General features: G+C 58.1%; 44 protein-coding genes, 3 tRNA genes and 1 riboswitch (1 of these 48 running past the window's edge). Of the genes, 26 read left to right on the top strand and 21 right to left on the bottom strand.

Features of this window, described 5'->3' with window-relative positions; all coding sequences use genetic code 11:
* The 4 genes from L2W58_RS11100 to L2W58_RS11085 form a co-directional block, all read left to right on the top strand.
* A protein-coding gene (locus L2W58_RS11100) for an ArsB/NhaD family transporter (protein ID WP_236103410.1) crosses the window boundary here: on the top strand, positions 1 to 667 show its 3' portion. It extends 611 nt beyond the left edge of the window; the window shows 667 of its 1,278 coding nt (coding positions 612–1,278); the start codon falls outside the window, past its left edge; the stop codon is at positions 665 to 667.
* Between the two features lie 95 nt (positions 668 to 762).
* Positions 763 to 1,965 (top strand): GGDEF domain-containing protein, encoded by a 1,203-nt coding sequence (locus tag L2W58_RS11095; RefSeq protein WP_236103409.1) that lies wholly within the window; start codon positions 763 to 765, stop codon positions 1,963 to 1,965.
* A gap of 114 nt (positions 1,966 to 2,079) precedes the next feature.
* Positions 2,080 to 3,711: a dihydrolipoyl dehydrogenase family protein gene (locus tag L2W58_RS11090; RefSeq protein WP_236103408.1), complete on the top strand. Its 1,632-nt coding sequence runs from the start codon at positions 2,080 to 2,082 to the stop codon at positions 3,709 to 3,711.
* Positions 3,712 to 3,745: 34 nt separating this feature from the next.
* Positions 3,746 to 4,480, top strand: a complete 735-nt coding sequence (locus L2W58_RS11085) for a flavodoxin family protein (protein WP_236103407.1) — start codon at positions 3,746 to 3,748, stop codon at positions 4,478 to 4,480.
* Between the two features lie 81 nt (positions 4,481 to 4,561).
* Here the strand turns inward: L2W58_RS11085 and L2W58_RS11080 are convergent, their stop codons facing one another.
* Positions 4,562 to 5,461 carry a YitT family protein gene (locus tag L2W58_RS11080; protein ID WP_236103406.1) on the bottom strand — a complete coding sequence of 300 codons (900 nt, stop codon included), beginning with the start codon at positions 5,459 to 5,461 and terminating at the stop codon, positions 4,562 to 4,564.
* A 153-nt stretch (positions 5,462 to 5,614) separates the two neighbouring features.
* Here L2W58_RS11080 and ppdK point away from each other — a divergent pair, with 153 nt between their 5' ends.
* The 6 genes from ppdK (at position 5,615) to L2W58_RS11050 (ending at position 10,631) form a co-directional block, all read left to right on the top strand.
* Positions 5,615 to 8,233, top strand: a complete 2,619-nt coding sequence (gene ppdK / locus L2W58_RS11075; RefSeq protein WP_236103405.1) for a pyruvate, phosphate dikinase — start codon at positions 5,615 to 5,617, stop codon at positions 8,231 to 8,233.
* 80 nt (positions 8,234 to 8,313) lie between these two features.
* Positions 8,314 to 8,390 (top strand) — tRNA-Asp (locus tag L2W58_RS11070).
* Between the two features lie 16 nt (positions 8,391 to 8,406).
* Positions 8,407 to 8,481: transfer RNA gene (locus tag L2W58_RS11065), tRNA-Gly, on the top strand.
* A gap of 11 nt (positions 8,482 to 8,492) precedes the next feature.
* A tRNA-Met gene (locus L2W58_RS11060) sits at positions 8,493 to 8,568 on the top strand.
* Positions 8,569 to 8,683: 115 nt separating this feature from the next.
* Positions 8,684 to 9,676, top strand: a complete 993-nt coding sequence (locus L2W58_RS11055) for a hypothetical protein (protein WP_236103404.1) — start codon at positions 8,684 to 8,686, stop codon at positions 9,674 to 9,676.
* A 49-nt stretch (positions 9,677 to 9,725) separates the two neighbouring features.
* Positions 9,726 to 10,631, top strand: a complete 906-nt coding sequence (locus tag L2W58_RS11050) for a hypothetical protein (RefSeq protein WP_236103403.1) — start codon at positions 9,726 to 9,728, stop codon at positions 10,629 to 10,631.
* Here L2W58_RS11050 and L2W58_RS11045 read toward each other — a convergent pair.
* Together L2W58_RS11045 and L2W58_RS11040 are read right to left on the bottom strand one after the other, a co-directional pair.
* Positions 10,616 to 11,977 carry an MATE family efflux transporter gene (locus L2W58_RS11045; RefSeq protein WP_236103402.1) on the bottom strand — a complete coding sequence of 454 codons (1,362 nt, stop codon included), beginning with the start codon at positions 11,975 to 11,977 and terminating at the stop codon, positions 10,616 to 10,618. The genes L2W58_RS11050 and L2W58_RS11045 overlap by 16 nt on opposite strands.
* A gap of 2 nt (positions 11,978 to 11,979) precedes the next feature.
* Entirely contained in the window at positions 11,980 to 12,546 is a 567-nt protein-coding gene (locus tag L2W58_RS11040; RefSeq protein ID WP_236103401.1) for a tyrosine-protein phosphatase, read from the bottom strand.
* A 116-nt stretch (positions 12,547 to 12,662) separates the two neighbouring features.
* Here L2W58_RS11040 and L2W58_RS11035 point away from each other — a divergent pair, with 116 nt between their 5' ends.
* From L2W58_RS11035 to L2W58_RS11025, 3 genes are all read left to right on the top strand, one after another.
* The gene (locus L2W58_RS11035) at positions 12,663 to 17,864 is read left to right on the top strand and encodes an Ig-like domain-containing alpha-2-macroglobulin family protein (RefSeq protein ID WP_236103400.1); all 5,202 of its coding nucleotides are present in this window, start codon (positions 12,663 to 12,665) and stop codon (positions 17,862 to 17,864) included.
* Positions 17,865 to 17,870: 6 nt separating this feature from the next.
* Positions 17,871 to 20,042 (top strand): penicillin-binding protein 1C, encoded by a 2,172-nt coding sequence (pbpC, locus tag L2W58_RS11030; RefSeq protein ID WP_236103399.1) that lies wholly within the window; start codon positions 17,871 to 17,873, stop codon positions 20,040 to 20,042.
* A gap of 100 nt (positions 20,043 to 20,142) precedes the next feature.
* Positions 20,143 to 20,535: a class II SORL domain-containing protein gene (locus L2W58_RS11025; RefSeq protein WP_236103398.1), complete on the top strand. Its 393-nt coding sequence runs from the start codon at positions 20,143 to 20,145 to the stop codon at positions 20,533 to 20,535.
* A gap of 31 nt (positions 20,536 to 20,566) precedes the next feature.
* Here the strand turns inward: L2W58_RS11025 and L2W58_RS11020 are convergent, their stop codons facing one another.
* The 3 genes from L2W58_RS11020 to L2W58_RS11010 form a co-directional block, all read right to left on the bottom strand.
* Positions 20,567 to 23,131 carry a tetratricopeptide repeat protein gene (locus tag L2W58_RS11020; RefSeq protein ID WP_236103397.1) on the bottom strand — a complete coding sequence of 855 codons (2,565 nt, stop codon included), beginning with the start codon at positions 23,129 to 23,131 and terminating at the stop codon, positions 20,567 to 20,569.
* Between the two features lie 10 nt (positions 23,132 to 23,141).
* Positions 23,142 to 23,420 (bottom strand): hypothetical protein, encoded by a 279-nt coding sequence (locus L2W58_RS11015; RefSeq protein WP_236103396.1) that lies wholly within the window; start codon positions 23,418 to 23,420, stop codon positions 23,142 to 23,144.
* 182 nt (positions 23,421 to 23,602) lie between these two features.
* Positions 23,603 to 23,773: a hypothetical protein gene (locus L2W58_RS11010; protein WP_236103395.1), complete on the bottom strand. Its 171-nt coding sequence runs from the start codon at positions 23,771 to 23,773 to the stop codon at positions 23,603 to 23,605.
* Between the two features lie 476 nt (positions 23,774 to 24,249).
* Here L2W58_RS11010 and L2W58_RS11005 point away from each other — a divergent pair, with 476 nt between their 5' ends.
* The 5 genes from L2W58_RS11005 (at position 24,250) to L2W58_RS10985 (ending at position 30,724) form a co-directional block, all read left to right on the top strand.
* The gene (locus L2W58_RS11005) at positions 24,250 to 24,804 is read left to right on the top strand and encodes an HdeD family acid-resistance protein (protein WP_236103394.1); all 555 of its coding nucleotides are present in this window, start codon (positions 24,250 to 24,252) and stop codon (positions 24,802 to 24,804) included.
* A 1-nt stretch (position 24,805) separates the two neighbouring features.
* A complete protein-coding gene (locus L2W58_RS11000) occupies positions 24,806 to 25,735 on the top strand; it encodes a DHH family phosphoesterase (protein WP_236103393.1) in 930 nt (309 codons plus the stop codon).
* A gap of 124 nt (positions 25,736 to 25,859) precedes the next feature.
* A complete protein-coding gene (locus L2W58_RS10995; RefSeq protein ID WP_236103392.1) occupies positions 25,860 to 27,671 on the top strand; it encodes a bifunctional diguanylate cyclase/phosphodiesterase in 1,812 nt (603 codons plus the stop codon).
* A 10-nt stretch (positions 27,672 to 27,681) separates the two neighbouring features.
* On the top strand, positions 27,682 to 29,658 hold the full coding sequence (locus L2W58_RS10990) for a methyl-accepting chemotaxis protein (protein ID WP_236103391.1): 1,977 nt from the start codon (positions 27,682 to 27,684) through the stop codon (positions 29,656 to 29,658).
* 262 nt (positions 29,659 to 29,920) lie between these two features.
* Complete coding sequence (locus L2W58_RS10985; RefSeq protein ID WP_236103390.1) at positions 29,921 to 30,724, top strand: MetQ/NlpA family ABC transporter substrate-binding protein; 804 nt, start codon at positions 29,921 to 29,923, stop codon at positions 30,722 to 30,724.
* A 27-nt stretch (positions 30,725 to 30,751) separates the two neighbouring features.
* On the opposite strand, the gene hydE is transcribed toward L2W58_RS10985, so the two are convergent.
* The 9 genes from hydE to L2W58_RS10940 all read right to left on the bottom strand — a co-directional run bounded on the left by hydE (position 30,752) and on the right by L2W58_RS10940 (position 40,343).
* Positions 30,752 to 31,738, bottom strand: a complete 987-nt coding sequence (gene hydE, locus L2W58_RS10980) for a [FeFe] hydrogenase H-cluster radical SAM maturase HydE (protein WP_236103389.1) — start codon at positions 31,736 to 31,738, stop codon at positions 30,752 to 30,754.
* Positions 31,735 to 32,958 (bottom strand): [FeFe] hydrogenase H-cluster maturation GTPase HydF, encoded by a 1,224-nt coding sequence (hydF, locus tag L2W58_RS10975; protein ID WP_236103388.1) that lies wholly within the window; start codon positions 32,956 to 32,958, stop codon positions 31,735 to 31,737. Before hydF ends, hydE begins: the two co-directional genes overlap by 4 nt.
* A gap of 13 nt (positions 32,959 to 32,971) precedes the next feature.
* Positions 32,972 to 33,511 carry a nitroreductase family protein gene (locus L2W58_RS10970; protein ID WP_236103387.1) on the bottom strand — a complete coding sequence of 180 codons (540 nt, stop codon included), beginning with the start codon at positions 33,509 to 33,511 and terminating at the stop codon, positions 32,972 to 32,974.
* Complete coding sequence (locus L2W58_RS10965) at positions 33,504 to 34,295, bottom strand: nitroreductase family protein (RefSeq protein WP_236103386.1); 792 nt, start codon at positions 34,293 to 34,295, stop codon at positions 33,504 to 33,506. Before L2W58_RS10965 ends, L2W58_RS10970 begins: the two co-directional genes overlap by 8 nt.
* Before the next feature lie 72 nt (positions 34,296 to 34,367).
* Complete coding sequence (locus L2W58_RS10960; protein WP_236103385.1) at positions 34,368 to 36,134, bottom strand: NADH-dependent [FeFe] hydrogenase, group A6; 1,767 nt, start codon at positions 36,132 to 36,134, stop codon at positions 34,368 to 34,370.
* A 19-nt stretch (positions 36,135 to 36,153) separates the two neighbouring features.
* On the bottom strand, positions 36,154 to 37,950 hold the full coding sequence (locus L2W58_RS10955; RefSeq protein ID WP_236103384.1) for an NADH-quinone oxidoreductase subunit NuoF: 1,797 nt from the start codon (positions 37,948 to 37,950) through the stop codon (positions 36,154 to 36,156).
* Positions 37,951 to 37,977: 27 nt separating this feature from the next.
* A complete protein-coding gene (locus tag L2W58_RS10950; protein ID WP_236103383.1) occupies positions 37,978 to 38,376 on the bottom strand; it encodes a (2Fe-2S) ferredoxin domain-containing protein in 399 nt (132 codons plus the stop codon).
* A gap of 16 nt (positions 38,377 to 38,392) precedes the next feature.
* On the bottom strand, positions 38,393 to 38,875 hold the full coding sequence (locus L2W58_RS10945; RefSeq protein ID WP_236103382.1) for an NADH-quinone oxidoreductase subunit NuoE family protein: 483 nt from the start codon (positions 38,873 to 38,875) through the stop codon (positions 38,393 to 38,395).
* A 115-nt stretch (positions 38,876 to 38,990) separates the two neighbouring features.
* Complete coding sequence (locus L2W58_RS10940; RefSeq protein WP_236103381.1) at positions 38,991 to 40,343, bottom strand: MATE family efflux transporter; 1,353 nt, start codon at positions 40,341 to 40,343, stop codon at positions 38,991 to 38,993.
* 211 nt (positions 40,344 to 40,554) lie between these two features.
* On the opposite strand from L2W58_RS10940, the gene L2W58_RS10935 reads away from it, so the two are divergent.
* Complete coding sequence (locus L2W58_RS10935; protein WP_236103380.1) at positions 40,555 to 42,693, top strand: methyl-accepting chemotaxis protein; 2,139 nt, start codon at positions 40,555 to 40,557, stop codon at positions 42,691 to 42,693.
* Between the two features lie 141 nt (positions 42,694 to 42,834).
* Here L2W58_RS10935 and L2W58_RS10930 read toward each other — a convergent pair whose 3' ends face one another.
* Positions 42,835 to 43,335: a MarR family winged helix-turn-helix transcriptional regulator gene (locus L2W58_RS10930; protein WP_236103379.1), complete on the bottom strand. Its 501-nt coding sequence runs from the start codon at positions 43,333 to 43,335 to the stop codon at positions 42,835 to 42,837.
* A 176-nt stretch (positions 43,336 to 43,511) separates the two neighbouring features.
* Here L2W58_RS10930 and L2W58_RS10925 point away from each other — a divergent pair, with 176 nt between their 5' ends.
* The 3 genes from L2W58_RS10925 to L2W58_RS10915 all read left to right on the top strand — a co-directional run bounded on the left by L2W58_RS10925 (position 43,512) and on the right by L2W58_RS10915 (position 46,856).
* The gene (locus tag L2W58_RS10925; protein WP_236103378.1) at positions 43,512 to 44,075 is read left to right on the top strand and encodes an ECF transporter S component; all 564 of its coding nucleotides are present in this window, start codon (positions 43,512 to 43,514) and stop codon (positions 44,073 to 44,075) included.
* A 48-nt stretch (positions 44,076 to 44,123) separates the two neighbouring features.
* A complete protein-coding gene (locus L2W58_RS10920; protein WP_236103377.1) occupies positions 44,124 to 46,139 on the top strand; it encodes an ATP-binding cassette domain-containing protein in 2,016 nt (671 codons plus the stop codon).
* Between the two features lie 114 nt (positions 46,140 to 46,253).
* Positions 46,254 to 46,856 (top strand): class I SAM-dependent methyltransferase, encoded by a 603-nt coding sequence (locus L2W58_RS10915; protein ID WP_236103376.1) that lies wholly within the window; start codon positions 46,254 to 46,256, stop codon positions 46,854 to 46,856.
* A gap of 40 nt (positions 46,857 to 46,896) precedes the next feature.
* Here the strand turns inward: L2W58_RS10915 and L2W58_RS10910 are convergent, their stop codons facing one another.
* A complete protein-coding gene (locus L2W58_RS10910) occupies positions 46,897 to 48,807 on the bottom strand; it encodes a [Fe-Fe] hydrogenase large subunit C-terminal domain-containing protein (RefSeq protein ID WP_236103375.1) in 1,911 nt (636 codons plus the stop codon).
* 243 nt (positions 48,808 to 49,050) lie between these two features.
* On the opposite strand from L2W58_RS10910, the gene L2W58_RS10905 reads away from it, so the two are divergent.
* From L2W58_RS10905 to L2W58_RS10890, 4 genes are read left to right on the top strand one after another with little or no spacing between them, the layout of a single operon-like run.
* Entirely contained in the window at positions 49,051 to 49,566 is a 516-nt protein-coding gene (locus tag L2W58_RS10905) for a transcription repressor NadR (RefSeq protein ID WP_236103374.1), read from the top strand.
* A gap of 42 nt (positions 49,567 to 49,608) precedes the next feature.
* Positions 49,609 to 49,803 (top strand): hypothetical protein, encoded by a 195-nt coding sequence (locus L2W58_RS10900; RefSeq protein ID WP_236103373.1) that lies wholly within the window; start codon positions 49,609 to 49,611, stop codon positions 49,801 to 49,803.
* A gap of 2 nt (positions 49,804 to 49,805) precedes the next feature.
* Complete coding sequence (locus L2W58_RS10895) at positions 49,806 to 51,248, top strand: sodium:solute symporter family protein (protein ID WP_236103372.1); 1,443 nt, start codon at positions 49,806 to 49,808, stop codon at positions 51,246 to 51,248.
* Between the two features lie 52 nt (positions 51,249 to 51,300).
* Positions 51,301 to 52,515 carry a M20 family metallo-hydrolase gene (locus L2W58_RS10890; RefSeq protein WP_236103371.1) on the top strand — a complete coding sequence of 405 codons (1,215 nt, stop codon included), beginning with the start codon at positions 51,301 to 51,303 and terminating at the stop codon, positions 52,513 to 52,515.
* Between the two features lie 20 nt (positions 52,516 to 52,535).
* Here the strand turns inward: L2W58_RS10890 and L2W58_RS10885 are convergent, their stop codons facing one another.
* The 4 genes from L2W58_RS10885 to L2W58_RS10870 all read right to left on the bottom strand — a co-directional run bounded on the left by L2W58_RS10885 (position 52,536) and on the right by L2W58_RS10870 (position 56,899).
* Complete coding sequence (locus tag L2W58_RS10885) at positions 52,536 to 53,714, bottom strand: trans-sulfuration enzyme family protein (protein WP_236103370.1); 1,179 nt, start codon at positions 53,712 to 53,714, stop codon at positions 52,536 to 52,538.
* Positions 53,711 to 55,015 carry an MATE family efflux transporter gene (locus L2W58_RS10880; protein ID WP_236103369.1) on the bottom strand — a complete coding sequence of 435 codons (1,305 nt, stop codon included), beginning with the start codon at positions 55,013 to 55,015 and terminating at the stop codon, positions 53,711 to 53,713. Before L2W58_RS10880 ends, L2W58_RS10885 begins: the two co-directional genes overlap by 4 nt.
* Before the next feature lie 11 nt (positions 55,016 to 55,026).
* Positions 55,027 to 55,719, bottom strand: coding sequence for a radical SAM protein (locus L2W58_RS10875; protein ID WP_236103368.1), 693 nt, complete (start codon positions 55,717 to 55,719; stop codon positions 55,027 to 55,029).
* A gap of 469 nt (positions 55,720 to 56,188) precedes the next feature.
* Positions 56,189 to 56,899: a B3/B4 domain-containing protein gene (locus tag L2W58_RS10870; protein WP_236103367.1), complete on the bottom strand. Its 711-nt coding sequence runs from the start codon at positions 56,897 to 56,899 to the stop codon at positions 56,189 to 56,191.
* Between the two features lie 45 nt (positions 56,900 to 56,944).
* Positions 56,945 to 57,040, bottom strand: a riboswitch (guanidine-I (ykkC/yxkD leader).
* Positions 57,041 to 57,671: the final 631 nt, after the last annotated feature.

The raw sequence follows: 57,671 nt of genomic DNA, 5'->3' as shown, positions 1-57,671 counted from the left end.
GGAGAAGGCCAAGGCGGAGATAATGTCGATGAATCCGGACCTGGAGATCTCGGACCATCGTCTTCTGGTCAAATGTCTGGCCGTGCTGGGACTGGTCATGGCGGGGTTCGTCTTCCATCAGATGCTGGGCTACGAGTCCGCCACGGTGGCCCTGGCGGGAGCGGCTATATTGATGGTGATAGCCGACGTCAACCCGGAGGAGTTGCTCCTGGAGGTCGAGTGGGGGACCATCTTTTTCTTCGTGGGGCTCTTCATCCTGGTGGGGACCCTGGAGGGACTGGGTGTAATAGAGTTCCTGGCAGGTGAGGTGGTCAAACTCACCTCGGGAAACCTCATGTTGACGACCTTCATGGTCCTATGGGTGTCGGCCTTCGCATCTGCTTTCATAGACAACATTCCCTTCGTGGCGACCATGATACCTCTCATAAAGAGTATCGGGACCCTTACCGCCATGAACGTGACCCCGCTCTGGTGGGCTCTGGCCCTCGGAGCCTGTCTGGGTGGCAACGGCAGCCTGGTCGGAGCCAGTGCCAACGTCATAGTGGCGGGAATGGTCTCCAGAACGGAACATCCGATCACTTTCGGAGGTTTCTTGAAGGTGGGGTTCCCGGTTATGTTGATATCCATGGCGGTGTGTTCCGTTTATCTCTGGGTCGTCTATCTATAATCTCTTTCTTGCTTTCTGAAACGCTTCCTCTTATCATAGGGGGGTATCCTTCGAGGAAATATCCGAGACGGCCGATCGTCTTACAGGAGGCGCCGATGAAGCGAGATGAAATTTTAAATTTAAGGACCACCTTGAAAAGGGGCCTGGTCTTCCTGGCTTTGATCGTCCTGGCCTATGTGGCCGTATCCCTTTACGACGCCAAGGTGGAGGTCATGAGGGAGGCGGATCGTCAGCTCGAGCTGGCAGCTCTGGCTCTTCCGTCCATGCTGGCTCCCGACTTTCACGACAGGGCCACCACCCCCTATGCCATATCCAAGGAGGAGGAGCTGCGAAATCGTAGGGTATTCGGGGATTACGTCTCCAGGACCGGTTTCGCCTGGGTCTATACCCTGATAGAGGATGGAGGGCGGTTTTTCTTCTCCGCTCCCACCGTGACGGAGGAGGAGGCGGCCGAGAGGGCCCGATGGTATTACTATCCCTATCCGGAGGCCCCGGTGGAGTTCCAGAGGGCCTACGAGTCGGAGAAGCCGGTCTGGGTTACCTATACCGACAGATGGGGGACCTATCGATCGATAGCCTATCCCATGAGGTCCGAGGAAGGCAGGAAATATCTAGCCTGCGCCGACATGGACGTAGGTTTCATGTGGCATTCCATCTTCAGGAGAGGGCTCACCAGCCTCGCCGTATCGGCCTTCTTCGTGCTGATGTCCCTGCCGTTTCTGCTGGCCTATCGCAGGTATTCCAACGCGCTTGCCGAAAAGGTCGCCGAGCTCGAGGAAAAGGGTTCCGACCTGGAGGTCCGTCTGATCGACAAGACCGGAAGGTTGGACGAGGCCATGGAACGTATCGCCGATCTTTCGGTCACGGACTCCCTGACCGGTCTTTACGATCGGTCCCACGGTATGGCCACGTTGGATAGGATGTGCGATTCCGGAGGGTGGCTGTTTCTGCTCGACCTGGACGATTTCAGCAGGATAAACGACGTCTTGGGTCATCAAGGAGGGGACGAGGTCCTCGCCCGGATAGGGGAGACCATCAAGGATTCCCTGAAGGAAGGGGAGTTTGCCGCCCGCCGAGGAGGGGACGAATTTCTCGTTCTAGTGTCTCCCATGAGCGAACACGACGCCTCCGACAGGGCGGAGGAGCTTCGAAAGTCGCTCGTCGCTCTCGGCCACAGGTACGGATGGCCTATCTCGGTGTCGATGGGAACGGCCAGGATAACCCGAGGGGCTTCGCCCAGGTTGCTGTTGAACGAGGCGGAGAGCAAGATCGACGGTGGAAGGAGATTCCGGCCGTAGAGTTTAGCTTTGATTTCCGGGAGGACGAAAGTGGAGGCTCGATAACGCCTCCACTTTCGTCCTCCTGATGCTATGATGGAACGGGATTTATGTAAGAAGACTGGAGGTGTCTTCATGAGGGAAAGGATCGTCTATCCCGATGGGTTGAGACCCAAGGAGGGCAGCCGTTCCGACGGGATAGATAGGTACGATCTGTTGGTCGTGGGGGCGGGGTCAGCCGGTTTGACCGCAGCCGTCGAGGGGGCCCGGATGGGAGCCAGGGTCGCTTTGATCGAGAGCTCCCTTCTGGGAGGGGAGAGGCTCCATTCGGGATGCGTTCCCTCCAAGACGTTCGTGGCGTCGGGCCGTCGGGCCCAAGACGTTAAAAAATCTTCCGCCTTAGGGGTGTCGGTGGGAGAGGTGTCGGTCGATTTTCAGTCTGTGAGGAAGCGTATGTCCGATCTGAGGGCCCTCCTGGGCGGCGAGGACTCGGCTCTTCGACTGTTGAGCGAGGGGGTCGACGTGTTCCCCGGCAGGGCCGTCTTCGACTCTCCCCGTTCCGTGACGGTGGAAGGCCGTAAGATCGAGTTCACCAGGGCCATAATCGCTACGGGATCCGTTCCGATGATACCCTCGATACCGGGGCTGAATGAGGTCGAGTACCTCACGGACGAGACGGTCTTCGATCTCGAGGAGCTCCCGAGGTCCATGGTCGTCCTGGGAGGCGGAGCCATGGGATGCGAACTGGCCCAGGCCTTTCGGCGTCTGGGTTCCTCGGTGACCCTGATCCAGGATCGTCGCTGTCTGCTTCCCTATGGAGAGCCGGAGGCGTCCGGGATGGTCCGTCGCGCCCTGGAGGCGGACGGAGTGGATCTCCGTCTTGGAGTGGACGTCCTGTCGGTCGAGGAAGAGGGCGGAGATCCGGTACTTAGATGTTCCTCCGGAGACGGCGAGTTTCAGGTTCGAGGGGAGCGGCTCCTCCTGGCGACCGGGAGGACCCCTCGGCTGGAGGGGTTGGGGCTGGAGGATGCCGGAATCGAGTGGCGAGACGGCATAAAGGTCGATAGACATTTAAGGACCGAGAATCAAAGGATTTTCTGCGCCGGAGATGTCTGTCTGACTCCCTGCTCCACCCACGGGGCGATACTGTCGGCTAAGATCGCCCTGAAGAACGCCTTCCTTCCGGTGAAGAGGACCTACGACCCGTCGGGCATGACCCATTGCGTCTACACCACCCCCGAGGTCGCCTATGTCGGGGTAACCCTCGATCAGGCTCTGGCGGAGGGCAAGAAGGTCAGCGAGATAAAGGTGAACATGGAGGACATGGATCGCTCCAGGATCGACGGCGCTACCGAGGGGTTCCTCAAGGTAGTGGTAAACCGCAGAGGCCGAGTGCTGGGGGCCACTCTCGTCGCTCCCAGGGCGGGCGACATGATATCGGAGCTGGCCCTGGCGATGCACGAAGGGATCAAGTTAGGCGACCTCTCCTGGGTTCCCCATCCCTATCCCACCGAGGCTGCCGTTTTCCGAAGGGCCGCGGATATCTGGCGCGGAAGGACCATGACCCCTCTGAAACGGTCGATACTTCAGATCTGGATGGTCCTGCTGTCGAAGGTCAAGGACAGGGCCCAGAGGGAGGAGCTCAAGGCGGCCAAAGAGGCAAAGAGGCAAAGTCCAACCGACGATCCTCGGCCCGAGCCCATAGGGACCGGATCGGAGGAGGTTCTTTCGGGCAATGGGGATGACGGCGATACCGATCGGCTTTAGTCGACGGAAAATCCAGAGTGGGGGGGGGACGTCGATGAGAATTCTGGCTATAAACGGAAGTCCTAGGGGAGAGGAAAGCAATACCCAAAGGATGATAGACCTCTTTTTCGAGGGAGCCCATGCGGAGGGAGCCGATACGGATACCATATACGTCAGGGATCTGAACGTAGGCTTTTGTAGGGGCTGCTTCGCCTGTTGGACCGATACTCCCGGCAGGTGTATCCAGAGGGACGATATGGATATGGTGCTGGAGGCCATAAAAGGCTCCGACGCCGTGATATGGGGGACTCCCCTGTATCATTACGGAATGACGGCCATGTTGAAGACGGTTCTGGAGAGGACTCTCCCCACGGTGGATCCTCACATAGTCAAGGAAGGGGATTCCTACTGCCATCCCATGAGGGACGAAAGGCATTTTCTGACGAAAACCCTCCTGTTCTCGAACTGCGGTTTTCCGGAGATGCACCACTTCGACGGCCTGATATCCCAGTTTGCCTGTCTCTTCAGGGGACACGGAGACGCCCCCTCGGAGACGATCCTTCGCCCCTGCGGAGGAATGCTGCGTCTTCCGGAATTGATCCCCCATATCGAGTGGTACTACGATGCTCTCAGGAACGCCGGAAAGGAGTTCGTCCGGGATGGGAGGATCTCCGAGGGGACCCACGAGACTCTCAGAAGGGACATCGTGGATGTGGAGGTCTTCGTCTCCCGTGCCAACGCCTATTGGGACGAGTGCCTGGCTAAAGTGAAGACAGGGGAAGGGAACTAGCTCTTCTGGACGATACGACTCGGAACGCAAAAAGGGAGGGACGACCTGGGTCGTCCCTCCCTTTTTGCGTAGCAGAGTGGATCAGACGTCCTTCTTCCAGCTGCCGAAACCCCGTCCCAGAACCTCCGTGGCGTCGGCGAGTCGCAAGAACGCCTTCGGGTCGGTCTTCTGAAGGTATTGTTTGAGCAGCATGGCCTGTCTGGCGGTCAGAAGGGTCATGAGTATGTCTCTCGGCGAGTCGGAAAAGCCTCCTCTGCCGATGAACACAGTGACCCCTCTTCCCAGCTCCTGGGTTATGAAATGACGCACCCGGTCCGGGTCGCTGCAGACGATCAGGGCTTCCTTCCTCAATCCGAAGGACCTCATGGAGCCTCCCATCACGGTGGTGGTTATGTAGGACAGCACCACTCCGTAAACGACGTTCTCGAAGCTGACCGCCATCAGGAACAGCGCTATCACCAGCATGTTGGCTATCATGGTGAACTGACTTACCTCCATGCCCGTCTTTCTGCGGACCGCCATGGAGATGATGTCGGTTCCCCCTAGGGAGCCACCTGCGGTGAATATCATGGCGTAGGGAGCTCCCTGGAGAAGTCCGGCGACCACTATCAGGAGGAACCTGTCGTCTATCACCGGCACGGGAAGAGATATCTCCGCTACCTTCAGGAACACGGTGAACACCGCGGTTCCGTAGATGCTCCAAAGGGTGAACCTTCGAGGGAGGACCTTCCACCCGTATATGAAAAGAAGTGCGTTGAGCCCCCATATCGGTATCGCCAGAGGAATTTCCCACATATAGTTGAGCAGCAAGGCTATGCCGTTGACCCCAGTTCCGGGAAGTTTGGCGGGAATCACGAAAAGCTGTATGGCCACGGCGTAGATCATGGCCCCCAGGGTTATCACCACCAGGGACCTGCCCTCTTCTCTTATGAATCTTCTCGTCTCGGCAAGCATTCCCTTAAGGGTTTTGTTATGTCTCAAAAACCTTCCTCCTCTATCTATTTTACCGTCGCGTCTCGAGTTTAGCACAAGCTATAGTCGGGACAAGCTATTTTTATAAGGAACGGTAAAATGTTATTATGAAGGTGTATTTTCATTTTTGAAAACAGAGAATCTACATCCAGGAGGTGGAGCATGATCAAGTACGTCTACGACTTTTCCGAAGGTTCGTCCGACATGAAGGCTCTTCTCGGAGGTAAAGGAGCCAACCTGGCCCAGATGGTCAGGGAGGGGCTGGCCGTTCCCCCAGGTTTCACCGTTACCACCGAGGCCTGTCTTCGTTATCTGGAGGAGGGGACGGCCTTCGTCCAGTCACTGTGGATCGACGTAGAGACCGCTCTGGAGAGGCTGGAGAGACAGACCGGCAGGACCTTCGGCTCCGGTTCCGAGCCGCTTCTCGTGTCCGTTCGGTCCGGAGCCCCGGTCTCCATGCCTGGCATGATGGACACGATCTTGAATCTGGGGCTGAACGACGATACCAGATCCGCCTTGGCCGAGATGGTAGGAGACGACCGCTTCGCCTGGGACAGCTACAGGCGTTTCATCCAGATGTTCGGGAACGTGGTCAAGGGGGCCCCCTCCGAGCGGTTCGAGTCGATCCTGGAGGAGGTCCGAAGGGACAACGGAGTGGCCTTCGATCACCAGCTCGACGCGGAGGCCCTGGCCTCGTTGGTTAAACGTTATCTGTCCCTCTACGAAGAGGTTACTGGAGAGACCTTCCCCTCCGATCCCTGGATCCAGCTGAGGGAGGCGGTAGAGGCGGTCTTCGACAGCTGGAACACCGCCAGGGCGAAGACCTACAGGAAAATTCACTGCATAGACGATTCCATGGGGACCGCCGTCAACGTCGTGGCAATGGTATATGGAAATCTGGGCGGCGACAGCGGAACCGGTGTCTGTTTCAGTCGCAACCCCGCCGACGGAGAGAAGAAGCTCTACGGGGAGTTCCTGGTCAACGCCCAGGGAGAGGACGTGGTCGCCGGGATAAGAACCCCTCAGCCGATCGGGGAGCTGGCCAAGGTGATGCCGGAGATCTTCGAGGAGTTGACGGCGACGGCGGACCGTCTGGAGAGACGTTTCAAGGATATGCAGGACATAGAGTTCACCGTCGAACGAGGTAAGCTGTACATATTGCAGACCAGGACGGGAAAGAGGTCCGCCGAGGCCGCGGTCAGGGTCGCCGTCGAGATGGAGAAAGAGGGGTTGATCGACAGACGCGAGGCACTCGGCAGGATCTCTCCCGAACAGGTGGAGAGGCTTCTCCACAGTCAGATCGATCCGAACTGCGTTCCCGAGGTCGTATCCCGAGGGCTTCCCGCCTCTCCGGGGGCCGCGGTAGGGCGTATCGTCTTCGATCCCGACGAGGCGGTGACCATGGCCGAGAAGGGCGAGTCGGTGGTGTTGGTGCGCCCGGAGACCACGCCGGACGATATACACGGCCTCTACGCCGCCAAGGGCATACTGACCTCCCGTGGGGGGATGACCAGTCACGCCGCCGTGGTGGCTCGGGGTCTGGGTAAGCCCTGCGTCAGCGGGGCGGAGGATATCTCGATCGACCTGGAGGGAGGGCGCCTTCTGACCGAGGGCAGAGAGTTCTTGAAGGGCGACTTCATCACGGTCGACGGTTCCACCGGAAGGGTCATAGCGGGAGAGGTTCCTCTCTCCCTGCCGTCCATATCCGACGAGCTGAATACGGTGCTCGACTGGGCCGACGAGGCGGCGGACCTTCAGGTATGGGCCAACGGGGATACCCCGGAGGACGCCAAGAGGGCTCGATCCTTCGGGGCCAAGGGAATAGGTCTCTGTCGAACCGAGCATATGTTCATGGCGGAGGATCGTTTCCCCGTGATGCAGAGGATGGTCGTGGCCGAGTCTCTAGAGGAGAGGCAGGAGGCGTTGGACGAGCTTCGGGCCATGCAGGTGGAGGATTTCGTAGGCATATTCCGAGAGATGGACGGTCTTCCGGTCATAGTCAGGTTGCTCGATCCGCCTCTTCACGAATTTCTGCCCAAGATACCGGAGCTGGATAAACGGATAGCCGAGGCCGACTCCGCAGGGGATGACCCGTCGAAACTCCGAAAGATGAAGGCCCGGGCTGAGTCTCTTCGAGAGGTGAATCCCATGCTGGGTTTCCGTGGATGCCGGTTGGGCATAGTCTATCCCGAGATCTACGGAATGCAGATCCGGGCGATATTCGACGCCATGTCCTCCCTTTCGGACGTGGACCTGAAGGTGGAGATAATGATGCCTCTGGTACAGACCAAGGGAGAGATGACGCTGTTGAGGGAGATGGTCGAGTCCGTAGCGTCCGAGTATCCTCAGGGCTCTCTAAGGTATCTGGTAGGCACCATGATCGAGCTTCCCAGGGCGGCTCTACGGGCCGCCGAGCTGGCGGAGGACGCCGAGTTCTTCAGCTTCGGGACCAACGACCTGACCCAGACCTGTCTGGGTTTCTCCAGGGACGACGTGGAGTCCAAGTTCATGAAGGAATATGTGGACAAGGGAATCTTCCCCGCAAGTCCCTTCCACGTTCTGGACAGGGATGGAGTGGGGGAGCTCATGGCTATCGCCTTCGAGAGAGGCAGGGAGGCCAGGCCGGATATGTCCATAGGAATCTGCGGCGAACACGGAGGGAACCCGAAGAGCGTGGCCTTCTGTCACGGTCTCGGATTGAACTACGTCAGCTGCTCTCCCTTCAGGGTCCCGGTGGCCAGGATGGCGGCGGGGTGGGCCGCTTTGGGCCTGATAGACTGACCTGCCCTGGACGAATTTTTACTCTTGCCCCTTTACAACCGTCGGAGGCTTTGATATACTTTCCGACGCAACGATAGAGCGGGGTCGTAGCTCAGCTGGTTAGAGTGCCGGCCTGTCACGCCGGAGGTCGCGAGTTCAAGTCTCGTCGGCCCCGCCATATACGTTGTACGGACGCGGAAGTAGCTCAGGGGTAGAGCACAACCTTGCCAAGGTTGGGGTCGCGGGTTCAAATCCCGTCTTCCGCTCCATAAGACCGCATCGCGGGGTGGAGCAGTTGGTAGCTCGTCGGGCTCATAACCCGAAGGTCGCAGGTTCAAGTCCTGCCCCCGCAACCAAGATCATCCTTAGGGCCCTCTTCGAGAGGGCCCTTTTTACGTGTTCTTAAGAAGCCTTATAGCTTACAATGGTGGAAGAAAACGACGGATATCGTCCGGAATGGAGGGACTCCTTATGACCGCAAGCAGACCGTATGTGATGTACAAGCTCCTCAAGGTCAAGATAGACATGGGGCACGGAGGGGCGGAGGGTCGTGTTCTGGCCTACGTTCTCTTCGACAATAAGGGGATACGTCTCTGTCACGGCCGTATGACGGAACCGGACGGGGAGGATCTGCCTCACGGAATAAAGTCAAAGTGGAGGGAGTTCTGCTCCTTCGTGGATGAGGCCTGGCCGGGTGAGGTCGAGGCCGAAGAGGACGAGAATAGCGAGGATGGTACGGACGACTCGGAAGTCCATGAGATAGTGCCGGAGGAGCTGGAATTCTCCGTCATGATCAAGGAGCTTCGTAAGTCGTTGGACGAGGCTGGGGTCTACGACCTAACCGAGGACAATCTTACCAAGATACGATACGTCGAGAAGATATTCCACAAAGTGGCGGGGCTGATCCACACCGGGGATCGCTTCGTCTTTCTAAAGATAGAGAGTCTCTCCCATCTCGAAGGAGAGGAGCTTATGTCCGCCTTTCCCGAGGAGAGGATCGAGGACGAGCCATGGCGGTCCGAATCTTCCGGTGGCTCTTCCGGCGGAGGCGGCAAGGAGCTTCCCAAGGCGGTCTTTTCCTGCTCGGTAATGCTGGACCCCGTGGCTGGGGTGGCCGCCTCGGAGTTGAAGCCGGGTCAGGGCGTTTGGCTCGATATCCCCGGAGACAGCTTACTCTACTCCATCGCCAAGTTTCAGCAGGGGCCGTCCTTTCAGGGGCATATAGTCGGGGAGGTCCTCTCGGTTGAACAAAGCGATACGGAGCGTCTGATGATACTCTTCAAGCTCTCCGACGAGCTCAGGGCTGTGTCGATCGTACAGCAAAGCCTCAAGGCCAAGAGGGCTGCGGATAAGGACAGAGAAAGAAATTTTTCCTTCCCCGAGCTTACCAAGGAGCAGGGACTGGCATTGGCGGGAGTGGCCTTTTTTATGGTCGTCCTGTCGTTATTGTTGTTTCTGCGATGATGTATAATTTACCCGAGCGACGATTAGTTTTTACGGGAGGTGACCCCTGGTGACTGAGTCGAGGGGCTACGGCGTATATCGTATGTTGAAGGGTAGAATAGATGTCGGGCACGGAGGCGAGGGAGGACGAGTCTTTTTTTACGCCCTCTACGGCAAGGGGAAAGTCAAGATATGTCATGCCAAAGAGGTGAGTAACGACGGAGATGAGCCGCCGAAGGGCGGTATAAAGGCCGGGTGGAAGGATTTTTCCTCTTTCGTGGATGGCGGATGTCCCGATCCATCTCTGTCCTCCGGGATCGGCGCGCTTTTTCAGGATTCCGGAGTCGACGACGTCAAGGAGGACAATCTGGCAAAGCTTCGATACATCGAGAAGATGTTCGGAACCTGGGCTGCCCAGATTCGTGGGGAGGAGTGCGCCGCTTTCGTCAAGGTCGAGGGCATGACCACCAACGAGGCCGACGAGCTGCTGTCTCGTTTCCCCGAAGAGGAAGAGGATGATGAGCGAGGGGACGACGCCCCCGAGGCGGCTGCTTCCCTGGGAGATATTCCTATACAGAGAAAGCTGCCCAAGCTGATCTTCACCTGCTTCACCCGTCTGGATCCGGTGAACGGCGTGGCGGCGTCAGAGGTTTGCCGGGGAGATCTGGTGACCATAACCATTCCGGAGGACAGCCCTCTTTTCGGAACGATGAAGAGCCAGAACGATTCCTTTGACGGTTCTCTGAGCGTTCCTCTGTCGTCGGTGGAGGAATCCGACTCGGACAGGCTGTTGCTGGAGTTCGAGCTGGGAGACGGCGTGATGGCCGTCGCCATGACCCAGAAGAGCCTTCGTATCAAGGCGGTGAGGATCGAGGAGGAGAAGCCGCTCTTCGCCGTCGGATCTCCCGCTTTCATCGCTCTCGTTGGAGGGTGCTGCGCCGCCCTGCTGGGTTTGATCGCCTATATACTGTCCTGAGAGGACAGGAGGCATCTTTTCTCCGAGCACCTACGGACCTCTCGGAACAGCAGAATGGAGAGCCCTCCGGATATCACCTCGGAGATCGGTATCGCCATGAATACCCCCTTTAGTCCGGCTATGCGGGAGAGTATATATATCGCCGGGACCACCAGAACGATCCTCCTGAGCAGGTCCAGGAGGAAGGCGTCTCTGCCTCTGGAAAGCGCCTGGTAGGATCCGGAAAGGACGACCTGTAATCCCCCCGGGGGCATCCCCAAGGCCACGTAGGGGGCCGCCGCGACGGCTATTTCAAGGGTCTCGCCGGAACAAAAAGGCGACAGGGCAGCGAGCGGAAAGGCCCATAGGGGCAGGGCTCCCGCCAGACATACGGCTGTGGCCCAGAGGGCCGAGAGGTCCATGGTCCGCAGAACCCGACACTGGTCGCCCGAGCCGGTGTTGTGACTTATCAGGGGCATCATGCCCTGTACCAGTCCGTACAGAGGCATGGTGACGAAGGTGGATATCCTGTTCAGTATGCCCATGGCGGCTACTGCCGGATCTCCCCCCATGGACAGCAGAACCCTGTTTAGTACCGCCGCCGTGATGCTGGCCGATCCCTGTCTGACGAAGGCCGACGATCCAACCGATACTATGGAGGTCGCCACCGGTCTTCTCAGCTTCAGTTCTCTCGGCCTGATCTTGATAGAGCTTTTACCCCCGAGGTACAGGGCCATCCAGGACGCCGATCCCGCCTGAGCGATCACGGTGGCCCAGGCGGCGCCTGCGACTCCGAGGTCGAGATATCTTATCAGGATGGGGTCGAGCACCAGGTTGGTGGCGGCCGATATGGCCAGGGTCTTCATGGCCATGACCGCCTCTCCCTCCGCTCTGGCTATGCCGTTGGCCATTATGGAGAAGGCAAGCATGGGACTGCCCAGGAGGACTATGACGCCGTAGTCCTTTGCCAGTGGAAGGGTCTGTTCGCTGGCTCCCAGGAATGAAAGTGTGGGGGAGATGAAGGCGAGGGACAGTGCGACGATAAAAGCGGAGCCGAGGGATATCAGCATCGTCATGGTGCCGAGGATCTCCTCGGCTCCTTTTTCGTTCCCCGCACCCAGTTCCGTGGCGATCAGAGACGATCCGCCTATTCCGATTCCCTGGGCCAGGGCTATTATGACGAGCTGCATGGGGAAGACCACCGCCAGAGCCGCGACTGCGTGATGCCCTACCCAGAGAGAGAGGAAGAAGGTGTCCGCCAGGTTGTAGGCGGTCTGTAGCACCAGCCCGGCTATCGACGGCAACGATAAAGACAGCAACGCCCGTCCTATAGGGGCGTTTCCGAGAAGATCCCTTTTTCCCTGCAAGGTCAATCCGTCAGAGGGCGACCTCTCAGAGGGCCGTCCCCTTGGATATATTTCACGTAATCCCAGAACGATCGGACCATGGCGTTGGTTCCTATGTGAAGTGTGGAAAAGTGACCCTTCATCCAGCATAGCTGACGGTTAAGTGCATGAAGGGGGGCGTCCCTGTCCTCGGCCAGACGCCATAGAGCGGCTATCAACCCCGTGCGGTCCGCTCCGGCGTAACAGTGTATGAGTATCGGTTTTGGGGCGTTTCTCATGAACTCCAGTATGCGGTCCAGCTCCTGGACCGGGATCTTCCTTATCGCGGAAAGGTCGAAGTCGGCGTGGACTATTCCTCTGGATCGGGAGAATTCCTTTTCCCTGCGGTACCATCGTCTTCCCGCCTGAGGTCCTCTCAGGTTCACTATGCTCTTGATGCTGTGGGCCTCGACATAGCGGGACAGCCGATCGAGGTTGAGTTGGGCCGATCGGTAAAGAACCCCCTTGGAGACGGTATGGAAATTGACCGCTCTGAGGTATAGTAGGGTAACGAAGGCTGTGAGCAATTCGTTCAATCTGGCTTTCTTCATCGACTCTATCTGGCTCCTCTGATGGGATGGGTCTTGCAGCACAATAATAACCTAGGATGCCGAAAGAGGACAACTCCTCTCGGCACGAAAATATATCTCGGAGGTGACGATCCGCAATGAGAAGGGCTCTGATGGTTCTTTATCTGTCCCTGTTGGTTTTTTCGTCGTCCGTAGCTTTCGGAGCGGATGATTTCACGGTCCGTAGTTTTACGCCTCGAGGGGAGGTCTCGGGAAGACCGGAGATCAAGGTGGTCTTTTCCTCTCCCGTGGTTCCCGATACGTTGCTTGGGAAGATACTGCCGGCGGACCAGACTTTCCTGGATTTCTCTCCGTCCCTGTCCGGCAGGGCCGTGTGGGACGATCCCCAGACCTTGCTGTTTACCCCGGACGAACCCCTATCCCGAGCGACCTCCTACAGGGCCACGGTCGATCCGGTCAGGGACCTGTCCGGTCGGTTGCTGGCCGGAACCCAGAGCTTTTCCTTCAACACCCCTCCTCTCAGACTTCTGTCGGCGAGGCAGGTGTCCATAACCCCTTACGGGGAGATGTCGGTGGAGCTTCGGTTTTCCATGCCGGTGCCTCCCAAGAGGCTCCTCGGCTTCCTCTCCGGGAGGTCCGATGGCAACTCGGTGAGGCTACGTCCCCAGGGAGAGGTTCCCTCGGATAGGATAACCGTAGCGTCCGAAAGGATACCCGGCGACAGCCTTACCGTGGTGGTCGAGAAGGGGCTTACCTCCGACGAGGGTCCTCTCGGACTTGAGAAGACCGAAAAGGTCACCTTGAAACCCTCGTCGTCCGTAAAGATAACGGGAACCTATACCGAGGCGGAGACGGTCGACAGAGGCAAGATAGTGATCTATACCTCCAGGCCGGTGGATCCCGGAGACGTAAAGGGATATGTCTCCGTCTCTCCCGAGAGGTCCTTCCGGGTGGAGTCGACCTACGGCGGCTTCGCCTTGGTAGGTGAGTTCCCCCCGAGGGAGAGAATAGTCCTGTCCCTTAAAAAGGGACTAGGCGGCGGAGACGGACTCGTGGCCGACGAGAGGCGGACCTTCATCATGCCCGACGTGTCTCGGTCGGTCCGTTTTCCCGTCGCCGGGACGTTCCTGACTCCGTTCGACGATCCCAGGGTAGCTGTGGAGACGGTGAACGTCGACAGGCTGAGACTTCGGGGATGGAAGCTCTACCCCAACAACGTGCCGGTCGCGATGGGAGTCCTGGACGGAGGGTCGGAGCTTTCCACATCCCTGACGAGACGCCTGGAGGACTGGGAGCTCCCGATCGATAACAGGGTTAACGAGACGATACGAGGCGCGGTGGATCTGGAGGCCTATCTCGGCCAGTCCAGGGGGGTCTTCATGCTGGAGGCCTCCGACGAGGACTCCGGATGGACCAGGGCCAGACAGCTGGTTACGCTGACGGACCTAGGTCTTTCCGCCAGGGTCTACGACGACGGCCTGATGGTATGGCTCGACGGGCTGTCCACGGGCAAACCGGTCGAGGGGGCGGAGATATCGGTGTACTCCTCCAGTAACCAGCTTTTGGCGGAGGGAGTCACGGATGGAGACGGAATCTGGTCCGTCGTCCGCGACGGCGACTGGGATCCTCAGCTTCTCCCGTCGGTGGTGGTGGCCCGGCTCGACGAAGACCTGACCTTTCTCTCCCTGTCGGGCAACCTGTTCGCAGACAACGGTCTGGACGTGTCAGGCGCCCCCTGGAACGAGACCTACGAGGGACAATGTCTGCTGCCCCGGGGGATCTTCCGCCCGGGCGAGTCGGTCCAGGTTACCTCGGTGGTGAGAGGCCCCAGGATGTCCCTGCCGGGACGTTTCCCCCTGATGTGGCGATTGGTCGATTCCCTGGGATACGAGATGTTCCGTGGCAGGACCGAGCTGTCATCCTCCGGAACCGCCACGGGGTCCTTCGATCTGCCAGACGCAGCTCCCTCGGGAAAGTACCGCTTCGAGCTGTTCGTGCCGGGCGACGAAGGCTCTCCCCTCGCCGACGCTTCCTTCCTGGTGGAGGACTTCACTCCTCCCAAGATAGAGCTGGGGTTGAACGTCCCGGAGGGACCTCTTGCCTCCGGCGGAACCATGGACCTGTCCTTCCGGGCCGACTATCTTTTCGGAGCGCCAGCGGGCGGTCTTTCCTGGGAGGCCAAGGCCTTCTCCAGGGAATCGGTCTACCGTTCCGAGAGGTTCCCCGACTTCTCCTTCGGCGACGGCGAGGTCTCCTACGAGGGCGGAGAGATCTACCTCGGAGGCGGCGATCTGGACGGCTCCGGAGAGGGGCGCCTTTCCTGGACCGTTCCGGACGACTGGAGAACCCCTCCCATGATAGATCTGGCCGTGAGCCTAAACGTCATGGAGGCAGGCGGCCGCTGGGTTACCCGGACGGAAATCGTCCCATGCGCCTTGAATCCGGTGCAGATAGGGGTTAGATTTCCCGAGGGCGACGTCCTGCCTGACGAGCCGGTTCAGCTGAAAATAGCGGCCGTGAACCCTAAGGACGAGCCGATACGTTCCGGCGAGATATCCTGGACCCTCTTCTCCCTGGTGGATCGCCCTGTCCTCGTGCGGGACGACGGCAGGACCAGGATGAGATGGGAGGAGGAGAGGTCGGAGGTGGCCTCCGGGAAGGCCGAGTTAAAGGACGGCCTGGCCGATCTCACCGTGGTGCCGGAAGGGGATGGACGCTATCTGCTGACTTTCTCCGGGAAGGGAGGTTCCACCGGATCGATCAGATTCGACGCCTGGACCCCCTGGGGAGGAACGTCCAGAAAGGCGGTGCTTCCCGGGAAGGTCGAGCTGACCTTGGACAAGGAGAGCTATAGCTTCGGAGACAGAGCCGTCCTCAGCTACAGCGCTCCCTTTACCGGAACGGGGCTGTTCACCTTCGAGGCCGATGGAATTATAGAGCGGAAGATCGTAGACGTGTCCGAGCCGGAGGGACGGATCGAGTTCGTCCCGTCATCCGAGGCATGGCCGAACGGCTGGTGTACCTTCCAGATAGTGCGTCCCGTCTCCGATAAGGACGAATGGGGCTCCCACAGGGCTCTCGGGGTCGTGCCGGTAAAGATGAACCCCGGCTACAGGGCCTCCGTGTCCCTGGACGTGCCGGAAAAGGCGGAACCGGGCGGGATTCTGAATCTGTCGGTCGAGACAAGAGACGAAGATGGAAAAGCCATCTCGGGAGATCTCTGGGTAGCCCTGGTGGACAAGGGCATATTGGGGCTGACCGGTCACGAGACCCCCGATCCATGGGAGGCCTTCACCGCCAGAAGGGCACTGGCGTCCAGGGCCTCGGACCTTTACGACGAGCTGATGCCCATAGAGTCCAGGGAGACCCCTCTGCTTCATCCCGCCGGAGGTGACGGCGCCGAGGCCAGGGCCGCCTTCGGGGTAAATCTGTCTCCCGTCAGGGCCAGGGGATTCAGGGTCCTCTCTATGGTGAAGACGGTGGCCTCCGAGGGAGGGAAGGTCGATCTTTCCTTCGACCTTCCGGAGTTCTCCGGCGGGGCCAGGGTCATGGCGGTCTTCTCGGGTTCCTCTGTGGGGTCGGCCCATACGGACCTGTCCATATCCCGCCCGATCACCGTCGATCCGACCGTTCCGGACGCTCTGGCTCCGGGAGACATGGTACTGGTGCCGGTGCAGCTCATATCGACGGCGAAGGAGGACCTGAAGCTTCACATGGATATGAAAGCGGAGGGATCTCTGTCTCTGGAGGGAGCGGTCTCCGACGACCTGGTCCTTTCCGCCGGGGAGAGCTCGGTGGTCTACCTGAAGGTTCGCGGTTCCGATCGGGCCGGAACCGGTTCTCTGTCGGTACGGCTTCTCGGAGACGGAATGGACTTCTCCGTCCGCAGGGACACGGTGGTTCGACCTCCCATGCCCAGGATAACCGTTTCCGGAAGCGAGGCTCTCGATAAGGGCGTTTTCGAGATGCCGGAGAAGGGCAGATGGTTCCCCGGAACCCTGAGGGCCTCTCTGTATCTCTCCGGTGCGCCCAACGCCGATCTGATGCCTGTCGTCCAGTTTTTGGACCGCTATCCCTACGGATGCCTGGAGCAGACCGTGTCGGCCCTGTGGCCGTCGGTGACCCTCGGGGATATGGCCGACAGGATTGGACTGTCTATCTCCGTGCCGGACAGAATCGCTCGACTGCAGACCATGCAGCTCTACGACGGCAGTTTCTCCTACTGGCCGGAGGGAGAGGTGGACCGGTGGGGAAGCCTCTACGCAGCCCATCTGCTGGCCTCGATGGCCGAGGAAGAGGTGCCCCTGTCGATGATGCACAGGACCGAGGGATATCTACGGTCGGTTCTCTCCGAGAGCTCCGAGTCGGCTTTCGACCTTTCCCGAAAGGCCTATGCCGCCTATGTCATGTCCCTTTCCGATCAGCCCCCTCTGGGGTGGATGGCCTGGCTCTCGGAGCGTATAGGAGAGATGGATTCTGCCGGTAGGTACCTTCTGGCAGGAGCCTACGGCCTGGCGGGAAAGAGGGATCTGGGGCTCAAGCTGCTGGGAGGGGCGGACCTGTCCGGTTCCGATCGTTACGGTTCCGCCGTCAGGGATATGGCCCTTCGGCTTCTGGCCATGGAGGAGCTGGCACCCGGTTCGTCCGACGAGGCGTTTTTGGCCGCCCAGCTCTCCAAGGCGATAGAGGCCGGCGACCTCTCGACCCACGAGGCCGGTCTGGCGGTCCTCACCTTGGGCCGTTTTTCCCGGAGGAGCGACGTCAAGCCATTCTTCGCCGAGGTGACCGGTGGTGACGATGTCTTCAAGATGGCCGCCGGAGACGAGCTGGCCCTTTCCTCCGATTCCTTCGTGTCCTGGAGGGTGGATAACGCCGGACCGGGACGTCTGTTCTGCGGTTGGAGCCTTTCCGGCGTTCCTCTCGATCCGGTGGAGCCATTCGACAAGGGGATCTCGGTACGCCGTACCTTGAGGAACGCCGACGGAGAGCCGATCGACGGGGACGAGCCCCTCTCGTTGGGAGACGAGGTGGTCCTTTCCATAGAGGCTACCCCCACGGGAAAGGTGAAGGATCTGGTAGTCGTGGACATGCTTCCCGGATGTCTGGAGGTGTGGAAGACACCCTCGGGATTCGTCTCAGGAGGCTCCTCCGTGAGGCGAGACGTGCGTTTCGATCGGGTGCTGTTCTTCCCCTCGTCGGTGGAGAAGACCTTGAAACTGGAATATCGTTGCCGCGTCACGGCCAGAGGGGATTTCCTGTGGCCTCCGGTCTACGCGGAGGGAATGTACGATTCATCCATCAGGAGCGTGAGCGGCGGAGGCCGTCTCTCGGTCCGATAGGCCGTCATGAAAAGAAAATTTCTGTTGTGCGCGATTCCGGGGCTGCCCTTAGCGGCGGCCCTGGCCGTTTGGATCGCCTCTTTCGCCGTAAGCCCGGTTACCGTTCGGGAGGTGGCCTCTCTGGATCGGTCTCCCCGGGTCACCGATCGGGACGGAGACGTCTTGTGGGTGGGACTCACCTCGGAGGACAAACTCTGTCTGCCCCTTTCCCTGGACGAGATGGGGAGATGGCTGCCGTTGGTCTTGATAGAGGTGGAGGACCGACGTTTTCGGGATCACCACGGAGTGGACTGGCTCGGTCTGGTTCGGGCCGCGGTCCAGAACGTTCGAAGCGGCGGCATCGTCTCGGGAGGGTCCACGATAACCAGCCAGCTGATAAGGATGGCAAGGCCCAGGGAAAGGACCTTCTCCGCCAAGGCCAGGGAGTTCCTCCAGGCCATCGACCTGGAGCGTAGGCTATCCAAGGACGGGATACTGGAGATGTACCTGAATCGGGCTCCTTTCGGCGGAGTTCTTCAAGGAGCCGGGGCCGCCTCCCTCGGGTGGTGGGGAAAATCTCCGAAGGACCTCTCCCTGGCGGAGGCCGCCGTCTTGGTGGCCATGTTGAAGGGCCCCACCAGATACCGTCCCGACCTCCATCCCGAGAGGCTTCGGGCCAGGAGAGACCGGATACTGAGGGATCTGGGCAAGAGAGGGGGCGTCTCGGAAGAGGCGGTTATCCTTGCCATGGAGGAGCCCCTGCCCGGCGGTATCTCCATTCCTGATCGAAATTTTCTGTTCGTGTCGAAGGTGTTGGAGGACTCCCCCGAAGGGGGCCGGTCCACCCTGGATCGACAGGTCCAGATTCTCCTGGAGAAGGCCGTCTCCTCGGCTTTGCGGGGGATGCCCAGGAAGGTGACCGGGGCGGCGGCCCTTGTAGACAACCGAGACGGTTCCGTCAGAGGCTACGTGGGGAACGGTCGGTTCGACCAGGACAGATCCTGGAGCTGGGTGGACTGTTGCGATTCTCCTCGTTCGCCCGGGTCCACCTTGAAGCCCTTCGTCTACGCCATGGCCTTCGAGGTGGGACTGCTGTCCCCGTCGTCCTTGATGGCGGATACCCCTCTGTCCTTGTCCGGCAGGGCACCTAGAAATTTCGATCTTCGCTATCGCGGCCCGGTCTCCGCCTCGGACGCCTTGGCGGACTCGTTGAACGTACCGGCCGTGAGGGTCCTTAGATCCGTCGGATCGGAGCGTTTCCTCCACCGTCTCAGGACGTTGGGATTCTCCCTTTTGAGGGAGGACGGCGATCACTACGGCGATTCCCTGATCCTCGGAGGATGCGAGGTCACCCTGCTGGAGCTTCTGAGGGCTTTCTCGACCCTGGCGACCTGGCGAAGCCGTCCTCTGTCCTTTCTGGAGGGGACGGGAGGGGACCGATGGCAGGATTCTCCTTTTTCCGAAGAGAGCTCCTTCCTAGTGGGGGAGATACTCAGGGATTCGGACAGGCTCTCCCCTTATCTGAGATCTCTCCTGTCCGGCAAGGCGGAGATGGCCTTCAAGACCGGGACCTCCTACGGATTCAGGGATGCCTGGGCTGTTGCCTGGAACGAGAGCTGGACCCTTGCAGTGTGGTTCGGAGATCCCGAGGGTACACCTCATCCCGAGCTGGTAGGCCTTTCCGCCTCTGTCCCGGTCGTAGTAGAGGTGATGTCCAGGCTGGGAGGGACCATGCCCCTCCCTCCCGCGGGGGTGTCCAGACGAACGGTCTGTTCCCTCTCCGGTCTGCCTCTCAACTCCGCCTGTCCCTCCGGGGAGGATGCCTGGTATATACCGGGGGTGTCGCCGGAGGGCCCCTGCGACCTGCACCGATGGACCGGCGGAAGGTCGGTCACGGTACTCCCTCCGGAGCTGGCGGCCTGGGGGAAGGCTAGGGAGTCCTGCTTGACCATAGTCTCTCCTCTGGACGGGGCGGAGTATCTCATGCCCCCTCTGGGAGAGCCTCCGAGGATCCCCCTTTCCTGCGAGGGGGCGTCGGGAAAGGTCTCCTGGTTCGTCGACGGACTTCACCTGGGGACGGTCCCGGAGGGAAGAAGGCTCTTCTGGTCCATCTCGGAGGGGCGGCACAGGATATCGGCGGTGGACGAAAGGGGCAGGAGCGACAGGGCGGTAGTGAAGGTAACGCCCTGGAATAGATAGAGGATATCCTACAAAAACACTTGACTTTGTTCTCTCCAGAGGGCATAATTTCATAGGAGGTCGATAGACCTACAGCATTGAGACGAAGGAGGTTCTAGATATGAAGTTCGGAGAACTGCTTCAGAGCGGGGATTGGAAGGGCGAGAAACACGTACCGGTGATCGAGGCTCCCGAGAAGGTGAAGGCGGGAGAGTCTTTCGACGTAACCTTGAGCGTCGGCAAGGAGATAGCCCATCCCAACACGACGGAACATCACATCTGCTGGATAAAGCTTTCCTTCAAGCCCGAAGGGGATAAGTTCGGTTACGAGGTGGCCAAGGTCGATTTCGACGGTCACGGGGCCTCCGTGAAGGGAGCCAACGAGGGGCCGGTCTTCACCGATCCCTACGGTGTGGTGAGGTTGAACCTGAAGACCTCTGGAACCCTCATAGCCACTTCCTACTGCAACATCCACGGTTTCTGGGAGTCCTCTCAGGATATCGTAGCGGAGTAAAGCAAACCTTTGTCCATGAGAAAAGGAGGCCTCAGGCCTCCTTTTTTTCGTCCACATCGTTTTCGACCGAGGGAAGGGGAGGCAGGTCGCTTCCGAAGGGGAGACGGGGCATATCTTCCTTGCCTATGGCGAAGTCCTCGTCCCGTTCCATTTCGTCCAGTACCTCCTTGGCCTCGGCGCTCCCGCCTTCCATAGCCATGGTAAGCCATGTCTTGGCGGCTTTCACGTCCCTGGAGACGGCGTTTCCCCTCTCGTAGAGGCATCCCAGATAGAACTGTGCGTCCCTGTACCCCTCCTCGGCCGCTCTGGAGAACCAATGGAAGGCCGAGCTCTCATCGGGAGATAGATAGGGGCCTCCGTAGAGATACAGGACCGCCAGGTTGTACTGGGCAGGTACGTAGCCCTGTTCCGCCGACAGGGAGAACCATCTCAGAGCCGCCGGGTCGGACTGAGGAAGCCCCTCTCCCGTTATGTAGCGGATGCCCAGTTCGCACTGGGCCGGGGCGTATCCCGCCTGGGCCGCTCTCTCCATCCACATGATCGCCGACGATCGAAGCTCTTCGTCTCCCGAGTCACAGAGGCACAGTCCCAGGTTGTACTGGGCCTGGAGGTTTCCCTGTTCCGCCGATTCGGAGAACCAGCTCATGGCGGCGCTATGGTTCTTTACCAGACCGTCTCCCTTCAGGTACATGGCTCCCAATGTGAACTGGGCCTTGTCCGACCCCTGCTCTGCGGCTTTTCTTATCCACTTCACCGCTTCCATCTTGTCGGGAGACACCAGTTTACCTTCGTCGTAAGCCAGGCCCAGTCTCAACATGGCCCGCCTGTCTCCTGCGGATGCGGCTTGATAGAGTCTGTTAAGGGCCGAGATCTCTCTCACAGGACCTCCGTCGTCTCCGGCGAAGAGACACCCCAGAGAATAGGGGGCGTCCCAGCTTTCGGCCTCGATAGCCTTTTCAAGCAGCTCTATCGCCCTTTGTCTGTCTTTTTCGACCCCTCTGCCCTTTTGATAGAGCAGAGCCAGGTTGTAAAGGGCGTAGGGATCTCCCTGTTTTGCGGCCTTGCCCAGCCAGGCCGCCGCGGCGGAGGGCACGAGAGCCACTCCGTCTCCCCGTTCGTATTGGACTCCCAGATTACACTGAGCTCCAGGATGACCCTGGAGAGCCGCCTTTCTGAACCATCTGGCCGCCTCGGCTGTGTCCCTGGGGACCGCCTCTCCCCGAGAGTAGAGCAGTCCCAGGTTGTACTGGGCCGATGGATAGCCTGACTTGCCTGAGGCTATTAAATGCTCGATGGCCTCCTTCTCGTCTCTAGGAACTCCGGCTCCTCGAAGGTACATCAGTCCCAGTGCGCATTGGGATTCGGCGTTTCCCCGGTTTGATGCCTTTCGGAACAGTTCCGCCGCCTTCGAGAGGTCTCTGGGAATCTCATCGCCCTCTCTGTACAGCGTTCCGAGGGAGTATTGGGCTTCCGGGAGCCCCAGTTCGGCCGCTTTTTCCAGCCATAGGAGCGATTTTTCCAGGTCCTTGGGCAGGGAGGAGCCTTTTCTGTAGATAACAGACAGGTTGTACTGGGCCTCCGGTATACCCTGTTCCGCCGCCCTCCTGTACCAGAGAGCCGACAGGGTTGGGTCCTTCTCGACCCCTGTGCCCCTTTCGTAAAGGGTGGCGAGGGCGTACTGAGCCGGTCCGTGCCCCTGTCTCGCCGCCAGTCCGAACCAGTTCGCGGCTTCCTTGAAGGAGCCTCCCTGTTGGCGGCATAGCTGACCCAGGAGGTACTGTGCCTCCGGGTTGCCCCTGTCGGAAGCCATCTTGAGCCAGTCCTTGGCCTCCTCTTCCCTTCCGTTTCGGAGGAGGAACGCTCCGTAGGATAGTTGAGAATCGTCGTATCCCTCTCTGGCCGCTTTTTCGAGCCATTTATCCGCTTCCTCGACCAGTTTGGGATCGTCGCTTTTTCCCAGGAGGATCCCCAGATCGTGCTGAGCGTAGATATGGCCTCCCTCTGCCGCCTTTCTCAGAAGCTCGACGGCCTTGCCCTCGTCTTTCTCGATTCCTCTGCCGAGGGAGAGAAGCCTGCCTAGGTTGTAGCATCCCGATATGCTGCCCCCTTCGGCCGCCATGGCGAACCACCTGGCTCCGTCTTCGTAGCGGGGGGCTCCCTCGTCGGGGCTCATCGCCATCATACCCAGTGCTATCTGGGCCGTCTGGTGTCCCTGGGAGGCCGCCTTCTCGAGCCAGTAGGTCGCCTTATAGTTGTCCTTGGGCGTTCCCTCTCCGTCTCGGAACATCAGGCCGAGGTTGTACTGTCCGTCGGCGGATCCGCCCTTCGCCGCCTCTTTGTACCACTTCATTGCCTTGCCCTTGTCCTGGGAGACTCCGTTCCCCTGATCGTAGAGGTATCCCAGGGTACACTGCGCCAGAGGGTCCCCTTTTTCCGCCTCCGGGAGGAGGTGGGTATAGGCGTCCTTGTATCTTTTCTCCGAGTAGGCCTTTACTGCCTGTCTCATGTCGGCTTTCGCCGGACCCGCGGAGAGGAGCATGGATAGAGCGAAGGAGAGGAGCGTAGCTCGTTTTATCGTCTTAGAGGAAAGTCTCATCTTTCGTTCCTCAGTCCATCGACGCCAGGTATCTCAGGAATTCCCTGATATCCTCCCCGCTCGTCCAGGGCACGTTGAAATTTTTTGCGTCCCTGAGCGAGTTATCCCTTCTCCCGAGCACGATACAGCTGAAGTCGCTGTTGTTGAAGGCGATGTCCAGCTTGTAGCGGGTGGTGAAATCTTCGTCCAGGACGACGATCTTCCCGTCCGGGGTCAGACACGGTCTGAGCCCCTTTTCCTGGAAAAGCCTCTCTATTTTGTTGGATAGTACGTCGGCGATATTCTCCATGGACCGTCATTCCTTTTCTTGGTGTCTTAAGTCCCAGCCCCGTGAGCCTAAAGTCCCTAGGGCATGAGCCTCTAGCAGTGTTTTGTCCATCCAAGTATAACAGAACCGATCCCTTTGGATATGAAAAAGGCCTTCGATCTGCCAATCGAAGGCCATGCGAGTGGGGTGAGGAAAGTCCGTTTTTAGCGGATGCCCTCGAAAGGACCGCGATAGCGAACCGAGTTGACCTCGAATTTCGCCGCGAACCGTCGCTCCTGGGGTATGGGGTCGCAGAGGGTGTAGCCTACGAAGGGGCCCTTGAATTCCTCGGCGACGTAAAAGGTTGCGTTGCTTCTCATCGTGGTTGTGGTCATGATCGACACTCCTTTTCTAGGCTTGATTTTCCTGTCTCTTGTTTTTCTTCTCTGTTGTGAGTCGGGTATAAAAAAAGCGGGGTCCTCTAAGAGGGCCCCGCTCTCGGCAGATCGTCGTCACATGGCGACAACGGCACCGGGAGGAGACCCGCAGCCGATAATTAGGACGACTATCATGACGATTATGGATATGTTAAAGCTTCTTCCTGCCATCTCGGGTTCCTCCTATCCGATCGTTGTCTGAAAAGTTTAAGTTATTCTATCTCCGGTCTTCGGGGCTGTCAAGTGGCTAACGGAAAAAATGTAGGGCATCTGTAAAAACTCACGTCCGAGGAGTGACGTTTTTAGAGATGCCCTATTAGGAACGATTGTGATTTTCTATCTTACCCTCTCGATGATATACTTTCGTTAAGGATAAACGAGGTTTTCTAAAACGGCTTTCGTGAGCTTTTGATTTTTGATATGGAGGATTGAACATGATTACTTTGGCCGGTATGGATAGCGAGAGTATAAAGGCCCGAAAGGGCAGGGTTATGCTCGTGGGAGTCTGTCTCTTTTTGTTGGGGGCTCTGGCTGTGTCCATGCCCTTCATGGCTTCGCTGGCGGTGGAGACGTTGGTGGGATGGCTCATGGTCTCCGCCGGTGTCGTCCAGGCCGTCAGCGGATACAGGGAGAGACGGCAGGGCCGTAGCGGAGCAGGGGCTTTCCTGTGGGCTCTGTTGGCCGCTATGACGGGGATAATACTTTTGGCCAAGCCCCTGAGCGGCGTGGTTACCCTGACCATGATCCTGAGCGTCTACTTTGTCCTCGAGGGAGTCTTCAAGGTCTTCACCGCCCTTAAGCTCAGAGGGCTCGTAGGATGGGGCTGGCTCTTGGTCAGCGGTATCCTTTCGCTCTTACTGGCGGGGTTGATCTGGCATAACCTTTTCGCCGCTGCCTGGGGAGTCGGGCTTCTGGTGGGCATAAACCTGCTCTTCACCGGGGCGACTTTGTTCGCCCTCGGGGTGAGACTTGGAAAGGAGCCATCGTAGAATGAGACTTCTGACCAGAAGCGACTTCGACGGCCTGATGTGTGCCGTGCTTTTGAAGGAGATGGGGGTTATGGACGAGAGGAAGTTCGTCCATCCCAAGGACATACAGGACGGACTGGTGGAGGCCGACGAGAACGACGTTCTGGCCAACGTCCCCTATCTTCCGGGATGCGGTCTGTGGTTCGACCATCACGCTTCCGAGGTGGAGAGGGAGGAGATGTTCCGCCACCACTGGGAGGGGGCCTGCGATCCGGGTGCCAAGAGCTGCGCCAGGGTCATCTTCGACTATTACGGTGGAGCGGAGGGGCCGCTCGCAAGACTTAGCTATCTGGTGGACGTGGCGGACAAGGCGGATTCTGCGGACTTCTCCAGGGAGGAGATACTGAATCCGGAAGGGTGGGTCCTTCTGTCCTTCGTCATGGATCCCAGGACCGGCCTGGGCCGTTTCAGAGACTACAGAATATCGAACTACCAGCTCATGGACGACCTGGTCGAATATCTGAGAAACCACGACATAGACGAGATACTGGCCCTGGAGGACGTCGAAGAGAGGGTCGTCCGCTACAGGAGACATCAATCCCTTTTCAGGGAGATGCTCACCAAAAAGAGCAGAGCCGAGGGAGACGCCATAGTCATAGATTTCGTCGGCAACGACGAGGCCTACGTCGGCAATCGTCATATAGAGTACGCCCTTTACCCCGATCAGAACATCTCCGTCTGGCTCTTCGACGGCAAGAACGCCGAGTTCTGCGTGATATCGGTGGGACACTCCATCTTGAACAGGACCTCCTCGGTGGACGTGGGAAAGCTCATGCTCCGTTTCGGAGGGGGAGGTCACTTCAGGGTGGGCACCTGTCAGATTCCCTACGAGGATCGCCACAGGGTACTGGAGGAGATTCTCGAGGAGATCAACGACGGCAGTTCCACTTAAAAAGATTCGTAAATATTTCGTTTAGGGAGACGGCTGAAAAGCCGTCTCCCTTTTACTTTATCGTCATCTTGTCGTTACATCCCCGACATCCTGGTCCTGTACCCTCTGAATGGAGGTGGTATCGGTGTCGGGAGCGACTATATTGGAGATATTTCCGTCCCGCGCTTTGGAGGAAGTTCTCTGTCGAAACGGGGTGAAGACGGTGTTTCAGCCTGTGGTGGATCTTTTCGGTGCCAAGATATGGGGCTACGAGGCCCTTTCCAGGGGAGTTCCCCCGATGGATTCACCGACGGAGCTTTTCGACGCCGCCGACCGGTTCGGGAAGCTCTGGGAGCTGGAGCAGATGTGTCGTGACAGGGCGATGGACCGTATGTCCTCCGTAATAGACTCGGAGGACAAGAGATTTTTCATCAACGTGACCCCTACCGTGTTTCTGGACGACCGTTTTCCAGAGAGCTTCAACGGCTTCGTGGTGGAGCGTTGCGGTATAAGGGCGTCCAGGGTGGTGATCGAGCTGACCGAGAGGGCGGAGGTCTCGGATTACGGCAAGCTCTCCCGTCGGGTGGAGGAGATGAAGGAGCAAGGATTCCGGATAGCCATAGACGACATGGGATCGGGGCACTCGGGGCTTCTCATGTTGGCCTCCTGCATACCGGACTACATAAAGCTGGACATGGGGCTGGTCCGGGATATCCACGAGGAGCCTAGAAAACAGCATATAGTCCGCTCTCTCATAGGCCTGGCGTCCCAGGTGGAGTCTAGAATAGTCGCCGAGGGGGTCGAGACCTGGGAGGAATTGGAGACCCTCATGAGGCTGGGCATAAGGTTCGTCCAGGGATTCCTGTTCGCCGTGCCCTCCGAGGGGCCGGCGGAGCTGGCCGACGACTTCAGGGAGAGGGTGCAGTCCATATGGAAGGACCTACAGCAGAGGGAGGGCGAGAACCTGGACGGCTTGCTCTCTCTCACCACCAGGGCCAAGGCGATGCAGAAAAACGAGTGTTCCTGCAAGGAACTTTGGTATCTGATGAAGAACACCGCCGAGTTCGACCACGTGGTGGTTCTTGACGGGGCGAAGCCGGTGGGACTGATAACTAGAAACGACTTCGCCGCCAAGATGGGCGGGGCCTACGGTTTCCATCTCTTCCAGAACCGACCTATAGAGGAGGCGGCGAAGAGGAACTTTCTGTCGGTGAGCCACAGTTGTTCGGTCCGTCTTCTGTCCCGGCTGGCCATGGAGAGGTGTCCCGAGGATATCTACGATCCCGTGGCAGTGGTGGACGCCAGAGGCGGCTATCTAGGGACGGTCACCATGAAGCAGGTGATAGCCCGTTCCGCCGAGATAGAGATCCGTCAGGCCCTGACCTGCAATCCCCTGAGCGGCCTCCCCGGAAACCAGGACATACAGCGCTGGATATCCTGCGCCCAGCAGGGAGGAGGGGCCTTCTCTCTGATATACGCCGACCTGGACCGCTTCAAGGAGTACAACGATACCTACGGATTCGTCGAGGGGGACGAGCTGATAAAGCTCACGGCGTCGGTCCTTCAGGAGGGGCTCATGGAGCTGGGATGCCGGGCCATGGTGGGCCACGTGGGAGGCGACGATTTCGTCGCGGTTATCTCCGGCCCCTTGCCGGAGGACTATCTCGACGCCATATGCAGGGAGTTCGACCGCCGCAAACTCGTTCACTTCAAGGACGAGGACGTTCGAGCCGGAGGATACAGATCCACCGACAGAAAGGGGGAGGTCTGTCGAGTTTCTCTGGTAACCCTCAGTCTGGCTGTGTTGGACAGCGGCAGACTGGGTGACTCCCTCCATCCGGCGAGGATCGCCGAGATAGCCGCATCTCTGAAGCATATGGCCAAACGACGCACCTCCGAGCTGGGCAGGAGCGCCTGGGTTCAGGAGAGGCGATCCTATAGCACCTCCGAAGGGTAGGTTTTCCGATATGTCCCTGAGAAAAAAGCTGGTCTTTCTGGTGATAGCCATATGCGTCGCCATGGCCGGTCTGTCTCTGCTCTCCTCAAGAGGAGCCAGGGCGACCGTATCGGACCTTCTGGACGGAGGGCAGAACAGGGAGAGCAGGAGCTCCGCCGCGGCGGTGGCCAACTGGCTGAGGTCCATGGAGAACGTCCTGACCACCGGGAGCAGAAACCTGTCCTTCATGATAGAGGACCTGGGGCTTCTTCCGGGAACCGCCGGGAACTACATGAGAAACCTGACTGAGACCTCTCTTTCCATGGGGCTTTCCGACATCTACCTGGCTCTTCCCAACGGTCGTTTTATGGACGGAAACATGTGGTTTCCCGAGGAGGACGATTACGATCCCAGGGCGGAGGGGTGGTATAGGAGAGCCGAGGAAGAGGGAGCCATGGTGCTCTCGTCCCCCTGGATCTCCCCCAGATCGGAGGAGCCTGTCATGACGCTCTCTCTGCCGGTCTACTCCCTGTACCAGGAGGGGCGGCTGCTGGGGGTGATGGGAGCGGATATTCCCGTGTCCTCCTTCGTCTCGGAGATAGATTCTCTCTCCTCCGATGGGGCGGTTATACTGACGGCGCCGGACGGAGGGGTCTTGGCGGACAACCTTGACGACGGCGAAAGGGAGTCTATGGCGGCGGTATTCGACGCGATCGAGGAGGGAAGTTTGGACGAGGTCCCGGTCAGGACCGTGGACATCGCAGACAGCCGCTACAGAGTGCTCTCCTTCCTTCTTCCCAAGGGACTCTTTCTCTCCCTGGCCTCGGACGAGGCGTCTCTGCTGGCCCCTCTCAGGAGAATCGAGAGAGGTCAGACGGCTCTGGTGGCCATAGCGTTCGTCCTGGTGTCTCTGGTCATGTGGCTGTTCTGCCGGAGTTTTATGAACCGCATCGCCAGGCTCACTTCCGTGGCCGAGGCGGCCATAGGAGGGGATCTCACCGTCCGCTGCGCCATGGCGGGATGGGACGAGCTGGCCCGGGTCGGAATGGCCATGGACGGCCTGGTGGACTTTCAGAGGACGGTACTCCAGACACTGAGGGACGGAAACGGCAGCATCCTGTCCAGCTCTTCCGGACTAGGGCAGGTGGCGGGCAGAATAGAGAACGTCTCCGCCGGGTTGCAGGAGGCCAGCTCGATATTGACCGAGGCCATGAACGAGAGCATCGAGGCGGTCAAGGCCGCCGAGGAGGGGGCTGCCTCCGTGACCGAGGGAGCCCACCACGTGGCGTCTTTGGTGGAGGAGGCAAAGAGAAGTTCGGACAGGACTCTGGGAGAGGTTCGAAAGGCCACGGAGCTGGCCCGCCAAAACGGCGGAGGCATGGCCTCCCTGGCCGAGGATTTCACCTCCGTGTCGTCCGTGGCGGAGAGGCTGAGAGAGGGAGCCTCCGGCATAGAGTCCTTCGTCACCACCATAGGGAACATAGCGGAGCAGATCAACCTGCTGGCCCTGAACGCGGCCATAGAGGCGGCCCGGGCCGGAGAGTCCGGCAGAGGTTTCGCCGTGGTCGCCCGCGAGGTCAGAGATCTCTCCGAGGAGAGTCGAGCCGCTGTGGCCAGGATAAGGGCTCTTTCCGACTCGGTCGTCTCCGACGTCACGGAGTTGGGAGGGATAGCCTCCGAGGGCGACGAGGCGGTTAAGGCGAACCAGAGCAGGTCGGAGAACCTCTATCTGGCGTTGGAGGCCATAGAGGCGGAGGCGGTGGACGTAAGCGAGAAGGCCGCCGGAGTGCTGGAACGGTCGGAGAACCAGACGAGACACAACGGCGAGGTCTCCGCCATGCTGTCCAGTCTCTCCGAGATGGCCGCCAAGGCGGCTCTGAGGGCGGCAGAGCTGGAGGATTCGGTGACGTCCCTCCTGGACGGAGTAGCGGGGCTCGGCCGGGAGAACCGAATCCTCGTCGACCTGGCGGGGCGACAGGAGGCCCTTATAGACCGTCATCGCCTCTAGGGGTGATGAATATTTCGAATTTTGGGTCTTTTATTTTCCCCTTGTCGTATAATGCTAACCGTGGTATCGTCTCATCCAACAACGAAATAAGCTGTTTATCCAGAGTCGGGGGAGAGAGTCAGCTCGCAGATCCCGCACCAACCTGCTTTACGGCAAGGTGGTCCTGCTGACATCGATGAGGAGCGACGGTCCTTTAAAAGGCCTTCCCATCGGGAAGGCCTTTTAAAGGACCGTAAAATATCCTTGAGGAGGCGTTTTCACCATGAAGAGAATCGCGTTTTTGGCGGCTTCGGTCCTGATAGCCGGGCTGATCCTGTCCGGTCCGGCAGTTGCCGGGACCTTGGTAGTAGGGGCTACTCCGTTACCGCACTCGGAGCTTCTGGAACTTGTAAGGGGAGATCTCGCAGAAAAGGGCGTCGATCTGAAAATAGTTGAGTTCACCGATTACGTCAGGCCCAACATGGCCCTGGACGAAGGGTCGTTGGACGCCAATTTCTTCCAGCATCTGCCCTATCTGGAGGGTTTCGCCAGGGATCACCGCCTGGATCTCGTCTCCGCCGGATCTATACACGTGGAGCCCCTGGGTCTCTACTCGGGAAAGCACGACTCTCTAAACGACCTCCCCGACGGGGCGGTCATAGCGATCCCCAGCGACAGCGTCAACGGAGGCCGCGCTCTGCTGCTGCTCCAGGCCGAGGGGTTGATCTCCCTCTCCGATTCGTCCGGGCTGGAGGCTACCGAGTTCGACGTTGAGGACAATCCCAAGGATCTCCGTTTTCGTCCCATCGAATCGGCTCAGCTTCCCCGGGTCCTTCCCGACGTGGACGGAGCGGTCATAAACGGAAACTACGCCATGGAGGCTGGCCTGAAACCCACCGAGGACGCCCTGTTGCTGGAGGGAGCCGATTCTCCCTACGCCAATATAGTGGCGGTAAGGGCCGGCGATGCCGACAGGGAGGACGTGAAGGCTCTGGTGGAGGCTCTCCAGAGCGACAGGGTACGGGATTTCATACTCGAAAACTACGGAGGAGGGGTCGTTCCCGCCTTCGGACCGGGCAAGAAGTAAGCCGCTGAAGAGAAGGGTGGAGTCGGACTAGACCGGCTTTACCCTCCTCTTTCTCCAGGATATCGAGTTTCCTTTGCCCATGTCCATCCGTCTTCCCGCCGCTATTAACGCCTCGGATATGGAGTCAAGCTCCGGAAGATGGTCCAGTTCCAACCCAGTCTTGCCCGGATAGAGCCTGTAATGATCTCGATAGCGAGGCGGAGTTATGTTGGGCATGAGGACGTTAGCCCCGGCGGCAAGCATGGCCTCTCGTCCTCCGGGAGACAGGGAACCGGCGGCGGTGGTGGCCGGTATGTTGGCGTCGGGCAGCATCAGCCTGAGCATGGCGGTCAGCCTGACCGTCTCCTCCATGGACCCGGACGGACAGTGGGCCAAGGGGGTCTCGGGATTGGCTATGAAGGGCCCTATCCCCACCATGTCCAGGTCGAGGTCCCTGCACAGGGCCAGATTTCCCCGGCTTGTCTCCTCGGTCTCGCCGGGCAGTCCCACCATGAAGCCAGAGCCCAACTCGATACCGGCCTCCCTCAGGTCGACCAGGGCCTTTAGGCGTTCCGAGAGGGAAACCCCGTCTCTGAGCAGTCTGTGGAGCTCGCCGTCGCAGGTCTCGAACCGCAGAAGATAGCGGTCCGTTCCGGCGGAGGCGAGGGCTCGATAGTCCTCTCTCTCCATGATGCCGCAGCTCAGCGTTACAGCCGCCTCCGGAGCCCGCCTTTTTATGTCCTCCACGGTACGGCAGAGCCTCGAGGCGGGCCATGCCGGGTCCTCTCCTCCCTGAAGGACGAAGGTCCTTATCCCGGCCCGGTATCCCTGGTTCACCGAGGTGAATATCTCCTCTTCGTCCAAACTGTATCGACGGACCCGGCTGTTGTCCCTTCGAAGGCCGCAGTAGAGGCAGTTCTGGCGGCATCGGTTTGTGAATTCAAGTAGACCGCGAATCCACACTCCGTCGCCGTAGCGGCTCCTCCTGAGAGCGTCGGCCTGACGGATCAGCGTTATTTCGTTCTGTTCGTTCAAAACGATACGCTCCTGTAAAGTGCGTGCTCCACCGGGAAGGGCTCGAGGGCTCTAGGTAGAAGCCCTTTCCCCCAGGCGAGAAACAGGCCGTAGTTTGTTCCGGGGATTTTGTTTTCCTTCAGAAGCGAAACTCTCTTCATCATTTCTCTTCTGGTTACCATGCAGCCGGCGCAGTTGATGACGAAATCGTAGTTGCGCAATTCATTGGAAGAGGGGATCTCCTGTTTTAGCTCGAAAGATACGTCGGGGCGGACCTTCTTTCTGAACAGGTTCGGTATCTTCACGGTCCCTATGTCGTCGTTCATCCTGTGATGTTTGCAGGCCTCCAGGACCAGGATTCTTCCGCCCGGCGGTACTTCCTTTAGTTTTCCCAAGCTCTCTACAAAAAAGCCCAGGTCCCCTTTCTTTCTGGCGAAGACGATGGAGAACGAAGTGAGCAACTGGTCTTCCGGTAATGCAGCCCCAACCTCTGAGAAGGCTTGGCTGTCCGTTATAACCAGTGAAGGTCTTTCCTTGAGGGCGTCGTAGCAATGGGAAAGCCTCTTCTCCGTCGTTACCGTCATCACGCAATCCTTGTCCAGGATGTCCCTTATAGTCTCAACCTGAGGCAGTATCATCCTGGCCTTCGGGGCCGAAGCATCTATAGGCGTGACCAGCAGAATCATCTCTCCCGCCTGGACTAGTCCCTCCAACGGAGTTATTTCTCTCTCAATTTTGTCGGAGAAACGTTGCAGAGCCATGTCCAGATCCTCTATTCCGTGACCGGAACGGTTGTCCACCAGTATTTTCCTGAATCCCGGGGCAAACACGCTTTTTTCGTCGCATATGCCCGAATCTGCGAAGGTCAGCACCGTCAGACATGGCAGGTTTCGCCGTCTAAGCCTCTCTGCGAGGGCCTCTTCTTGCGCCGTCGGGGGGACGTCTCCTCTGGTGACGAACAGGACTATGTCCGCCGTCTCCAGTTTGCGTTCGCTTCTCTCGACCCTCATGGATCCGAGCTCGTCGTCGAGGTCGTCGAATCCGGCGGTGTCGACCACCGAAACCGGGCCCAGAGGCCCCATCTCCATGGCGTGGACCACAGGATCGGTGGTGGTGCCCGGCCGGTCCGACACTATGGACGCCGAGGTGCGAAGCAGGTTGTTGGTCAGAGACGACTTGCCGCTGTTTCTAAGTCCGTAGATCACCAGGGTCAGCCTCTCCGCCTTGGGGGTGGTCAGCATGGGAGCCCTCCTCTCACAGATAGCGGCGGATATCTTCCCGGTCCTTCCTCTTCTTCGGCCTCGGCCTGTCGTCGGGCCATCCGACCGTCAACATGACGTCGAGCCGCGAGGTTTTCGGAAGTCCGAGGGCCGATTTGACCGCCTTTTCGTTGAACCAGCCTATCCAGCAGGTGCCGAGTCCCAGCTCCGTCGCCTTGAGGGTCAGGTGGTCCACCGCTATGGCTACGTCCATGGTCTCGTACCTCACGTTTCGGACCATCCCGGCGAGCCACGGGGCGGCCTTCTCCCGTTTCAGGGTCTCCACCGCCACTATGACCGGGGCCTCCTGGACGAAACGGTTCAAACCCCTGCCGTATATTCCCGAGTTCATGGCGTCCGCAACCGCGTTTTTAGCCTTCTCCGATCGACATACGTGAAAAAACCAGGGCTGGGAGTTGCAGGCGCTGGGGGCCATTCGGGCCGCGTCCAGACAGGCCTCGAGGATTTCCTCGGGAACTGGTTCGGGGCTGTATTTTCTGACGCTTCGCCTTTCAATAATAAGACGGTCAAGCATGGTCCTTCGGTTCCTCTCCGAGCCACCGGGAGATGGCCGCCTTTACCGATCTCGACATCTCGAATGAAAAGGGTGCGCCGTTTTTTCGAAGGTACATTTTCTGCGCTCCGTTTTCCGCAGGGGCCCCGATCTTCGTTATGGACCACAGTCGTCTGTGCTCTTCCATGATATCGAAGACTTTTTCGTCCGTCTTACGGTAGACGTCTCTGTGGACGACGATCTCCATCGGAAGTCTCCCTCTTCGTGGAGGCCGTTCTCCGTCGGGGTAGTGACCGTAACATACCAGAGCTATCGGAAAGGTCCACCTGGGAAGGTCGAAGATTTCCCTGTGTCTCTCGTAGTTTTCCATGATATCGCCTATATAGCACGATCCTATTCCCAGGCTTTCGGCCGCTATTACCGAGTTCTGTGCGGCTATCAGGGCGTCGCAGCAGCCGAGCATCAGGTCCGATTCCTCCGGTTCCCGCCAGGTCAGTCCGTGTTCGTCGCACATTTTCGGCACCCCTCCGTGGACGAAGAAATCGTGCCATCTCTGCTGATCGGCCAGAAAAAGCAGCACCAGAGGGGCCTTGGCTATGAAGGGCTGACCGTCGCAGGTCTCGACCAGACTTTCCTTTACCGCTTGATCGGTTATCTCGATTATGGAGTAGAGCATCATGTTTCCCGCCGTGGGAGCCGCCATCGCCGCCGATAATATGGAGAGACGTTCCTCCTCGGAAATCGGACGATCCGCATAACGGCGCAGCGATGTCCTGGTTTGCAGCGTTTTTTCCGTGGCGTTCATCTTTCTCCCTCCTTTTCGTTGAGCAGGAGAATAAGGTATCCGGCGGCCTTCGGGCCGCCGGAGTGTGTTTCGTCAGATCTTATGACGTTTGAAGTAGTGCGTGTGGAGAAGGTGATGTGATTTCTCACCCAGCGGTTTGCCGAGATATTCCTCGTAAAGCGCCTTGATGGAGGGATTTTCGTGGGATTTGCGTATCGGCTTGCCCTGGTCCTCCCTGTAGAGCGCCTCGGCCCTCTTAGCTATTATATCCATGTTTCCGTGATGGTAGGGCTGTCCTCCGCCGCCTACGCAGCCTCCGGGGCATGCCATTATCTCTATGGCGTGGAACGGTTCGACCTCGTTGTTTTTCACCGCGTCCAGAAGTCGTCTCGCGTTGCCGAGTCCGTGGGCTATACCGATGTGAAGGGTCAGATCTCCCACGGGGATCTTTGCCTCTCTGCACCCTTCCAGTCCTCTGAGGACCTCGAACTCGACCCTGTCCAGACTATGCCCGGTGGCCCATTCGGCGGCGGATCGTACCGCAGCCTCTATGACGCCTCCGGTGGTGCCGAAGATTACGGCGGCTCCCGTGGACGCTCCCAGCGGATCGTCGAAGTTCTCGTCCGGCAGGTTGCGGAAGTCTATGTTGGCCCTCTTTATGAGATGTGCCAGTTCCCTCGTTGTGATCGATATATCCACGTCGGGATTGCCGTTTACGGAGAACTCCTCGCGGGCGCATTCGTATTTTTTCGCGAGACAGGGCATTATGGACACAACGACCATCTTTTCCCTGGGGATGTCCAGCTTTTCTGCGTAGAAGCTCTTGGCTATGGCGCCGAACATCTGCTGGGGCGATTTAGCCGTCGAGGGAACGTCCAGAAGATCGGGGTACTGGTGCTCGAAGAACTTGACCCATGCGGGGCAGCAGGATGTCAGTATGGGAAGCCGGACGGATGTGTCGCCTTCAAGATGTCTCGTGAGCCTGTCCAGGAACTCGCTGGCCTCCTCCATGATGGTGAGATCCGCGGCGAAGTCGGTGTCGAATACGTGGTCGAATCCCAGCCTTCGAAGCGATGCGGCCATCTTGCCTGTTACCAGAGTGCCCGGTTCGTATCCGAATTCCTCGCCGAGGGCGGCGCGTACCGCCGGAGCGGTCTGGACGACCACGACTTTTTCCGGGTCGGCCAGAGCTTCGATAACCCTCCAGGTATAGTCTCTCTCCACGAGGGCTCCTGTGGGACATACGGCCACGCACTGTCCGCAGAAGGTGCAGACCGACTCTTCCAGAGGCATCTCGAAGGCCGGAGCCACAACGGCGTCGAATCCCCTGTTTATTCCCGAGAGGGCTCCGACCGTCTGTACCTCGTTGCACATGGTCTCGCAGCGGCGGCACATTATACACTTGTTCATGTCCCTCTCTATGGCGGGAGATACGTCCTTACGGTAGGTGCTCTGGGAGCCTCCATCGAAACGGTTCTCCCTGAGTCCGAACCGCTCTGCCAGTTCCTGAAGCTCGCAGTTTCCGCTTTTTGCACAGACCAGGCAGTCCTTGGGGTGATCGGAAAGAAGAAGCTCCAGGACGGTCTTTCTGGCGTGGAGGACCCTGATGGTGTTGGTGCGGACCACCATGCCGTCGGTGGCCGGCGTCGCGCATGAGGGGGCCAGGTTGCGTCTTCCCTCCACCTCCACCACGCATATTCTGCACGACGCTCCCTTATTGACCATCGGAGTTCCCTCGAGATCGAGGTGGCAGAGCGTGGGTATGTCTATGTCCAGCTTCTTGGCGGCGTCCAGTATGGTGCTCCCCTCGGGGACCGAAACGGAGCGTCCGTCCACGGTGAGATCTATCATCTTGGTCATATCGTCCACTTCCCCCCGGTTATATCTTGGAGATGGCACCGAACTTGCAGGTGTCCATACAGGCTCCGCATTTCACGCATTTGTCCTGGTCTATAACGTGAATTTCCTTGACCGACCCGGAGATGGCGTCGGCGGGGCATTTTCTGGCGCACATGGTGCATCCCCTGCAGAGGTCTGGGTCTATCCGATAGGAGATCAGCTTGCGGCATTTCCCCGACGGGCAGCGATGTTCCTCTACGTGAGCCACGTATTCGTCCCAGAACTTGTCCAGCGTGGACAGAATGGGGTTGGGGGCGGTCTGGCCGAGGCCGCAAAGGGACGTGTCCTTTATGACTCCCGAGAGGTCCTTCAGAATCTTGAGGTCCTCCATTGTTCCCTTGCCCTCCGTTATTTTCTCCAGTATCTCGAGAAGCCTTTTGTTGCCCACCCTGCAAGGGGTGCACTTCCCGCAGGATTCCTCGACTGTGAATTCCAGATAGAACTTGGCCACAGCCGGCATGCAGTCGGTCTCGTCCATGACGATCATTCCGCCGGAGCCCATCATGGACCCCGCCGCCAGTAGGTTGTCGAAATCTATAGGCGTGTCCAGGTCCTTCTCCGTAAGGCAGCCGCCAGAGGGGCCTCCGGTCTGTACGGCCTTGAATCTCTTGCCTCCTCTGATGCCTCCTCCTATGTCGAAGATGACCTCTCTCAGAGTCGTTCCCATGGGAACCTCCACGAGACCGACGTTGTTGACCTTGCCGGCCAACGCGAAGACCTTGGTCCCGGGGCTTTTCTCGGTGCCTATGGAGGAGAACCAATCGGGGCCCTTGAGGAAGATCGCCGGAACGTTGGCGAAGGTCTCGACGTTGTTCACGTTGGAAGGCTTGCCCCAGAAGCCCTTTTCCGCGGGGAACGGCGGCTTGCTGGTCGGTTCGCCTCTTTCTCCCTCCATGGAATGGATAAGGGCGGTCTCCTCGCCGCAGACGAAAGCGCCTGCTCCGTAGCGAATGTCGATGTCGAAGGAAAACTCGCTGCCCAATATGTCCTTGCCCAACAGTCCGGTCGATCTGGCGGACTCGATTGCCCCGCGAAGTCTCTTTACCGCCAGAGGGTACTCCGCTCTGATGTAGACAAGTCCCTTGTCGGCGCCTATGGCGTAGCCGCATATGGACATGGCCTCCACTATCGAGTGGGGGTCTCCCTCCAGTATGGATCGGTCCATGAAGGCCCCCGGGTCGCCCTCGTCGGCGTTGCAGATGACGTACTTTCCCTGTTCGGAAGAATATCGGGATGCGAACTCCCACTTGAGCCCCGTCGGGAACCCGCCGCCGCCTCTTCCCCGAAGTCCCGAGCTTTTTACCTTGTCTATGACCTCGGCGGGAGTCATCGTCTCCAGTATCGTGCCGAGTGCCATATATCCGTCTCTGGCTATGTATTCGTCTATGTTCTCCGGATCTATAAAACCGCAGTTTCTGAGGGCTACCCTCATCTGTTTTTTGTAGAAGTCCATGTGTTTAGAGTCGGAGATGTGCTCCGACGTTTTGGGATCTACGTATAGAAGCCTGGGAACCTTGCGTCCCTTGACGATGTGTTCCTCCACTATCTCCTCCACGTCTTCTGGCGTCACCTGCACGTAGAACGTGTTGTCCGGAGCTATCTTTACGATAGGTCCCTTTTCGCAGAAACCGAAACATCCGGAGACGATTACCTTGACCTCCTGGTCCATACGGCGTTCCTCGAGGCATCGTCGAAAGTTATCTATGATCTCCTGGCTCTTGGACGACATGCAGCCCGTTCCTCCGCAGACCAGGACATGCATCTTGACATCGGTCATGAAATGCTCCCCCTCTCGCCGGAACGGCTATTCGTGAATCGTCTTATAGGCTACGGGGATGACCCCGTCCACCAGTTCGCCCTCGACTATGTAGCGCTCGACTATCTCGGAGATCCTGTTCCCCGAGACATCGCCGAAGACCACCGGATCCTGTCCGGGGAGGGTTATCTCCACTGTGGGTTCGCTGTGGCAGTACCCCATGCATCCGGTCTGGGTGAATACCACGTTATCTATTCCTCTGGACTTCACCTCTTCCATGAGGCCGTCGAGGGTCTCTCTCGCTCCAGCGACGATGCCGCAGGTTCCCATGCTGACCTTAACCTGGACGAGTTTCTCTATATCCTGTCCCTTTTCTCGAAGTTCCGTGGCTGATTTCATCTGTGCTCTGATTTTTTTGAGCTCGTCCAGAGATTTTATGGTGCTCATTCGGTTCCCCTCCGTCCTACTCGGCGTATTCCGCCAGTATGCCGGCTATCTTGCCGGGCTCCACTCTGCCGTAGACTTTTTCACCTACGATTACAACAGGGGCCAGCCCGCAGGCGCCTACACACCTGAGAGTGTCCAGAGAAAACTTGCCGTCCTCCGATACCCCTCCGACGGATATGCCCAGCTGTCTGGTAAGTTCGGTTAGGACCTCCTCGGCTCCTCTGACGTAGCAGGCTGTTCCCATACAGACCGATATGGGATATCTGCCCTTAGGGGTCATCGAAAAGAAAGAGTAGAATTTGACCACTCCGTAGACTTTGGCGAGAGGCAGGTCCAGCCTGTCAGCCACGAATTCCTGGACCTCCTTAGGCAGGTAGCCGAAAATGGATTGAGCCTTGTGAAGGACCGTTATCAGCTCGCCTTTCTTGTTCGGCAGGGATTCTACGAACGCCCCAAGCTCGTCGAACCCCTTGTGTGTGGTGCAAGTGCATTTGTCCATGAACTTTTCTCCCCTTCCGTGTTTGCGGAAAACTGGTGATGCGAAAAGGTGCTACGTGCGTAAGATATCATAGCACCCGAATAGTGAACGAACAAACGTGTATATAAAATACGCGTCAATTCGCTTGCGAGGGGATCAGTCTTTTTCTGTACCTGGTCAAAAGCCACATGGTCAACACCGCGGAGGCTACGTCGGCGGTAGGGTAAACCAGGAATACGCCCAACAGCCCCAGATAGGGAGGCAGTATCAGGGCAAGGGGGATCAGGAGGAGAACCTGTCGACTCAGGGACAGCACCATGGACGGTCTGGAGAAGCCCAGCGACTGAAAAGTGGCTGTCCCTATTATCTGAAAGCCCACGACGAAGTACATCGATATAGCCACTCTGATGAAGCTTTTAGTGGTGTCTATCAGGGCGGGAGAGTCTGTGAACACCCTTACCAGAGGTCCCGGTACGGTCAGAAGCAGAACCGAGGTGCCCAGGGATATTATCGAAGCCGATATCAGCGCCAGTTCCACGGCTTTCTTGGCCCTCATGTTGTCTCCCGCTCCGTAGGCGTACCCCACTATGGGCTGAAGGCCCTGGGCTATGCCGAAGATGGGCATTATGCTCAGGCTCAGCATTTTCTGAACGATGCCCTGAGCCGCCATGGCGTCGGTGCCTCCGTAGAAGCTGAGGCGGTTCAGGATGAGAACCCCCGCCACAGACTGGGCCGATAGCCTGGCGAACTCGGAGCCCCCGACTGTCATGATCTCCTTCAGTATTGACCATCGAGGTCTCAGATTGGAGGTGTGCAGTCTGACGGAGCTTCTGCCGGGAACCAGATAGTGGGCTATGGCCCACACGAAGGTTACCCCCTGGGCAATGACCGTGGCGACGGCAGCTCCCGTCACCCCCATCTTCAATACGAAGATGAAGATCGGGTCCAACGCTATATTCGTGACCGCCGAGAGTATCAGTGACATCATGGCGACCTTGGCGCTGCCCTCGGACCTTATCACGCAGTTCATCGTTATCCCGCAGACCAGCAGGGAGGACCCAAGAAAAATGGTCCCCAGGTAGTCTCGAATCAACGGAGCCAGCTCCGACGGAGCGCCGGTCAAGGCCACCAGGGTCGGCATAGAAACCCTTCCTGCGGCGGAGACGAAGAGTCCCGCCACCAGTGCCATGAAGAAGGCGTTCCCCAGGGCGACCTCCGCTCTTTCGTTGTCGCCGGCTCCGAGGGCTCTGGAGACCAACGACGCCGCTCCGACCCCGACCATCATGGCCAGGGCGTGGACTATGAACTGTATCGGAAAGGCCGAAGCTATGGCTCCCAGGCCTAAAGGGCCTACCCCTCTTCCAACGAATATGGTGTCCACCACGTTGTAAGACGCCATCACCAGCATTCCCGTCATGGCGGGTATGGACAGCTTGGCCAGGAGTCTCCCGACCGGCTCTTTCCCTAAAAACTCGGTCCTGTCCTTCATCGCAGAACCCTCCTCTTATTTTGATATCCCGGGTATTATACACGTTTTTCCCCTCGATCCTCTTGACATTCCTTTACTTTTTGTGGTTCTACTATATGGAAAAAAGGGTTTATCTTCGTTCCAAGGTTCTGAGGAGACCCCGATGTGTTACCATATGGAGAACGTTCGATCCTTGTTAGGAAGTTTTAATGGATTGGAAGAGGTGTTGAGAGTGGGGTTTAAGCGGAGTCTACAGCTCAAGATAGTGGCGATGGTACTGACGGTGGTGCTCGTGGTGTTCGCCGGAATGATCGGGACCATCTCCTACATGAATCGCAGGGAAAGCATGGTGCAGGCCAAGGACCTGGCCATGAGCCGTTCGACCGAGTTCGCAAATCAGATGAAGCTCAGACTGGATTCGGGACTGGAGGTGGCACGGACCCTGGGGCACGTGTTGGAGGGACTGGTTCGCACCGACGAGGGCAACCGGGAGATGGTTAACAGCATCCTCTCCGAGACCTTGAAGGCCAACCCCGATTTCTTCGGGCTATGGACCTGCTGGGAGCCGGACGCATTCGACGGCCAGGATTACGCCTACGCCTACATAGAGGGACACGACGAGACCGGCCGCTTTATTCCCTACTGGTTCAAGGACGGAGGAGAGGCGAAGCTGGTCCCTCTCGAGGGATACGATACCTCCGGAGAGGGGGATTTCTACCTGGTGCCGATGGAGAGAGGAAGGGAGACCATTCTGGAGCCCTTCCAGTACGACACGGGAGACCGAACCGTGACCTTGACCAGCCTCGTAGTTCCTATGGAGATAGATGGGACCAAGGTAGGAGCGGTAGGAGTGGATATCTCGGTAGAATCTCTGAACGGGATCAACGACGAGGCCAAACTTTACGACACCGGCTTCGGTCGGCTTATGTCGACCAAGGGGGTCGTAGTGGCCCATCCGGATCACAATAGGATAGGAAAGCCCATAGGCGAGACAGTAGGGGATAGGGGAGCATACTTCCTGAAAAAAATTGCTTCCGGTGATAGCTGGTTCGACGAGGCATGGTCCGTCTCGTTGAACGATACGGTATACAAGGCATTCGCCCCGGTGGTCGTAGGAGATACCGGAACGCCCTGGAGTTTCGGGGCCGTCATAGAGAAGGGCGAGGTCATGGCGGCCTCCGATCGGATGCTCTATCTTACGTTGGCGATAGCGGCGGCGGGGCTCGTCTTGGTGGTCGGGGCCGTGTGGCTGGTGGCGGGAAGGATCGTCCGTCCCCTCAGAAAAATCTCGGAGATGGCCGCTAGAGCTCAGGAGGGCGACCTCACCATGACCAGGGAGGACTTCGGAGTCGACTCGGAGGACGAGATCGGAACCGTCGTGGACGGCCTGTCCGCCATGGTGGCCTCCCAGGCCGAATCGGTGGCCCAGATCGACATGGCGGCCAGGGCGGTGTCCCGTATATCGAAGGAGCTTCTGGAACTGTCCGGCAGGACCAACTCGTCGGTGGAGACGGTTGAGACCGGGCTGAATCAGACCTCCGAGCTCTCCGAGTCGAACAGCGCCTCTATAGAGGAGACCACCGCCGGGATTGAAGAGGTCGCCAGCGGAGCCCAGACCATGGCGAAGTCCGCGGCGGACGGAGCTACAGCGGGACGGGGGGCTGGCGAGACGGCCAGGTCCTCGGTGGACAAGGTGGAGGCGGTGGTCCAGGACCTTTCGGACGTGGAGAGAAAATCGGTCGAGAGCGTAAAGGCCATGGAAGAGCTTGGGGCGGCGGTCAGGGACATAGCCGGATTCGTCGAGACCATAACGGGCATAGCCGATCAGACGAACCTCCTGGCCCTGAACGCCGCCATAGAGGCGGCCCGGGCGGGAGACGCTGGAAGGGGCTTCGCAGTCGTGGCTGAGGAGGTCCGCAAGCTGGCGGAGGAGTCCAATTCCGCCGCGGGAGAGGTAGCCAAGCTTATGGAGGGCCTTGAGGCCAACTCCAGACAATCCATATCCGTGACGGAGGAGACCGGCAAGGTCATCACCGATATAGCGACGAGGGCCAATGAGGCCGGGGCCGACCTTAAGGACTCTCTGGAAAAGATCTCCACGTTCGTGGAGGCCATAGACAACGTGGCTGCCATATCACAGGAACAGGCGGCCTCCAGTCAGGAGATGGCCTCCGCCATGGACCAGATAACCATGGGAACCACGAAGATAGCCGAGTCCGTCAGAGAGATGACCGAGTCGGCCGGGGAGGCCAGGGAGGCCGCCCAGTCTGTAGCCGAGATGGCGAAGGAGTTGGACCTCCAGGGAGAGGACCTGACCGCCAGGATCGCCCGTTTCAAGGTGAGGGAGGAAAAGGCCGTAGTCTCCCGATAGCCGCTGTATCGAAAAGCGCCCGTCCGATCGGACGGGTGCTTGGTTTTGAACGCCAGAGGCAGGTTCCTGCTTCCTCTGGCGGAGGACGTCCTGGGCTCTGTTCGGGAACAGTTCTCGGTCGGGCCGTCGGTCCCTCGATGATTATTCCTTGCGCCGTTCCCTGTCGTCTTGTTTTCTGAAGAGATCCTCCATTCGTTCGTCCGCGGTTCGCTCTATCTCGGCCAAAACTGCGGACGCGTCGGACAAAGCCGATTCGGGGAAGCGGTTAAGCCTTTCGATAAGGTTGGACATATGTCTCATGTCGAAGGCGTGGTACTCGAGGAAGATGTCCTGTCCGGCCTTCGTCAGGAACAGGAGAATCTCCTTCCCGCTGTCCGGCGACGGTATCCTCCTGACGACTTTCTTTCTCTCCAGTTTTGTCACCATCTGGGAGGCTGCGCTTTTCGTCACCCCTAGGATCTCCCCGAGAGCGGTCATGTTGCAGCCTTGATTTCCCCCTATAGCCTGTAGGGCGTGTACCTCTGCGGGAGACAGAGTCGCTCCGTCCACCTCCAGAGGGACCTTGTCTATCTGGAGATGCCTGCCGACTATCCTCTGAACTCTGGTTACTATCTCGTGTAATTTCCTATCTTTATCCGTCATGAATAGATGATAGATATGATGAACTGGGCTGTCAAGATAGCTGCGTCGTCCCGTTGTTCTCAGCATAAAAATAACGAAGAAGAATAGAATGCTTTTCTTTTTGTTGGGGTTTCCCTATAATTTCGGTCGGGCCTCCTCCGTTGGAGGTTATCGACTTTATGAAAAGGGGTAGTGGTATGAAAAACAAGACTCTGGTTCTCATGGCTCTCTGCATAGCGATAAACATGGGGTTGGGGCAGATCGCATCCAGCCTGAAGCTTCCCATCTTTCTGGACTCCATAGGGACCATATTGGCGGCCCTTCTCATGGGGCCCTGGGTAGGTATGGCTACCGGTCTTTTCACCAACCTAATATGGGGGCTTCTCACCGGCCCCATAGCGGCGGCCTTCGCTCCCGTAGCCATGGTGATAGGCCTGGTGGCCGGATTCACGGCTCGCAGGGGGATGTTCAGATCCCTGCCCATGGTCGTAGTCTCCGGCGTCGTGATGACGATCTTCGTCACGATCGTGGCAACCCCCATAAGGACCTATCTGTTCGGAGGGGTTACCGGTTCCGGAGCGGATTTCTTCGTGGCCTATATGAACGCCGTCGGACAGAATCTGTTGAAGTCCGTCGCGATCACCGTTATAGGGAGCAACCTGGTGGACAAGGTGGTCAGCTGTCTCATCGGTTGGATGTTGGTGAAACGCCTTCCCGAGCGGATACGTTCCCTCTTCCCGCTTGCGGACGAGGCGGTCTGATCTCCCTTGGCGTTATTTCTATTTTGGTCTTTGTGGGTCGGAAGCTCCATGGCGCTTCCGGCCTTTCCCTTTGTGGCTGTCATGGCCTGTCTATCGTCCTGTTCCTTGCTCTTATGGCCCAGGGCCAGGCACCGTCTGATATCACTGGTCTACCTTATGGTACCTCTAGCCCTTGGCTTCTGGCTTATACACGGCGGGTTTTTCGCCAGACTCGTCGGGTCGGAAGCCGTCGGAGCCAGGCCTCTATGGGCGATGGGGCTGTGGCTTCGTATCCTGTCGGTGGTGTCCGTATCACAGTTTCTTCTGGAGTATTTTCCTCCTAGAAGGATTGTGAAGGCCCTTTTGAACGGGCCTGCTCCCGATGGGATCGCCTATCTGATGGCGAGTCCTCTGCTGCTGGCCGAACAGATCAAGGTCAGGATAGGGGAGATTCGAGAGGCCCAGCTCGCAAGAGGCGTCAGGGTAAAGGGGTCAATGAGGGAACGGTTCTCGTCTCTGTCCGCTCTGGTGTTTCCCCTGGTGTTGGGTTTGTTGAACGATCTTCCGGCAAGAAGCGCCGCGTTGGACATGAAGGGATTCGGTCTTTTTTCCGGAAGTTCCAAGAAAAAAAGCGAAGAAGAATTCTTGAAATCATCGGAGGATAGTTTGACGGAAGAAACCCCCGTTTTGTCCGTGGACCGACTGGTCCTGCGTTCCTCCAGAGAAGGAGACCCCGTAGTGGAGGTCCCTGGGCTTACTCTGTTTCCGGGAGAATGGCTCTTGGTGGAGGGGGGTAACGGAAGCGGCAAGTCCAGTCTGGCCGCCGTCCTCTCCGGGGCGGTTCCGGAACATAGAGGAGGTTATGTGGAGGGAACTGTCTCCGTTACGGGTAAGGATATCCGTCCTTTAGGATGTCTCCATCTGTCCGACAAGGTCCAATGGGTGCAACAGATACCGGGGCTTTCAATGTCGGGATGTTGCTACTCCGTCTGGGACGAGATCTCTTTCGGACCGGGGAATCTGTCGATTTCCCCCGAAAAGATCGAGCCCAGGGTGGAGAGAGCTATGGATTTGCTCGGCATATCCCATCTTAGGGATAGAAATCCGATCGAGCTGTCCGGCGGAGAGGCCCAGAAAACGGCCTTGGCCTCCTCTGTGGCCATGTCTTCCAGGCTGTTGATACTGGACGAGGCATTTTCCAGGATAGCCTCCGCCGACGTACCTGTGATAGCCGCAGGACTCAAGGAATGGTCCGGGAAAAGCGGCTGTTCCGTGGTGCTTCTGGAACGGGACGGAGAGCCCTTCAAGGGGTTTTGCGATCAGAAAGGCTTTCTGGAGGGCGGATCTCTGGTTTTAGACGCAGAGAGTCCCCCCCGTCCTCGTCTCGACGGGGCGGTTCAGGGAGGCGTCTCCGGAGGAAGATCTCTGCTTGAGTTCCGGGATCTCGGCTTTTCCTGGCGCCCCGAAGAACCCTCCGTTTTCGATTCTATAGACGGGATGGTACGAGAAGGGGAGAGGATCGCCTTGGTAGGGCCCAACGGGGCGGGGAAGTCGACTTTGATGAGACTCTGCTCCGGATTGATCTCCCCCGATTCGGGGTCTATCGAGCTGGATGGTCTGGACGTGGGATCCATGGACCCCGAGCTCAGGGCCTCCCGGGTCGGTTTTCTTTTCCAGGACGCGGAGAGGCAGATCTTTCACTCTACCGTGGCGGAAGAGGTCCTGTTTTCTCTGAGGAAGGAGAATCTGTCCAGATCGGAAAAAGAGGCTCGCCTCGAGAGGGCTCTGGTCGACACCGGTCTCTCCGGTATGGAGAAGAGGCACCCTCTGGACCTGAACTCGGCGGAGCGACGGATGGTGGCCGTGGCGTCCCTGGCCGTCAAGGACCTCGATATGCTGCTGCTGGACGAGCCCACCAGGGACTTCGACGGTCGATGGATGAGGATTTTCGAGAACTGGCTGGAGCGTCAGAGGGGAGCCGTGCTGGCGGTCAGCCACGATCCCGACTTTGTCTCCCGTTTCTTTTCCACCGTTTGGACCTTGAAAGACGGGGCCTTGACCTCCCGGAATTTCGTCGATAGGTAGGATCGCCTTGACACCCCTTCGAGAAGGCTGTAATCTTCGCCATATAGTTAAGCAGGTAAACTATATTGGTGGTTTCGGGAGTCAGATTTCTCGAGAAAGGGGATCGGTTTTTTCATGGAAGCTAATAGCTGTAATTGCGGTTGCCACCGTTGCGGTATGGGCGATCATCGTCAGGGAGTCAGCAGTTTCTTCATTCACGATAGCGAGGAAATCTTCCGCGTGTTGGGGTTGAAAGAGGGCGATTTCTTTTTGGATCTCGGATGTGGCTTCGGGGATTACTCGATCCGGGCTTCCTCTATTGTCGGAAGTTCGGGAAGGGTTCTCGCCCTTGACAGAGACGAGGCCGCTATCGATGATCTGAATGTACGGATAGGTCGAAAGGGTCTGTTTAACGTAACGACGCGGACAGGGGATATAACGAGGGCTATTCCTCTGGAGGACGACTGTGTAGACCTCTCCCTTCTCTCCACCGTGCTGCACATTCCGGAGGTCGTCGATCGAGTTTCGGAGCTGGGGGCGGAAATCCGCCGGGTCCTCCGACCCGGCGGACTCCTCGCTGTTATAGAGGTCTACGGAGAGGGGGAACTTTTCGGACCTCCGACAGGTGTAAGAATCTCTCCGGACGAGGCCGAAAGACTCCTGTCCCCCTGTGGTTTCAGAGCGCTGGACTTGTTCGATTTCGGAAGGAGCTACCTTTTGAGGTTCGAGATGTCCTAGCTCCAAAGGCGACCGGCTCGATCGGTATCGGCTTATCGGCTTATCGGCACAGTTCCTCTATTTCCGAGTTTATCTTCTTCGCCGATTCCCTCATGTCGCGAACGGCCTCCTCGGTCTGACGGGTAAGTCCGTTGGAGTTCGACACGCCTTCCGCTACCGTTATCGCCTGGTTTTTGATGTCGACGAAGATCCTCTCTATATTCTGCGTAGCCGGTGCGATTTTTCCCGCTTCTCCGTGGACCTTTTCGGCGAGCTTCCCTACCTCGCCGGCCACAACGGCGAAGCCCTGTCCCGATGCTCCGGCATGAACGGCCTCTATCGTGGCGTTCAGGGCCAGCATGTTGGTCTGTATCGAGGTGGCGTTGATCGCCTTGGCTATAGGGGCGAAAGTAGTCAGAATGTCGTTCGCCTGGGTCGTCCTCTCGTCCAGTTCGGCACAGGCGATTTCGTTCTTTTTCAGCAGATCTGTCAACGAGGTCATCATCTCGTTGACCCTGTCCATGTTCTTCTCCAACGCGGCGGTGTGTCTAGCCACCTCTTCGGCCATGGCAAGGTTTTTCTCCATTTTGTTCTCTATCTCTTTTTTAGCCTCGTTGGCCTCTCTGCTTTTCTCGTCCGCCTTGGCGTCGGAGTTGGCTTTTTCCGTCTCTACCAGCTTTTTCGTCGCGTTCAGGTCGGCGACCATGTAGTGGAGACAGTTTCCCGGTTTGTTCAATCCGTTGAATATGGCTATGGCCATCTTTTCACAGGAGCCGTAGCCGCAGGCGCCGCAGTCGTAGATATCCTCAGGGGAACTCTTGCCCATCGATAGGTAGACCTCTTTGAGCTCGTCTTCCGACGGTGTGCGAATTTTAGATAGCGCCGACCTGTCTAGGTAGTTTCTTTCGTAAAGGCCTGCTTTCCAGCGCTGGTTTATGGATTTTTTCAATTTCAGTTTTTTAAAGCCTGAAAATCCGCTTCCGTGAAGCTTTTCGGCCTTCTCTTTTCGTCTGTGAACCCTGTTCTCCACCTCGTCGATAGTGAGGTCCGTTTTAGGCGTGCCGGGGCCTCCGTTGCATCCCAGGGCGCAGCTGAGGCAGTCCACCATCAGGGGAGCCTCCCCTCGATCTATGGCGGATTTTAGTCGTGCCAGATAGGGGTACACCGCCTCCGGTCCCTCTATCTTTCTCGTCCTATCCCCTATTCCGGGAACCTCTCCCTCCGCCGTCTTCATAAGCCCTCCCGGAACGGGGAACAGCACAGCTCTCTCCGCCGGTGGGGTGTCGTAAGGGATCTTCGGAAAGGAACCCAGGTCGGTCTCGTTCACGTATAGGTATCTTTTTATGCTGTCGAAGGTCACGTTATAGTCTCCCATCCCAGTCTCCTCGAACTCCCTTTTTTTTGCCAGACAGGGGGAGATTGCCGCTATTTTATGTCCTCTATACCGGGGGTAGAAGTGTCTTATCATCTTTATGGTGTGGAGCATGGGGCTGTCCGCCGGGGCCAGGTAGGGAATCAGCTCGGGATGATAGATCTCCACGAAGGATACTATGGCGGGACATGGCTGAGAGATGATCGTTTTCGGGTGATCTCTCCTGATGTGTTCCACGTAGCTTTTAACGGTAAGTTCCGCTCCGAAGCTGACGTCGAAAATTCCATCCACGCCTATCGATCTAAGCCATCCGTTGATGCTATCGGCGTCGGTCCCGAAAACGGCGGATACCGCCGGAGCTACTATCGCTACGACCTTCTCCTTCTGACGGCAGGCTTCCATGAACTTATCGAAATCGTCCATCCCGTATCTGGCCCCTTGGGGACATGCCTGAATACACTTCCCGCAGGCGATGCACGTATGGTGATTTATGGATACGTGGTCTCCACTGCCGTCGTTGCAGAATTTTACCGGACAGGCCGCTATGCACGCATGGCAGTTGTTGCATTTGTCGATGTCTATCCCTATTACCTGAGCCATGTGTTCGGATTTCCCTTCGTTTTTTTCGTTTGACAACGAAAATCCCCCCTTAGTTTTCTGCCATGTCGACGGTCTTGAGAAAGCCGTAAAAAAATCCCTCCTATAAGATATAGCTTATTTCGGATTTGAAATATACGCATGGGAATAAGTCTATAGATAGGGAATTGTTTTTTTATTCTGCCTGCTTATCTGGCCTTGTTTGTCTGCTACTAGCTGCTATAATCTGCTCAAGGAGGTGTTCCCATGGGAGACAGGAGAGGTCGTCTCGACGCCTTGGCCGGTATACTCAGAGGTTCGGAGGATCCGATCAGCGGCGTGGAACTGGCGGAGCGTTTGGGGGTCAGCCGTCAGGCCATAGTTCAGGACATAGCTACCCTTCGGGAGGAGGGCCTTCCCATAGTGGCAACGTCCCGGGGTTATAGGGAGGAGCGCCGTCCTCCCTCTTTCAGAAGGAGCTTCGCCGTCTGTCATCAGGCAGATCAGATATACCGTGAGCTTTCACTGGTCGTCTCCATGGGAGGAAGGGTTCTGGACGTCTTCATAGACCACCCCATATACGGCGAGCTGCGGGGGAACGTGGACGTGGGATCTCAGGAGGAAGTGGACCGATTTCTGACCTTGATGGAGACAACCGGTCGCCATCCTCTGCTCTCTCTTTCCGACGGGTTCCACCTTCACACCGTGGAGGCCCCGAGCGAGGGGGTACTACGGGATATCGAGGAGGGCCTGAGGAACGCCGGGTTCCTCGTGAGCTTCTAACTTTTCGAACGGTTCGATTACCCAGAAGGAAGTGTTGGTAATATGAGAAAAAAGGAAAGGCTTTGGTTGATATGGATGGCTATCGTTACCCTGCTGGACGTGGCCCTTCCCTTCGGCGTCTTGAGGGAAAGCGGGTCTTTTAGAGGGGCTTTCGCCGTCTGGCTCTTGTTGACCCTGGCGGTAGTCCTCTCCGGAGCGATCTACACCGGTTCCTGGGGAACCGAGAGGAGGCCCTAGCCATGTCGGGAGTAATGCTGTCCTCCGGGATAGCCCTGTGGTTTCTTCTGGGTTCTCTGATCTCCTGGCAGGCCCGTCGAAGGAGAGGAAGCGGTCTTTCCGATTATTTTCTGGCGAATCGAGCGGTAGGTGGTTTCGTCTCGGCCCTGACCTACAGCGCCACGACCTACAGCGCCTTCATGATGGTCGGCCTAGTGGGGCTCACCTACAGGACCGGCGTGGCCGCTCTGGGTTTCGAGTTCACCTATCTGATCTTCACCGTGCTGCTGCTGGTCCTCTTCGCCCCCAGATACTGGGCGGCGGGACGGGCCTTCGATCTGGTAAGCCCTACCGAGCTTCTGTCGTTTCGTTACGGTAGCAGGAAGGTCGGTTTCGCCGCGGCCTGTCTCTGTCTGGTCATGCTTATACCCTATGCCTCGGTTCAGCTCATGGGGGTGGGGTATCTGCTGGAGACCCTCTCCGGCGGCGCCATTCCCTTCGTGGCCGGTTCCGGGGCGGCGGCCTTGATAGCCGTGACCTTCTGCCTGGCCGGGATGAGGTCGGTAGCCTGGACCGACAGCCTTCAGGCGTTGGTTATGCTCGTGGCCAGCCTCCTTCTGACTGCTTTCGTCGTCACACACTTCTTTCCGGACGGCTTTATCCTGACCGTGTCGGAGAATCCGGATCTGCTCAAGGTCAACTGGTCCCTGCCTCTGTATCTGGGGCTTACCCTGCCCTGGGCCTTCTTCGCTGTGACCAATCCCCAGGTCGTCCAGAGGCTCTACACGCCGGAGAATCCCCGAAGCCTCAGGAACATGATCCTCGGATTTTCCGGTTTCGGACTGATATACACCCTCATATGCGGACTTTTGGGTTTCTCCGTCGCCATAATAAATCCGGGGCTGGAGAACGCGGACAGGGCCATGCCGGTGCTGTTGTCCCAGGTTCCGGTGGCTCTGGGACTGGTCGTCACCGTCAGCATAATGGCGGCGGCGGTGTCCACCCTGAACTCGGTGGTGCTCACCCTGAGCTCCATGTTCGGACGGGACGTGGTTCGCCCTCTGAGCCCCGGAATGTCGGAGGAGGGAGAGCTCCATATCGGAAGGCTGATGATACCGGTCGTGGCTGTGGCCTGTTTCCTCTTCGCCCAGTTCCGTTTCGACCTCATAGTGGTGCTCTCCGCCATGGCCTCGGGAGGTCTGCTGATGCAGCTTCCAGCCGTGTTGGGGGCCTTTTTCTGGCGCAGGGGTACCGCATGGGGCGCTCTTTCGAGCCTGGTGATCGGAGGGACCGTGGTGGCCGGACTCAGTCTGGCTGGTTTGAAACCCATGGGGCAGTGGCCGGCCCTGTGGGGATTGGCGGCTTCTTCCGTGACCTTCGTGGTGGTCAGTCTTCTCACCTCCCCGCCGGAGAACTGTTCTCGGTTTTTCGACGGTATGAAAGGCGAGATGGAGGGACATTTTTAAAGTACAATGTCCCCTGAAGGTGTGTATATCTTCCTGTATAGGAGGTAACGAGATGAAAGATCGTGCCGTGAACAGGGTGAGGTTGAGGGATTCCATAGAGACTCTAGGTCGAGTCGGCCTGGACGATTCTGGGTTCAGGACCAGGCTGGCCCTGGACGACGGGGATAAGGCGGGCCGGGACCTGCTGGTCTCCTGGCTTGAGGCCTCGGGGTTGGAGGTCAAGGTCGATGCCATTGGAAATATCTTCGGCATCCTTCCCGGAGAGGAACAGGGGGATCCGGTCATGTTGGGTTCCCACATAGACACGGTCCGACATGCCGGAAGGTTCGACGGCTGCGTCGGCGTTCTCGGAGGTCTGGAGGTGCTTAGGACCGTGGCGGAGAGGGGGATCTCCCATCGTCGATCCCTGGCTGTGGCGGCCTTCACCAACGAGGAGGGGGCCAGGTTCGCCCCGGACATGATGGGCAGTCTCGTATTGGCCGAGGAGGTCTCGGTCGAGGATATGTATTCCCGCGTGGACGACGACGGCGTCTCGGTGGGAGAGGAACTCGAGAGGATAGGCTACAGAGGCTCCGACCTGGTAAGGCCTTCGGCTTATCTCGAGATCCACGTGGAGCAGGGGCCCTATCTGGACATGAAGGGAGTTCCCTTCGGCGTGGTCGACGGAGTCCAGGGGATCGTTTGGTGGCAGGGGCGCTACGTCGGCCAGGCCAATCACGCAGGGACGACCCCTATGGGAATGAGGAACGACTCTCTGCTGGCGGTATCCCACCTTCACGTGAAGATGACCGAGCTTGCCGAGAGCATGGGCGGATGCGCCACCATAGGCAAGATCTCCGTCGATCCCTACATAATAAACGTGATACCAGGGGAGACCGGCTTCACCCTGGACCTTCGCCATCCCGACGGGGAGAAACTCGCCTCTATGAAGGAGGAGGCGGAGAGGACCATGGACGATCTGGCAGAACGTTTCGGCCTCGAGGTCCGATATTCCCGGGAGGCCGACGTCGCCCCCGTCTCTTTCGACGAAGATCTGGTCTCTATGATCCAGTCGGTGGCGGACGAAAGAGGGCTTTCGTCCACCCACCTGTGGAGCGGAGCGGGACACGATGCCCAGATCATGTCCCACATAGTTCCCACCGCGATGATCTTCGTGCCTTCCATCGGAGGCAAGAGCCACTGTCCTCAGGAGGACAGCGACTTCGATCAGATAGCCGACGGGGTCGACGTGCTCTTAGAGTGCGCCGTGAGGCTGGCGAATCGATAGACGAGACGGAAAGGGCTGGATCAGATCAGGCCACAGGCTTGGAACGCCTGCTCCATGTCCTCGATGATGTCCTCTCCATCCTCCAGGCCGATGCTGAAGCGGAAGAAACCCTTTCGGAAGATTTCCGGATAGTGGGGCAGTTTATCGCTGTTTTTATCGTAGTAGACTATGAGGCTCTCCGTGTCTCCCAGGGAGACGGCGTGGGTCACCAGCTTAAGCTCGTCCAGGAACCTCTGGTGGGTCATGTCGTCGCCCTCTATGTCGAAGGCAATCATGCCGGAATACCGGCCCTTCATCAGCTTCTCGGCCCTCTCTCGCTGGGGATGGCTCTCCAGCCCGGGATACCAGACGAAGCGGACCGCCGGACTCTTCTCCAGGAACCGTGCCACCGCCATGGCGGTATCGCCGTGTTGGGCCATCCTGATCGGGAGGGTCACCAGTCCTCTGGATATCAGCCATGCGTTGAAGGGGCTCAGTATGCCGCCGTAGTTGACCATGGCCAGTTCCTTCAGTTCCGCAAGCAGTTCTTTTCTGCCGAGCACGCATCCTCCCAGGGAGTCGCCGTGGCCGTTTATGTACTTGGTCATGCTGTGGATCTCCAGGTCCGCCCCCAGCTTCAGGGGGTAGATGCAGATGGGGCCGGCGAAGGTGGCGTCCACCGATACCAGGGCCCCGCTCTCGTGGGCGGATGCGGCTATGGCCTCCACGTCGCTGATCTCCGTCGTGGGATTGCCGGGGGTCTCCACGTGGACCAGTCGGGTCTTGGGGCCTATGGCTTCCCTCACCGCCTCGGTGTCGGTGGTGTCCACGAAGGTCACGTCTATGCCGTATTTTTTAGGCAGGTAGTCCCGAAACAGCAGGTTGGTGGCGCTGTAGCAGACCTCGGATACAACGACGTGGTCCCCCGAGTCGAGGAAGGTGGTGAACACCCCGGCAAGGGCCGCCACTCCGCTTCCGAAGACGGCGCAGTCCTCCGCTCCGGTCAGGGCGCAGAGCTTGTCCTGTGGCACCATCTGGTTGACGTTTCGGTTTCTGGCGTAGATGTTGCTCTCCGTTCCGCTCCAGTCCACCGGGGTGCCGTCGGTGGGGATGCGGTAGTTGGAGGTCATGTAGATCGGCTCGTTGACGGCCCCGAACGCGTCGTCCTTTCTCCCTCCGCCGTGTACCGCGGTAGTCTGTTTTCCCATCTTTCCTCTCATCTTTCGTTCCTCCTCGTCGTCTTGAATATATAGCAGGCCGTCCCAGCCTCGGCAAGAGAATGGCAGGCCCATATGGACTCTCTCCCCAGGGCGAGGGGCAGCAGACCTATCAGGACAGGAGGTGCCACCACGCTCCTGAGCAGGGAGATCGTCATGGCACTCCTCGTTACTCCGGTGGATTGCCGGAAGGATATCTCCAGGATGTTGAACCCGGCCAGAAAAAATCCGGCGAAGTAGACCGGGCTCGCTTTTTCCGCCAGATCTATCATGGCTATCTCCTCCGGCGAGAAGATGGATATGAAATCCCGTCCGAACAGGACTATCCCCACATGGCAGGATATACCGATCGCCAGAAAAAAGCACCTGGCGAAGGACAGGAGTTCGTCGTTTTTCCCGTGGTTCCCCACGCTCTGGAGGTAGCTGAACACCGGCTGAAGGCCCTCGGCCATGCCTAGAAAGAGGGTCAGGAATATGAGCATCATGTACCCTATGACCAGATAAGCCGCCAGGCCGGTCTCTCCGTATCCGTTTTTAACGATGGCAACGTTGTAGATAAAGGTAATTATCCCTATGCTGAACTCCATCACGAAGGACGGAGATCCCAGCCTCAATATGTCGTGCCAGTCTTTCCATCGGATCGTTGCCTTTTCGAGGTACAGCCTGCCCTTTTTCAGCAGGAAGTGGGGCAGCAGTACGATAACGCTCACGACCGGGCCTATAGCCGTAGCCAGAGCCGCACCCTCTATGCCCATGTCCATGGGGTAGAGGAACAGGTAGTCCAAAACGACGTTGGACAGAGAGCCCAGGGTCAGGGCCGTCATGGCGAGGCCGGGACGGCCGTCGTTTCTGGCCAGTCCTCCCAGGAGAAAGCTGAAGAGGAGAAAGGGCGAAAACAGCACGATGTATCTCAGGTAGCCCACAGCCTGGTCGTGGATCCCCGGCGTCGCTCCCAGAAGCCTGGCGATCCCGTGGCAGAAGTGATTTCCCAACAGGACGACCGCCGATCCTACAAGGGCAGAGAGAAGTATGGACGCCTTGAATATCCTGAGGGCCTCGCCGAGCCTTTCACGGCCCAGCCGATCGGAGATCATGATTCCCGCTCCGGAGGCCAGGGCCATGGAGATGGCTATCAGTATCTCTATCACGGGAACGGAGATGGCCGCGGCGGCCATGCCGATCCTGCCCAGGCGGTTGCCTATGAAGACGCCGTCCACTATTAGATAGATGGAGTTGAACAGCAGTCCCACCATCTGAGGCACGGCGTATTTGAAAAACAGCCTGCGACTTCCGAGTTCGTTCAAAATCCGGGCCTCTAGAGGGCGTCCCTCAGCTCTCTCTCTATCTCCTCCAGCCTTTCCGGGGTAACTCCCAGGGCCTTTTGAAACCGTTCTTCCTCGATCCTCACCACCTCCAGTACGTCCGGGGATATCCTCCGGACCGCCGCCTTCGTCCTCAAAACCGAGACATCGTCGTCGTTACAACCTTTTATGGCCGTGACCTCCAGAATGAACTTTCCTTCGTACTGTCTGCGGAAGGCCTCCATATTGCGGAGATACTCCGACAGGGAGTAGCCTTCCATGGGACGCTGGAATTTCTGAAACCGTTTCTCCGATATGGTCTTCAGCTCCCCGACGACCTCGTCGCATCGATTCGCTATCTCCATGTAGCCGTCCCTTCCCAGAAGGTAGCCGTTGGAGAGGAGGCGGACCGCCGTTCCGGTGGATCGGATCAAGTCGACTATCTCTCCGATCCCCTGGTGGACGAAGGCTTCTCCCATCGAGTTTATGAAGACCAGATCGGGCTTCTCCGCCTTTATCCTTCTTTTCAGCTCCGCCAGGGATTCCTCCAGGCCGTCGAAGGGTCTCTGGGTGTCCACCTTGTCCTTCGACCTCCCTATGGGACAGAACACGCAGTCGAAGTTGCAGTGCTTTTCGGGAAGCACGTTAACCTCCAGCACTCTTCTGCCGTTCTCCTCGTAGATCTCCTTGTAACTGAACCCTTTCATGGCCTCTCCTCCTATGATCAAATAGAAAAGGCGCCGGTTCTCCCCATCTTCGAAGGCCTAACGATGGGGAGGCCGGCGCCTGGCTCCCCTACCCGGCGGCAGGGGAATGGCTTCTCTTTTATTTGCAAACATAAATATCACGATATTGGAGGCTTGTCAATTGGGAGAGCCTGAAAGATCGTCCTCTCTAGAGACGGTCCGATGGCGCTTCTATCTTAAGGGTACCTCTAAAATCTCAGGTCCGAGTTTCCTCGGAGAGGTCGTTTCGGCTCCGCCCTGTCTCGCCCGAACGTATTCCCGACCTGCCTGTTTCGTACGGACCGCCTCGGAGGGCACGTCCTGTGCCCCCTCGGCTTGGGGCGACGTCCTGTCGCCCCATCCGTACTACACGACGGCAGGTCGGAAATACGGGCTCGAATGGGCTCCGCCGAAACGGCCTCTCCGAGGAGTGACGTTTTTAGAGATGCCCTTAAGGCTCTATCGCGGCTTCCCCGTTTTCACTGTCTAAAATCGAGATCTCGCAGGTGCCGCCCAGCTTCTCTTTGACCATATCGGACAGCTCTTTCAGAGCTTTTTCGAGGTCGCTTCTTCTGGAGTCGTCCACCAGCTCGATACATAAAAAGGCGTTCTTCGTCTCGTCGGTCAACATGGTGCGGACCGACTCCCTCCAGTTCCAGCAGCGGCAGATGGCGCCCAGATCGTCTTTATAGACTATCTCTCCCTCGTAGGGAGGGGAGGACTTGTCCTCTCCGAGAACGATGAAATCCTCGTCGCCGATCGCCTTGGTCAGTTTTATGTCTCCCACGAAGGTGTCTATGTCCTCGCCGCCGCAGGGTAGACCGTATCTCAGAGAGATGGCGTTGTAGATGTCCACCAGAGGGTTTATGGTCCTCAGTTCCTGTCCCTTCTGGACCCTTTTCAGCAGTGCCTCTATGGACGATCTGGCTCCCTTCTTGGTCTTGAACTTTCTGAAGGCCTCTCTCCATACCTTCACGGGGCCGTTTTCGGAGAACTCGCTTTCGGTCAGGTGTTTGAGTGCCTCCGTCTCCGCTTCCTTGAGCATCTCCCGGTATTCCTCTTCGTTCCTGATCGAGTTGTCTAGGCCGCGGCAGACCACGATCCCTATGAGCGAATCGGGGAACACCTGCCGGAAGTCGTCCTCGACGATGAACCTTTTCATGCGGACCTACCTCCTTTTCGGGATATAAAAAAGCCCGGGAACCGAATCTCCCAGGCTTTTATCCTTCCGTGTACACGACGAGTCGTGCGTTTTCTCTCGGACCTGCCGACCAAAGGCCGCGGAACCCTAGAAAACTGAGCTTATTCGATTTTTAGATCCTTTAAGGACCTGGATGTGACGAGATAACAGGTCGATATGAATCCAAATTTAAATATAGACAAGCTTTTACCCCATGTCAAGTGGGATCTTGGGCTAGGAGAACTTCCCCTCTCTCCACCTCATGGAGCCGGAGAAGTAGTCGTTTTTGAGTTTCTTGATCTCCGGAGTGAGGGTCAGAAGGCCGATCATGTATGGGGTACTTAAAAATGGACAGGTTCCCGAGGTAGTGAACGCTCCCTATCTTTTTACGACATCTTGCCTGATAGGCTCCGCCATATACCGGAGAATACCCGATAAAATTTTAGACGTTATATTTTATCCGTTATTGATGTTATTATAAACAAGTGTTTGATATGGGGCCTAACTTAGATGTAAGATACATGGGGTCTGAAAGGATGGCCGTCTTGAGAAAAAAAAGATTGTTTTTTTATTTTAGTTTTTTTGTGGTGATGATGTTAGCCTCCTCCCTGAATGCTTTTCCCTTTTCTGCATCAAAGAGCGAAAGTAGTTCTCATAAAGTATGGTGGACCCCATTGTCAAGACCATTTTTTAGCCTAGATTAGTTTAGGTCAGACTGCTATAGGTCTTCCTTTCCGAAGTAGATCTCCTGCGG

Origin of the sequence: Dethiosulfovibrio faecalis, from assembly GCF_021568795.1 — a bacterium.
In the GTDB taxonomy this organism is placed as follows: Bacteria; Synergistota; Synergistia; order Synergistales; family Dethiosulfovibrionaceae; genus Dethiosulfovibrio; species Dethiosulfovibrio faecalis.
This window is presented reverse-complemented; position numbering and strand designations above follow the sequence as displayed.

What these genes read in the sequence shown, in the direction of transcription:
- L2W58_RS11095 (WP_236103409.1), top strand. Translation starts at nt 763, where the DNA reads ATGAAGCGAGATGAAATTTTAAATTTAAGGACCACCTTGAAAAGGGGC.
- L2W58_RS11090 (WP_236103408.1), top strand. Translation starts at nt 2,080, where the DNA reads ATGAGGGAAAGGATCGTCTATCCCGATGGGTTGAGACCCAAGGAGGGC.
- L2W58_RS11085 (WP_236103407.1), top strand. Translation starts at nt 3,746, where the DNA reads ATGAGAATTCTGGCTATAAACGGAAGTCCTAGGGGAGAGGAAAGCAAT.
- ppdK (WP_236103405.1), top strand. Translation starts at nt 5,615, where the DNA reads ATGATCAAGTACGTCTACGACTTTTCCGAAGGTTCGTCCGACATGAAG.
- L2W58_RS11055 (WP_236103404.1), top strand. Translation starts at nt 8,684, where the DNA reads ATGACCGCAAGCAGACCGTATGTGATGTACAAGCTCCTCAAGGTCAAG.
- L2W58_RS11040 (WP_236103401.1), bottom strand. Translation starts at nt 12,546, where the DNA reads ATGAAGAAAGCCAGATTGAACGAATTGCTCACAGCCTTCGTTACCCTA.
- L2W58_RS11035 (WP_236103400.1), top strand. Translation starts at nt 12,663, where the DNA reads ATGAGAAGGGCTCTGATGGTTCTTTATCTGTCCCTGTTGGTTTTTTCG.
- pbpC (WP_236103399.1), top strand. Translation starts at nt 17,871, where the DNA reads ATGAAAAGAAAATTTCTGTTGTGCGCGATTCCGGGGCTGCCCTTAGCG.
- L2W58_RS11025 (WP_236103398.1), top strand. Translation starts at nt 20,143, where the DNA reads ATGAAGTTCGGAGAACTGCTTCAGAGCGGGGATTGGAAGGGCGAGAAA.
- L2W58_RS11020 (WP_236103397.1), bottom strand. Translation starts at nt 23,131, where the DNA reads ATGAGACTTTCCTCTAAGACGATAAAACGAGCTACGCTCCTCTCCTTC.
- L2W58_RS11015 (WP_236103396.1), bottom strand. Translation starts at nt 23,420, where the DNA reads ATGGAGAATATCGCCGACGTACTATCCAACAAAATAGAGAGGCTTTTC.
- L2W58_RS11010 (WP_236103395.1), bottom strand. Translation starts at nt 23,773, where the DNA reads ATGACCACAACCACGATGAGAAGCAACGCAACCTTTTACGTCGCCGAG.
- L2W58_RS11005 (WP_236103394.1), top strand. Translation starts at nt 24,250, where the DNA reads ATGATTACTTTGGCCGGTATGGATAGCGAGAGTATAAAGGCCCGAAAG.
- L2W58_RS11000 (WP_236103393.1), top strand. Translation starts at nt 24,806, where the DNA reads ATGAGACTTCTGACCAGAAGCGACTTCGACGGCCTGATGTGTGCCGTG.
- L2W58_RS10990 (WP_236103391.1), top strand. Translation starts at nt 27,682, where the DNA reads ATGTCCCTGAGAAAAAAGCTGGTCTTTCTGGTGATAGCCATATGCGTC.
- L2W58_RS10985 (WP_236103390.1), top strand. Translation starts at nt 29,921, where the DNA reads ATGAAGAGAATCGCGTTTTTGGCGGCTTCGGTCCTGATAGCCGGGCTG.
- hydF (WP_236103388.1), bottom strand. Translation starts at nt 32,958, where the DNA reads ATGCTGACCACCCCCAAGGCGGAGAGGCTGACCCTGGTGATCTACGGA.
- L2W58_RS10970 (WP_236103387.1), bottom strand. Translation starts at nt 33,511, where the DNA reads ATGCTTGACCGTCTTATTATTGAAAGGCGAAGCGTCAGAAAATACAGC.
- L2W58_RS10965 (WP_236103386.1), bottom strand. Translation starts at nt 34,295, where the DNA reads ATGAACGCCACGGAAAAAACGCTGCAAACCAGGACATCGCTGCGCCGT.
- L2W58_RS10960 (WP_236103385.1), bottom strand. Translation starts at nt 36,134, where the DNA reads ATGACCAAGATGATAGATCTCACCGTGGACGGACGCTCCGTTTCGGTC.
- L2W58_RS10955 (WP_236103384.1), bottom strand. Translation starts at nt 37,950, where the DNA reads ATGACCGATGTCAAGATGCATGTCCTGGTCTGCGGAGGAACGGGCTGC.
- L2W58_RS10950 (WP_236103383.1), bottom strand. Translation starts at nt 38,376, where the DNA reads ATGAGCACCATAAAATCTCTGGACGAGCTCAAAAAAATCAGAGCACAG.
- L2W58_RS10945 (WP_236103382.1), bottom strand. Translation starts at nt 38,875, where the DNA reads ATGGACAAATGCACTTGCACCACACACAAGGGGTTCGACGAGCTTGGG.
- L2W58_RS10940 (WP_236103381.1), bottom strand. Translation starts at nt 40,343, where the DNA reads ATGAAGGACAGGACCGAGTTTTTAGGGAAAGAGCCGGTCGGGAGACTC.
- L2W58_RS10930 (WP_236103379.1), bottom strand. Translation starts at nt 43,335, where the DNA reads ATGACGGATAAAGATAGGAAATTACACGAGATAGTAACCAGAGTTCAG.
- L2W58_RS10925 (WP_236103378.1), top strand. Translation starts at nt 43,512, where the DNA reads ATGAAAAACAAGACTCTGGTTCTCATGGCTCTCTGCATAGCGATAAAC.
- L2W58_RS10920 (WP_236103377.1), top strand. Translation starts at nt 44,124, where the DNA reads ATGGCGCTTCCGGCCTTTCCCTTTGTGGCTGTCATGGCCTGTCTATCG.
- L2W58_RS10915 (WP_236103376.1), top strand. Translation starts at nt 46,254, where the DNA reads ATGGAAGCTAATAGCTGTAATTGCGGTTGCCACCGTTGCGGTATGGGC.
- L2W58_RS10910 (WP_236103375.1), bottom strand. Translation starts at nt 48,807, where the DNA reads ATGGCTCAGGTAATAGGGATAGACATCGACAAATGCAACAACTGCCAT.
- L2W58_RS10905 (WP_236103374.1), top strand. Translation starts at nt 49,051, where the DNA reads ATGGGAGACAGGAGAGGTCGTCTCGACGCCTTGGCCGGTATACTCAGA.
- L2W58_RS10900 (WP_236103373.1), top strand. Translation starts at nt 49,609, where the DNA reads ATGAGAAAAAAGGAAAGGCTTTGGTTGATATGGATGGCTATCGTTACC.
- L2W58_RS10895 (WP_236103372.1), top strand. Translation starts at nt 49,806, where the DNA reads ATGTCGGGAGTAATGCTGTCCTCCGGGATAGCCCTGTGGTTTCTTCTG.
- L2W58_RS10890 (WP_236103371.1), top strand. Translation starts at nt 51,301, where the DNA reads ATGAAAGATCGTGCCGTGAACAGGGTGAGGTTGAGGGATTCCATAGAG.
- L2W58_RS10885 (WP_236103370.1), bottom strand. Translation starts at nt 53,714, where the DNA reads ATGAGAGGAAAGATGGGAAAACAGACTACCGCGGTACACGGCGGAGGG.
- L2W58_RS10875 (WP_236103368.1), bottom strand. Translation starts at nt 55,719, where the DNA reads ATGAAAGGGTTCAGTTACAAGGAGATCTACGAGGAGAACGGCAGAAGA.
- L2W58_RS10870 (WP_236103367.1), bottom strand. Translation starts at nt 56,899, where the DNA reads ATGAAAAGGTTCATCGTCGAGGACGACTTCCGGCAGGTGTTCCCCGAT.